The 56123-nt window shown below is 70.9% G+C and carries 53 protein-coding genes and 5 pseudogenes (2 of these 58 running past the window's edge); 33 read left to right on the forward strand and 25 right to left on the reverse strand.

Annotated elements, in window-relative coordinates:
* From C7M71_RS05215 to C7M71_RS05220, 3 genes are all read right to left on the reverse strand, one after another.
* On the reverse strand, positions 1 to 759 hold the 5' portion of the coding sequence (locus C7M71_RS05215; protein ID WP_111489323.1) for an S-(hydroxymethyl)mycothiol dehydrogenase. The gene continues 327 nt to the left of window position 1, outside the view; only the first 759 of its 1086 coding nucleotides appear in the window; its start codon is at positions 757 to 759; its stop codon lies off the left edge, out of view.
* Positions 760 to 864: 105 nt separating this feature from the next.
* The gene (locus C7M71_RS30975) at positions 865 to 1020 is read right to left on the reverse strand and encodes a DUF6126 family protein (protein ID WP_175607634.1); all 156 of its coding nucleotides are present in this window, start codon (positions 1018 to 1020) and stop codon (positions 865 to 867) included.
* Positions 1021 to 1052: 32 nt separating this feature from the next.
* Positions 1053 to 1682 carry a helix-turn-helix domain-containing protein gene (locus tag C7M71_RS05220; protein WP_111489324.1) on the reverse strand — a complete coding sequence of 210 codons (630 nt, stop codon included), beginning with the start codon at positions 1680 to 1682 and terminating at the stop codon, positions 1053 to 1055.
* Positions 1683 to 1829: 147 nt separating this feature from the next.
* Between C7M71_RS05220 and C7M71_RS05225 the strand changes: the two genes are divergently transcribed.
* On the forward strand, positions 1830 to 2315 hold the full coding sequence (locus C7M71_RS05225; RefSeq protein ID WP_111489325.1) for an AMIN-like domain-containing (lipo)protein: 486 nt from the start codon (positions 1830 to 1832) through the stop codon (positions 2313 to 2315).
* Between the two features lie 89 nt (positions 2316 to 2404).
* Here C7M71_RS05225 and C7M71_RS05230 read toward each other — a convergent pair whose 3' ends face one another.
* Both C7M71_RS05230 and C7M71_RS05235 read right to left on the reverse strand, forming a co-directional pair.
* Positions 2405 to 4030, reverse strand: coding sequence for an AMP-binding protein (locus C7M71_RS05230; protein ID WP_111489326.1), 1626 nt, complete (start codon positions 4028 to 4030; stop codon positions 2405 to 2407).
* Positions 4027 to 4377, reverse strand: a pseudogene (locus C7M71_RS05235) (AMP-binding enzyme); the annotation flags it as partial. The pseudogene C7M71_RS05235 and the gene C7M71_RS05230, both read right to left, overlap by 4 nt.
* Before the next feature lie 213 nt (positions 4378 to 4590).
* On the opposite strand from C7M71_RS05235, the gene C7M71_RS05240 reads away from it, so the two are divergent.
* Positions 4591 to 7953: a hypothetical protein gene (locus tag C7M71_RS05240; protein ID WP_162824138.1), complete on the forward strand. Its 3363-nt coding sequence runs from the start codon at positions 4591 to 4593 to the stop codon at positions 7951 to 7953.
* Positions 7954 to 8093: 140 nt separating this feature from the next.
* On the opposite strand, the gene C7M71_RS05245 is transcribed toward C7M71_RS05240, so the two are convergent.
* The 5 genes from C7M71_RS05245 to C7M71_RS05260 all read right to left on the reverse strand — a co-directional run bounded on the left by C7M71_RS05245 (position 8094) and on the right by C7M71_RS05260 (position 13285).
* Entirely contained in the window at positions 8094 to 8726 is a 633-nt protein-coding gene (locus C7M71_RS05245; RefSeq protein WP_162824139.1) for an RES domain-containing protein, read from the reverse strand.
* Positions 8723 to 9091, reverse strand: a complete 369-nt coding sequence (locus C7M71_RS30515; protein ID WP_162824140.1) for a hypothetical protein — start codon at positions 9089 to 9091, stop codon at positions 8723 to 8725. The genes C7M71_RS05245 and C7M71_RS30515 overlap by 4 nt, the downstream gene beginning before the upstream one ends.
* A gap of 122 nt (positions 9092 to 9213) precedes the next feature.
* Positions 9214 to 10233, reverse strand: a complete 1020-nt coding sequence (locus C7M71_RS05250) for a hypothetical protein (RefSeq protein WP_111489361.1) — start codon at positions 10231 to 10233, stop codon at positions 9214 to 9216.
* Positions 10234 to 10684: 451 nt separating this feature from the next.
* On the reverse strand, positions 10685 to 12454 hold the full coding sequence (locus tag C7M71_RS05255; RefSeq protein WP_111489329.1) for an AMP-binding protein: 1770 nt from the start codon (positions 12452 to 12454) through the stop codon (positions 10685 to 10687).
* Positions 12455 to 12637: 183 nt separating this feature from the next.
* The gene (locus tag C7M71_RS05260) at positions 12638 to 13285 is read right to left on the reverse strand and encodes a helix-turn-helix domain-containing protein (protein ID WP_111489330.1); all 648 of its coding nucleotides are present in this window, start codon (positions 13283 to 13285) and stop codon (positions 12638 to 12640) included.
* An 89-nt stretch (positions 13286 to 13374) separates the two neighbouring features.
* On the opposite strand from C7M71_RS05260, the gene C7M71_RS05265 reads away from it, so the two are divergent.
* Positions 13375 to 13590, forward strand: coding sequence for a helix-turn-helix transcriptional regulator (locus tag C7M71_RS05265; RefSeq protein WP_229758551.1), 216 nt, complete (start codon positions 13375 to 13377; stop codon positions 13588 to 13590).
* Positions 13591 to 13683: 93 nt separating this feature from the next.
* Here the strand turns inward: C7M71_RS05265 and C7M71_RS05270 are convergent, their stop codons facing one another.
* From C7M71_RS05270 to C7M71_RS05295, 6 genes and pseudogenes are all read right to left on the reverse strand, one after another.
* Positions 13684 to 14409, reverse strand: coding sequence for a 2'-5' RNA ligase family protein (locus C7M71_RS05270; protein ID WP_162824141.1), 726 nt, complete (start codon positions 14407 to 14409; stop codon positions 13684 to 13686).
* An 11-nt stretch (positions 14410 to 14420) separates the two neighbouring features.
* Entirely contained in the window at positions 14421 to 15812 is a 1392-nt protein-coding gene (locus C7M71_RS05275) for a helix-turn-helix domain-containing protein (protein ID WP_162824142.1), read from the reverse strand.
* A gap of 320 nt (positions 15813 to 16132) precedes the next feature.
* Positions 16133 to 16846, reverse strand: a complete 714-nt coding sequence (locus tag C7M71_RS05280; protein ID WP_111489333.1) for a cation transporter — start codon at positions 16844 to 16846, stop codon at positions 16133 to 16135.
* Positions 16846 to 17154, reverse strand: coding sequence for an ArsR/SmtB family transcription factor (locus C7M71_RS05285; protein ID WP_175607773.1), 309 nt, complete (start codon positions 17152 to 17154; stop codon positions 16846 to 16848). Before C7M71_RS05285 ends, C7M71_RS05280 begins: the two co-directional genes overlap by 1 nt.
* A gap of 252 nt (positions 17155 to 17406) precedes the next feature.
* The gene (locus tag C7M71_RS05290; RefSeq protein ID WP_111489334.1) at positions 17407 to 18294 is read right to left on the reverse strand and encodes a phosphotransferase enzyme family protein; all 888 of its coding nucleotides are present in this window, start codon (positions 18292 to 18294) and stop codon (positions 17407 to 17409) included.
* Between the two features lie 14 nt (positions 18295 to 18308).
* Positions 18309 to 19457 (reverse strand): annotated as a pseudogene (locus C7M71_RS05295) (helix-turn-helix domain-containing protein); the annotation flags it as partial.
* A 231-nt stretch (positions 19458 to 19688) separates the two neighbouring features.
* On the opposite strand from C7M71_RS05295, the gene C7M71_RS05300 reads away from it, so the two are divergent.
* Entirely contained in the window at positions 19689 to 20315 is a 627-nt protein-coding gene (locus C7M71_RS05300; RefSeq protein ID WP_111489336.1) for an HAD family hydrolase, read from the forward strand.
* Here C7M71_RS05300 and C7M71_RS05305 read toward each other — a convergent pair.
* Positions 20301 to 21584 carry a helix-turn-helix domain-containing protein gene (locus tag C7M71_RS05305; protein WP_162824144.1) on the reverse strand — a complete coding sequence of 428 codons (1284 nt, stop codon included), beginning with the start codon at positions 21582 to 21584 and terminating at the stop codon, positions 20301 to 20303. The genes C7M71_RS05300 and C7M71_RS05305 overlap by 15 nt on opposite strands.
* 479 nt (positions 21585 to 22063) lie before the next feature.
* Between C7M71_RS05305 and C7M71_RS05310 the strand changes: the two genes are divergently transcribed.
* From C7M71_RS05310 to C7M71_RS05395, 18 genes are all read left to right on the forward strand, one after another.
* Positions 22064 to 22585 (forward strand): ATP-binding protein, encoded by a 522-nt coding sequence (locus tag C7M71_RS05310; protein WP_162824145.1) that lies wholly within the window; start codon positions 22064 to 22066, stop codon positions 22583 to 22585.
* An 82-nt stretch (positions 22586 to 22667) separates the two neighbouring features.
* Positions 22668 to 23150 carry a hypothetical protein gene (locus C7M71_RS05315; protein WP_111489339.1) on the forward strand — a complete coding sequence of 161 codons (483 nt, stop codon included), beginning with the start codon at positions 22668 to 22670 and terminating at the stop codon, positions 23148 to 23150.
* Positions 23151 to 23311: 161 nt separating this feature from the next.
* The gene (locus tag C7M71_RS31465; RefSeq protein WP_111489364.1) at positions 23312 to 23500 is read left to right on the forward strand and encodes a DUF5999 family protein; all 189 of its coding nucleotides are present in this window, start codon (positions 23312 to 23314) and stop codon (positions 23498 to 23500) included.
* Positions 23497 to 24156 (forward strand): hypothetical protein, encoded by a 660-nt coding sequence (locus C7M71_RS05325; RefSeq protein ID WP_111489340.1) that lies wholly within the window; start codon positions 23497 to 23499, stop codon positions 24154 to 24156. The genes C7M71_RS31465 and C7M71_RS05325 overlap by 4 nt, the downstream gene beginning before the upstream one ends.
* On the forward strand, positions 24153 to 25040 hold the full coding sequence (locus C7M71_RS05330) for a 2-keto-4-pentenoate hydratase (protein WP_229758552.1): 888 nt from the start codon (positions 24153 to 24155) through the stop codon (positions 25038 to 25040). The genes C7M71_RS05325 and C7M71_RS05330 overlap by 4 nt, the downstream gene beginning before the upstream one ends.
* Before the next feature lie 51 nt (positions 25041 to 25091).
* A complete protein-coding gene (locus tag C7M71_RS05335; protein ID WP_111489341.1) occupies positions 25092 to 25979 on the forward strand; it encodes an acetaldehyde dehydrogenase in 888 nt (295 codons plus the stop codon).
* A complete protein-coding gene (dmpG, locus tag C7M71_RS05340) occupies positions 25976 to 27016 on the forward strand; it encodes a 4-hydroxy-2-oxovalerate aldolase (RefSeq protein ID WP_111489342.1) in 1041 nt (346 codons plus the stop codon). Before C7M71_RS05335 ends, dmpG begins: the two co-directional genes overlap by 4 nt.
* A 12-nt stretch (positions 27017 to 27028) precedes the next feature.
* Positions 27029 to 27274, forward strand: coding sequence for an acyl carrier protein (locus C7M71_RS05345; protein ID WP_111489343.1), 246 nt, complete (start codon positions 27029 to 27031; stop codon positions 27272 to 27274).
* Positions 27271 to 28131 carry an HpcH/HpaI aldolase/citrate lyase family protein gene (locus C7M71_RS05350; protein ID WP_111489344.1) on the forward strand — a complete coding sequence of 287 codons (861 nt, stop codon included), beginning with the start codon at positions 27271 to 27273 and terminating at the stop codon, positions 28129 to 28131. Before C7M71_RS05345 ends, C7M71_RS05350 begins: the two co-directional genes overlap by 4 nt.
* Positions 28128 to 28676: a MaoC family dehydratase gene (locus C7M71_RS05355; protein ID WP_229758553.1), complete on the forward strand. Its 549-nt coding sequence runs from the start codon at positions 28128 to 28130 to the stop codon at positions 28674 to 28676. The genes C7M71_RS05350 and C7M71_RS05355 overlap by 4 nt, the downstream gene beginning before the upstream one ends.
* Before the next feature lie 11 nt (positions 28677 to 28687).
* The gene (locus tag C7M71_RS05360; protein ID WP_111489345.1) at positions 28688 to 29872 is read left to right on the forward strand and encodes a GNAT family N-acetyltransferase; all 1185 of its coding nucleotides are present in this window, start codon (positions 28688 to 28690) and stop codon (positions 29870 to 29872) included.
* Positions 29873 to 29992: 120 nt separating this feature from the next.
* Positions 29993 to 30883: an aminoglycoside phosphotransferase family protein gene (locus C7M71_RS05365; RefSeq protein ID WP_111489346.1), complete on the forward strand. Its 891-nt coding sequence runs from the start codon at positions 29993 to 29995 to the stop codon at positions 30881 to 30883.
* A gap of 58 nt (positions 30884 to 30941) precedes the next feature.
* Complete coding sequence (locus C7M71_RS05370; protein ID WP_111489347.1) at positions 30942 to 32018, forward strand: Ldh family oxidoreductase; 1077 nt, start codon at positions 30942 to 30944, stop codon at positions 32016 to 32018.
* A gap of 19 nt (positions 32019 to 32037) precedes the next feature.
* On the forward strand, positions 32038 to 33177 hold the full coding sequence (locus tag C7M71_RS05375; RefSeq protein ID WP_111489348.1) for an LLM class flavin-dependent oxidoreductase: 1140 nt from the start codon (positions 32038 to 32040) through the stop codon (positions 33175 to 33177).
* Positions 33174 to 34682, forward strand: a complete 1509-nt coding sequence (locus C7M71_RS05380; protein WP_111489349.1) for a Gfo/Idh/MocA family oxidoreductase — start codon at positions 33174 to 33176, stop codon at positions 34680 to 34682. The genes C7M71_RS05375 and C7M71_RS05380 overlap by 4 nt, the downstream gene beginning before the upstream one ends.
* A complete protein-coding gene (locus C7M71_RS05385) occupies positions 34679 to 35689 on the forward strand; it encodes a protein kinase family protein (protein WP_111489350.1) in 1011 nt (336 codons plus the stop codon). The genes C7M71_RS05380 and C7M71_RS05385 overlap by 4 nt, the downstream gene beginning before the upstream one ends.
* Complete coding sequence (locus tag C7M71_RS05390; RefSeq protein ID WP_111489351.1) at positions 35686 to 36981, forward strand: phosphodiester glycosidase family protein; 1296 nt, start codon at positions 35686 to 35688, stop codon at positions 36979 to 36981. Before C7M71_RS05385 ends, C7M71_RS05390 begins: the two co-directional genes overlap by 4 nt.
* The gene (locus tag C7M71_RS05395) at positions 36978 to 37631 is read left to right on the forward strand and encodes a PIG-L deacetylase family protein (RefSeq protein WP_111489352.1); all 654 of its coding nucleotides are present in this window, start codon (positions 36978 to 36980) and stop codon (positions 37629 to 37631) included. Before C7M71_RS05390 ends, C7M71_RS05395 begins: the two co-directional genes overlap by 4 nt.
* A gap of 23 nt (positions 37632 to 37654) precedes the next feature.
* On the opposite strand, the pseudogene C7M71_RS33340 reads toward C7M71_RS05395, so the two are convergent.
* Positions 37655 to 37818, reverse strand: a pseudogene (locus C7M71_RS33340) (IS982 family transposase); the annotation flags it as partial.
* Between the two features lie 190 nt (positions 37819 to 38008).
* Here C7M71_RS33340 and C7M71_RS05405 point away from each other — a divergent pair.
* From C7M71_RS05405 to C7M71_RS05415, 3 genes and pseudogenes are all read left to right on the forward strand, one after another.
* On the forward strand, positions 38009 to 38314 hold the full coding sequence (locus C7M71_RS05405; RefSeq protein ID WP_162824067.1) for a hypothetical protein: 306 nt from the start codon (positions 38009 to 38011) through the stop codon (positions 38312 to 38314).
* Between the two features lie 1054 nt (positions 38315 to 39368).
* Positions 39369 to 39875: pseudogene (locus C7M71_RS31475) on the forward strand (recombinase family protein); the annotation flags it as partial.
* Between the two features lie 368 nt (positions 39876 to 40243).
* Positions 40244 to 41371, forward strand: coding sequence for a transposase (locus C7M71_RS05415; protein WP_111489355.1), 1128 nt, complete (start codon positions 40244 to 40246; stop codon positions 41369 to 41371).
* Here C7M71_RS05415 and C7M71_RS31480 read toward each other — a convergent pair.
* Positions 41302 to 42660, reverse strand: a pseudogene (locus C7M71_RS31480) (AMP-binding protein); the annotation flags it as partial. The gene C7M71_RS05415 and the pseudogene C7M71_RS31480 sit on opposite strands and share 70 nt — an antisense overlap.
* On the opposite strand from C7M71_RS31480, the gene C7M71_RS05425 reads away from it, so the two are divergent.
* Positions 42651 to 43076, forward strand: a complete 426-nt coding sequence (locus C7M71_RS05425; RefSeq protein WP_111489357.1) for a nuclear transport factor 2 family protein — start codon at positions 42651 to 42653, stop codon at positions 43074 to 43076. The pseudogene C7M71_RS31480 and the gene C7M71_RS05425 sit on opposite strands and share 10 nt — an antisense overlap.
* 45 nt (positions 43077 to 43121) lie before the next feature.
* Entirely contained in the window at positions 43122 to 43508 is a 387-nt protein-coding gene (locus tag C7M71_RS05430; RefSeq protein ID WP_111489358.1) for a VOC family protein, read from the forward strand.
* Positions 43509 to 43561: 53 nt separating this feature from the next.
* Here the strand turns inward: C7M71_RS05430 and nicT are convergent, their stop codons facing one another.
* Positions 43562 to 44698, reverse strand: coding sequence for a Nickel transporter NicT (nicT, locus tag C7M71_RS05435; RefSeq protein WP_111489359.1), 1137 nt, complete (start codon positions 44696 to 44698; stop codon positions 43562 to 43564).
* Positions 44699 to 44809: 111 nt separating this feature from the next.
* Positions 44810 to 45277, reverse strand: coding sequence for a MarR family winged helix-turn-helix transcriptional regulator (locus tag C7M71_RS05440; RefSeq protein WP_111489367.1), 468 nt, complete (start codon positions 45275 to 45277; stop codon positions 44810 to 44812).
* Between the two features lie 113 nt (positions 45278 to 45390).
* On the opposite strand from C7M71_RS05440, the gene C7M71_RS05445 reads away from it, so the two are divergent.
* Positions 45391 to 46188, forward strand: a complete 798-nt coding sequence (locus C7M71_RS05445) for a dioxygenase family protein (RefSeq protein WP_111489360.1) — start codon at positions 45391 to 45393, stop codon at positions 46186 to 46188.
* Between the two features lie 73 nt (positions 46189 to 46261).
* On the opposite strand, the gene C7M71_RS05450 is transcribed toward C7M71_RS05445, so the two are convergent.
* On the reverse strand, positions 46262 to 46870 hold the full coding sequence (locus C7M71_RS05450) for a nucleotidyltransferase family protein (RefSeq protein ID WP_175607635.1): 609 nt from the start codon (positions 46868 to 46870) through the stop codon (positions 46262 to 46264).
* Positions 46871 to 47149: 279 nt separating this feature from the next.
* Between C7M71_RS05450 and C7M71_RS05455 the strand changes: the two genes are divergently transcribed.
* The 5 genes from C7M71_RS05455 to C7M71_RS05475 all read left to right on the forward strand — a co-directional run bounded on the left by C7M71_RS05455 (position 47150) and on the right by C7M71_RS05475 (position 51910).
* The gene (locus C7M71_RS05455; RefSeq protein ID WP_111492388.1) at positions 47150 to 47929 is read left to right on the forward strand and encodes an HNH endonuclease family protein; all 780 of its coding nucleotides are present in this window, start codon (positions 47150 to 47152) and stop codon (positions 47927 to 47929) included.
* Between the two features lie 136 nt (positions 47930 to 48065).
* Positions 48066 to 48929, forward strand: coding sequence for a hypothetical protein (locus C7M71_RS05460; RefSeq protein WP_229758554.1), 864 nt, complete (start codon positions 48066 to 48068; stop codon positions 48927 to 48929).
* Positions 48930 to 49060: 131 nt separating this feature from the next.
* Complete coding sequence (locus C7M71_RS05465) at positions 49061 to 49915, forward strand: hypothetical protein (protein WP_407675864.1); 855 nt, start codon at positions 49061 to 49063, stop codon at positions 49913 to 49915.
* 54 nt (positions 49916 to 49969) lie between these two features.
* Positions 49970 to 50803: a (2Fe-2S)-binding protein gene (locus C7M71_RS05470; protein WP_111492389.1), complete on the forward strand. Its 834-nt coding sequence runs from the start codon at positions 49970 to 49972 to the stop codon at positions 50801 to 50803.
* An 87-nt stretch (positions 50804 to 50890) separates the two neighbouring features.
* Positions 50891 to 51910, forward strand: coding sequence for a DUF2637 domain-containing protein (locus C7M71_RS05475; RefSeq protein WP_111492390.1), 1020 nt, complete (start codon positions 50891 to 50893; stop codon positions 51908 to 51910).
* 27 nt (positions 51911 to 51937) lie between these two features.
* Here the strand turns inward: C7M71_RS05475 and C7M71_RS05480 are convergent, their stop codons facing one another.
* The 3 genes from C7M71_RS05480 to C7M71_RS05490 form a co-directional block, all read right to left on the reverse strand.
* The gene (locus tag C7M71_RS05480) at positions 51938 to 54139 is read right to left on the reverse strand and encodes a SpoIIE family protein phosphatase (RefSeq protein ID WP_111492391.1); all 2202 of its coding nucleotides are present in this window, start codon (positions 54137 to 54139) and stop codon (positions 51938 to 51940) included.
* A gap of 186 nt (positions 54140 to 54325) precedes the next feature.
* Positions 54326 to 54736: an ATP-binding protein gene (locus C7M71_RS05485; RefSeq protein ID WP_114914203.1), complete on the reverse strand. Its 411-nt coding sequence runs from the start codon at positions 54734 to 54736 to the stop codon at positions 54326 to 54328.
* Positions 54697 to 56123, reverse strand: the 3' portion of a protein-coding gene (locus C7M71_RS05490) for a PP2C family protein-serine/threonine phosphatase (RefSeq protein WP_114914204.1). Its footprint extends 58 nt past the window's final position; only the last 1427 of its 1485 coding nucleotides appear in the window; the start codon falls outside the window, past its right edge; its stop codon occupies positions 54697 to 54699. Before C7M71_RS05490 ends, C7M71_RS05485 begins: the two co-directional genes overlap by 40 nt.

The raw sequence follows: 56123 nt of genomic DNA on the forward strand, positions 1-56123 counted from the left end.
GATGACGACATCGGCGCCATTGCCGCCGGTCAGCTCGCGGATGGCCTCCACCGGGTCGGTGGCACGGGAGTTGACGGTGTGGGTCGCGCCCAGCTTCCGCGCGGTCTCCAGCTTGCGGTCGTCCACGTCCACGGCGATGATCCGCGCCGCGCCGGCCAGGTGCGCGCCCATCAGGGCGGCGCCGCCGACGCCGCCGCAGCCGATGACGGCGACCGAGTCGCCCCGGCCGACGTTCCCGGTGTTGAGGGCGGCGCCCAGCCCGGCCATCACACCGCAGCCCAGCAGCCCGGCCGCCGCCGGGGAGGCCGCCGGGTCGACCTTGGTGCACTGCCCCGCCGCGACCAGGGTCTTCTCGGCGAACGCGCCGATCCCCAGGGCGGGCGACAGCTCGGTGCCGTCCGCCAGGGTCATCTTCTGCGTGGCGTTGTGGGTGTTGAAGCAGTACCAGGGCCGACCGCGCCGACAGGCGCGGCACTGCCCGCACACCGCACGCCAGTTGAGGATCACGAAGTCGCCGGGGGCCACCTCGGTCACGCCCTCGCCCACCGACTCGACCACACCCGCCGCCTCATGGCCCAGCAGGAAGGGGAACTCGTCGTTGATGCCGCCCTCGCGGTAGTGCAGGTCGGTGTGGCAGACGCCGCACGCCTGCACCTTCACCACCGCCTCGCCCGGACCGGGGTCGGGGACCAGGACCGTCTCGACCGAGACCGGCTCGCCCTTGCCTCGGGCGACTACGCCTCGAACCTGCTGTGCCATGGCACCTTCTCTCGCAGTGGGGGATGCGTGGGATGCCAACGTATCCGGCCGCAGTGGGTGCGACCGCCGCCGGGCCGGTTGCCGAGCCGGGGGAACCCATGCAGGTCAGCGGCGCGCGCCCAGGGCGAACATGGCGAAGAGCAGCGCGGCGAACAGGTGCACCGCGGCGACGTAGATGAACGCCCTCAGGTAGACCCGGCGTCCGGTGGGCTTGCCCGCGTCCTGGGTCTCGGTGGGGGACGAGGAGGCGTCAGCTGCCATGGCGGTTCCTTTCTCGCGGCGCCGCCCCGGTCTCAGTGGACCGGGACGGAGGGGCCGATGCACAGCTCGCCCAGCGGGCTCTGCAACAGGGTGTGGACAAAGAGCAGTTCCGCGCCGCCGGCGGAGTCGGCGGCCAGTCGGTGCGGTGTGAGCGAGTCGAAGTGCGCGGCGTCGCCGGGGCCGAGCAGATGGTCGGTGTCGCCGAGGGCGAGCCGCAGCCGCCCCTCGGTCACATAGAGCCACTCCTCACCCGGATGGACCCGCACCACGGCGTCCTGGACCGCAGGCGGGATGTGCACCCGCAGGGCCTGCATCGCGCGCCCGGGGGCTCCGGCCCGCTGGTAGCTCCAGCCACCGGCCCGGCCCGGCTCCAGCCGGCCGCCGCGCACCACGGGGTCGCGCCGCGGCGGCTCCTCCCCCAGGAGTTCGGCGACCGTGGTCGCGTATGCTCGGGAGAGGCCCAGCAGCACGGGCAGCGAGGGCTGGCGGCGCTCGGTCTCCAGCCGCGACAGATGGGCCGGGGAGAGTCCCACCCGGGCGGCGGCCGCCTCCAGGGTCAGGCCGCTGCGGTGGCGCTGCTCGCGCAGGCGGGCGCCGAGTCCCGCGACCTCCTGGTCGGCACCGGCGGCCGGGTCCGGCTCGGGCTCGATGGTACGGCTCATGCCTCCAGTGGACACCCGACATGCCCCAGAGGCAAAACCTTGTACCTCAGAGGCAAACCCCACCCGAACGCAACCCTGCGTGGCGAACACACGTCCTGACCGATAAGACGGCCTTGTCCCCGACATCACCCGAACAGGGGGACGTAGATGTTCACTCCGACCCGTGCCACGGCACTCGCCGCCGCAGGCACCCTTCTGGCGGCAGGCGGCGCTCTCGCCGCCACCCCGGCCGCCGCCTCCTCGCCCACCGGGGCGCAGGTGGTCAACGCCCGCATCGCCGGGCATCCGACCTATGACCGCATCGTCATCGACGTCAAGGGCGCGCTGCCCAAGGCCACGGTGCAGCGGGTGGACCGGCTCCGCTACGACGGCTCCGGGAAGGCGGTCCCGCTCGCCGGGAAGTCGTTCCTCCGGATCACGCTCACCCCGGCGGTCGCGCACAACGCCGCCGGTACGGCGGTCTACCGGGGCCCGAGGCTGACCACCCTGCGGCTGACCCGGGTCAAGGGGCTCGCCCTGACCGGCGACTTCGAGGGGTATGTGTCCTTCGGGGTCGCCCTGGACAAGAAGACCGGCTGGACCGTGACCCGGTTGGGTTCCCCCAGCCGGCTCGTGGTCGACATCAAGCGCTGAACCGGCCCCTGCGGGGGCGGCGCCCGGCCGGACGCCGCCCCCGCTGACGAGGCCCCCGCTGACGCCGCCCCCGCCGACAACGCCCCCGGTCAGCGGCCGAGGGCGCGGGCCGCCTGCTCGCGCAGCTCCACCTTGCGCACCTTGCCGCTGACCGTCATCGGGAAGGACTCGACCACCCGCACATAGCGCGGCACCTTGTAGTGCGCCAGCCGGTCCCGGCAGAACTCCGCGACCTCCTCGGCGGTCAGGGTCTGCGCGGGGTCGCGCAGCACCGCCCAGGCGCAGACCTCCTCGCCGAGCCGCTCGTCGGGCACCCCGACCACCTGCACATCGGCGATCTTGGGATGGCTGTGCAGAAACTCCTCGATCTCCCGCGGGTAGACGTTCTCCCCGCCCCGGATGACCACGTCCTTGATCCGGCCCACGACGGCGAGGTAGCCGTCCTCCCGCATCACCGCCAGGTCGCCGGTGTGCATCCAGCGGGCCGGGTCGATCGCCTCGGCGGTCCGCTCCGGCTCGCCCCAGTAGCCCAGCATCACCGAGTAGCCCCGGGTGCACAGCTCACCCGGCTCGCCGCGCGGCACGGTGGCGCCGGTCGCCGGGTCCACCACCTTGACCTCGATATGCGGCATCACCCGGCCCACGGTGGCGGTGCGGCGCTCCAGGTCGTCGTCGCGGCGGGTCTGGGTGGAGACCGGGGAGGTCTCGGTCATGCCGTAGCAGATGGACACCTCCGCCATGTGCATATCGGCGGCGACCCGCTTCATCACCTCCACCGGGCACGGCGAGCCCGCCATGATGCCGGTGCGCAGCGAGGAGAGGTCGTGGTCGGCGAAGTCCGGCAGGCCGAGTTCGGCGATGAACATCGTCGGGACGCCATAGAGCGAGGTGGCGCGCTCGGCGGCGACCGCCCGCAGGGTGGCGGCGGGGTCGAAGGTGCGGGCCGGGATGATCACGCAGGCGCCGTGGCTGGTGGCCGCCAGGTTGCCCATGACCATGCCGAAGCAGTGGTAGAAGGGGACCGGCAGGCAGATCCGGTCCTGCTCGGTGTAGCCGACCAACTCCCCCACGAAGTAGCCGTTGTTGAGGATGTTGTGGTGGGAGAGGGTGGCACCCTTGGGGAAGCCGGTGGTGCCCGAGGTGTACTGGATGTTGATCGGATCGTCGCAGCAGAGCGCGGCCTCCCGGGCGACGAGCGCCGTCCGCTCCACGGCGGCTCCGGCGTCGAGCAGGGCCTGCCAGGAGGGGTCGGCGATCCAGACGGTCTCGCGCAGCTCCGGGCAGCGCGGCCGGACCTGCTCCACCATGGCCCGGTAGGCGCTGCTGCGGTACTCGGTCTGGGAGACCAGCAGCCGGACGCCGGACTGGTTGAGGACGAACTCCAGCTCATGCAGCCGGTACGCCGGGTTGATGTTCACCATGACCGCGCCGATCCGGGCGGTGGCGTACTGGACCAGCACCCACTCCGGGCAGTTGACGGCCCAGATGCCGACCCGGTCGCCCCGGGCGACCCCCCGCGCCAGCAGGCCGAGCGCCACCTCCTCCACGGCCCGGCCGAACTCGGCGTATGTCCAGCGGCGCCCGCTGGGGACGTCCACCAGCGCCTCCCGGTCGGGGTGGGCGGCGACGGCGCGATCCAGATTGCGGCCGATGGTGTCGCCGAGCAGCGGCAGCTCCGAGGGGCCGCTGGCGTACGACAGCTGATGCCCCGTCACCGGAAGTCCTCCTCGCGGTACTCGGTGGCGGCGCCCAGGCCCTGCTCCTCCCGGCCGCGCAGCTCGATCCGGCGGATCTTGCCGGAGACGGTCTTGGGCAGCTCGGCGAACTCCAGCCTCCGGACGCGCTTGTACGGGGCCAGCACCTCGCGGGAGTGGGCGAAGATCGCCTTGGCGGTCTCCGGACCGGCCTCCCAACCGGCCGCCAGCACCACATACGCCTTGGGCACGGCCAGCCGCAGCGGGTCCGGCGAGGGCACCACGGCAGCCTCGGCCACCGCCTCGTGCTCCAGCAGCGCGCTCTCCAGCTCGAAGGGCGAGATCTTGTAGTCGGACGCCTTGAACAGACGCACCACCGCAGGGTACCTATCATTCCGAATGGAACTAGGCATCTGACCTGCAATAACGTGGCGAGCCAGGTCTCTGTGGCTGGCTCGCCACATTAATGATCATGGAAACCCTGTCGTGCGGTACTGCTTGGGCGAGCCGGAGCCATAGCGGATGTCGGCGACTCCCCTGGCAAGCCCAGAGCGCGCCAAGGGGCATGGGATGATTGAAGGGTGATGTACCCCCAGCCCTCCTTTGGGGAGGCTGCCGACTCCCGATCTCAGCAGCAGGACAGGATTCGAGAGCGGCTGCTCTCCTTCGGGCCGGGGCCCGCGGGCCTCTTTCAGGACATCTGCACCCTCCTGGATGACGACCGCGGTCTGCAGACCCGGGTGATGCTGATAGGCCACCTGCTGAGGGAGTTGGAGAGCGCCGTACGGGCGATCCTGCTGCCCGACGAGACCCGGACCCCAGGGGAGTCACAACAGGCCGCCCCAGAGACCCCTGGGGCCGGCGTGGTCCAGGCTCTGAGCTACCTCCTGGACGCGGTCGACACCGCGGTGCGGTCGCTGTTCCAGCCCGCCTCCGCACCGGTGGCGGCCGGGCCGCCCGCTCCGGCCAGCGGCAACACTCACAGGCTGCAGGTCAAGGCTGTGCTGGCTGCTCTGGGGATCCCCGAGAGCAGCGCTGAGGGCCGCGCCTGGCTCAAAGCGGTCGGTCAGCAGCACGGGCACGCCCACCGTCCCGGCCTGGAGCCTCCCCGTGCCCTGGATCAGAAGTTCCAGGCATACGTCGACGGATTCATGCAACTGTTCGACGTTCTCCTGGATGCCTTCGATGCCCGCTACCTGGCCAGCGCCGAACGTCTGGACCGGCTCGCCGCGCTGGAGCACCCCACCAAGGACGACGCGGCACTCTTGTTCCAGAACTTCCCCCAGGACGAGTTGACCCGGGAGCGCTTCTTCTCTCAGCTCACCACCCCCGCGTGGCTGCCGTTGCTGGGCAAGGTCTTCGCCCATCCGCCCACGGCCGCTGTCGACGAAGAGGCCGGCCGGGTCACGTTCAGTTACTGGCCTGCCTCGGCATACCTGGCCCGGATGGCTGCCGTCGATCCGACCGCCGTCCTCCAGATCGCCGCCCGCATCGAGACCGACAACCCCCGCGTGCACCTTGACCTGGTTGAAATCGCCGTCAGCGTGCCCGCGAAGAAGGCCGTCCAGTTGCTGCCGCGGCTGCTGGCCGCGGTTCGCGGGCCCTACATCCTCGCTCCCGACCGCTACGCCGACCTGGCCGTGCACTTGGCCGGAAGCGACCACCACGACGCTGCCCTTGAACTGATGTGCGCCCTGCTGGCCACCGATGCCCACGGCAACTCCCGCATCGGCGAGTGGGAGTACGGTCATACCGTCGACCGTGCTAACACACCGATGACCGCCCACCTCGGCGTCCGCTGGGCCGCTGCTCTGGTTGAGTGCCTCGACCAGACCCTGAATGCCCTGCAGCGCCCCGGCCACACCGGCTCCGGCGACCGGTCCGAAATCTGGTACCCAGCTCTGGACCGCGATCAAGACCTTGCCTACCCAGGCGCTGAGGTGCGGCTGACCACAGCCCTGCGCAACACCGCTACTGCCCTGCTCAGTGATGGGACCGCCAACCTGGCCGAGGTTCTGGCTGTGCTGCAGACCCGTCCATGGACGGTCCTACGCCGCCTTCGGCTGCACATGCTCGATCGTCACGCTGAGGCCGGCGGCGCACTGGTCGCTGACGCGCTCACCGACCAGGCCACCGCAGCCGATGAAGGGCTGGAGCGCGAATGGCTGCTCCTCGCCCGTAACCACGCCGTTGCCCTGGACACCGCCACCCGCACCCAGGTACTCGCTGCAGTCGACGCGGGCCCCGATGCCGAGCGGTGGAGCCGTGAATACCAGCAGCGCTACAACACCACGATTGACCCCGAAAAGCTGACCACTTGGACTGACCTCTGGCGTCGCGACCGTTACACCGCGCTGGAGCCGGTGCTGTCCGCCGAGCAGCGCACCTCACTGTCCGATCTGGTGGGCCGCTACGGCGCGGCTCGGGATCTGGACAAGGTGCCGCACTCAGGTATGCCGCTCATCGACCCACCGGCCTCTGAGACACCCGGAGACCTCGCCATGCTCGATACCGCCGAACTCGTGGCCAGGGCCGCGGCATGGGAGCCGGAGCCCTCGGCGTTCGGCGGGACCAACCAGTCCGCTTACTCCTCCGTGCTGCGCGAGGCTGTGACCGCGCAGGGCGGGCGCCACAGTAACCAGGCCCAGCTCTTTGCCGACCTTGTGGACACTTACCTCGTTGCGGCCCTGAGCGGATTCCAGGCAGCGGCCCACTCCACCATGGTGGAGTGGGCCCCGCTGGTCGACCTCGCTCAGCACGCCGCCGATCGGCAGGACACCGGCCTTGCCCACGAACTGCACCGAGTGGCTGCTGAACTGCTGATTACCGCCCTGAATCACCGCATCAACCCACCCGCACCCGTGCTTGCGATGCCGACGTGGAACGTGATCACGGCTGTCCTTGCCGCACCGGACACATTGGCCGCGGCCGAGGAGCCTGGCCTCTACTGGTACGACGCCCGGGCCCAAGCTCTGCGAGCCGCTGTTGCCTGGGCCAGTTGGTCGCGTGCCCACGACCTGGACGTCAGCCCGGCGTTCGATCTGCTACAGGACGCCTCGATGGCCGGGCCCGCCGCCGCAGAGATCCGGGCCACCGTACTGGGCGAGCGGTTCCCACAGCTCACCCACCTCGACCCGACCTGGGGTGCCGCCGTCGGCACCGATCTCTTCAACTCCACCGCCGCTGGCGCCACCGCGTGGAACGCGTACCTATCTGCTGCCCCCTTCGACCACGCCAGCGCCGAGCTGCTGCTCGGCACCTACCGAGACCAGGCAGAGAAGGACACCGAAGACGGGAGTGACCGCAGCGCCCGTCTGCGCTTCGCCCTGGGCCGGCACATCCTGGCGCTGTACTGGGCCGACGTGATCGACCTGACCGGAGGCAACGGCCTCGTCGCCTCCTACTACACCTACACCAGCACCTCCGTCCTGCAGCAGCTCGACAGCAGCATCGCGATGGACATCCGCGCCGGGGTCTCACCCGAAGTCGCACCTCGCGTCAAGGCATGGTGGCAGTGGCGACTTGGGACCGCTGACGATGAGACTCCGCCCCTGAACCGCGAACTGGGCGATATCGCCGCTGCCTTGGCCGCCAGCGGCCAGTTTCCCGGACAGTGGGGCTTGCAGCAGATGCAGGCCGTCCTGGACGCCGGCGGCCAGCTACGACCGGACGACACCACCTTCGGGTTCCTCACGGCTGTGGTCGTAACCGAGACCACGGCGGTCCTCGTCCTGCTCCGAGACTGGTTCGCCGGGCTGGACCAGTACGCGACCCTGCCGCGCTACCGGGAGACCGACATCAGGACCCTGCTGCGAACTGGGCTGGCAGACCCCAAGAACGAGACCCTGGCACGGGAGATCATCAGCCGCGCCGCGGCCCGCGGCCACCACCAGTTCCGGACACTGCTTAACGACCCCGTCGAACGACCCGCTGCGGGCAGCTGACACCTCTATCACAGGGTCTCTGCAGGGCTCCCCTTGTGCCCGTTTACTCAGCGGGTTCGGGGCCTCGTCAGACTGTGCTCGGGGGGCCTCGCACCGTGCCGCTCAGCGCATCACACACTCCGCAGACGGCTCTCAGCCGCCTAGGCAAGCACCATCTCGTCCAGGGAGGGTGGTCCAGCCACGGGCAACCCACCGCTTCTTAGCAAGGCACCCAGATCGTCACCCGTGGTGCTGGCCACCGGGGCCCAGGTTGCGTCGGCACCGGCAGGTCCGAAAACCGCGACTCCGACCGCAGTTGGTTGGGGATTGCACCTCGGTGCATAGGCCAAGCCCGAGAAGTTCACGGAAAGCCCGGCCGCCCAGTCTTGGCTGACGAGGTAGTCCGATGTCGTCGACAGCTCGCGAGATGCGCCGTAGGTGGCCGCGGCGGTTGTCTGCAGATCCGCCAGGATCAACTGCGCTGGAGTCAAGAACTCATAGACGTGGACACCGCTCAGCAGGGCAGGCTCAAGCGGCAAGCCCCGGGCGTCGAGAACCTCGGGGAACAATTGCTCCAGGACACAGGTCACGTGATCGAACGCGCTGTAGCACGTGCCCTTGGGAGCAGGCAGATCAAAGCGTCCCGTGCCTTGCGAGGCGTAGTACCAGGGGCCGGCGTTGTGATCAGTGGCCCGGAACAAGGTTGTGCCTGCGGACAATACACGCGGGGGGAGCTGCGACAGGTCTCCGGGCGGACCGTTCCTCCCCATGAACCGGGCCGGATTGCTGGTCACCGAGCCCACCTGCGAGCAGCCGCATATGCTGCGACAACTGCTTCCTTCTTGTTGTGGGCGCTGAGAGCGTCGGCGACGCTGCGCGATCCGAGGACAGCCAGTGGTGTGTTGGCCCACGCTGCGACGGTCCAGCTCACATCAGTGCGGTCGCGAAAGGCGGCCAGAACCTCGTGCCAGCCTTCTACGGGTCCTCGATCGTCGAACTGATAGGCGGGGTAGACGATGACGTCGTCGCTGGTACGCAGTGCCAGGAGATCTCCGCCCTCTTCTGCCATGCTCATGATCTTTGCTCCGTATCGGTGCTCGGCCTGCAAGCGCGTGAGAACCGGGCCGATACGGGCAGACCAGACGCTGGGATCGGTCATGGGACACCTCGCAATACTCACCCACTAGCCTGCGCCCATCGCGGAGGGCATGCGAGTTGGGTTCAAGATCCTTCGGTATCGACGCCGTACCGTGCCGCCGCGCTGCGGCGCGCCGAAATGCCTCACCGAGAATCCATGCCCGAGGCCCCAGTCTCCAAATTCTCGGAATCGACCAGGGTCCACTCCGAACCATCGGAATCGAGTTCTCCTGTCCGAGTGATTAGTCCGTGCGTGCCGAGGAAATCAAGCATAACCTGTACCGCATTTACTGCTTCCCGATCGCTTGTTTCCTCTCCGCGGTGCGCGGCGTCATTTCGGAGGCGGCTCAGCCATTGCAGCCGCTCAATGGGAACAGCAAGCTGAAGTCCGGAGTTCTCGGCAATTGAGATGTAGGCGCCAAGCGTCGGCTGCTTGTCGAGGCGCCCTTGCTGGGCCGGTGGCAGTTGATCGGCCATACCTCGGATGTACCGGCCCAGCGCAATCTCCAGTGCGGTAGCAGCATCGATGATCGCGCGCCTGTTGGCATGTCGTCGTTGCGCGGCTCGTGCGTCACGACTCAGAACCTCTTCCAGGGGTGGCTGCTTGCCATCGCGAACGAACCCGAGAATGTCCGCCCACTCCTGGGCGCGAAGAGGGCGGATGCGTGGCGTAGTGATCTTCATGCCTGTGGAACCATTATGCGGAGGCTCGATGAACGTAAGTCCGACCCCAACCAGTTCGGCGTCATAGACACGGTGATTGGGGTCAAGATCCTGGCCGGTCATTACCTCGACCCAGGTGCGTACCTCGTTGAACCATGGCTCGACGTACTCGGCTAGCTGATTGTCCGGGGTAAACCACGAAGCGTGATCGTATATTGGGCCATCGACGTCCGTCATGACCACGCGATGGAGCGCGGTCGCCGGTCGAAGTGACTCGGGAACGAACGCGCCATATTCCTGCGCCCACACAACTTGGTCGCCAGTCACCTTTATATGCGAGGCAATCCCAGGGACGTCAGGTGCACCGCCGAATGGTGGCATGCCGGTGGGCAATGCGACGTTGAATCGAAGCTCGCCGTAACCGGAGGAGTATTCCGTAGCCAATGCTTCGCACATTACCCAGATCTGCACCGGAAACTCGAACATCGCGCTGATACTCATGCCCACCCCAATCTTGCTACACGCAGCATGTCCGAAGCTCTGTTTGCAGCATCCAATGAGAATTCTAGGCGGGTGACAGAGCCTCTGCCTACTCGGTTTTGAGGATCTGACTCAGTCTGTCCAGCGCACGGAAGGAAGGCAGTGGGTGAGCCTGGGCTGTGGTCGATATTGAGCAGCAGGACGCCCCTCACTGACCCGCCGGTGGTCGTGTACCCGTTGGCGCCGCACCGTGTGTTCGTGGAGCGCGCGGCGCGCCGGGCGGAAATGAGGTATCACTCCAAGGGTACGCATTCAACCTCGCCGACGTAGAGGAGTTCCTACGCCGAGCGGGGCTGGACGATCCGGATGTCACGGATGTGGAGCTGGTGCAATGGAAGGGTGGCCGCTGCGGCTGGTGCCTTCCGCCTAGCGATCCGCGGCAGCAGCCGCTGCCACAGAATCTGGAGGGGGCTTACTGGATCCCAGGGCCCTGGAAGTCCTCCTCCCAGAACTCCTGCTCCCGTCGATGGGCGGCCTGAGCTGACCCGCGGTTGGCGTGCGCTTGCCCCTCTAGGCCGCGCAGCTCGACGCGGCGGATCTTGCCGGAGATGGTCTTGGGGAGGTCGGCAAACTCGATGCGGCGAATGCGCTTGTAGGGTGCCAGGCGCTGCTTCGACCAGGCGAGGATGGAGCGGGCTGTCTCGGCGTCCGGCTTGCTGCCCGGTACCAGGACGATGAATGCCTTGGGCACAGACAGACGCAGAGGGTCCGGCGAGGGGACGACCGCTGCCTCGGCAACGGAGGGGTGCTCGATCAGGACGCTCTCCAGCTCAAAGGGTGACACTCTGTAATCACTACTCTTGAATACGTCATCTCCGCGAGCGGAGAAGTGGTAGTAGCCGTCGATGTCGCGCTGGGCTACGTCGCCAGTGTGATAACGGCCGCCGGCCGTGGAGTCAGCTTGTCGTTCCGGATCATCCTGATAGCCGACCATGAGGCCGAGGGGGCTGCTCTCCAGCGGCAGGCAAAGTTCTCCGTCGACTCCGGCCGCGGTGATTTCCTCCCCGGTCTCGACGTCCACTAGGACCACGTCGTACCCGGGGAGCGGACGTCCCATCGACCCGGGCTTGACTGGCTGTCCAGGGGTGTTGCCGATTTGTGCGGTGGTCTCGGTCTGTCCATAGCCGTCGCGGAGGGGAACGCCCCAAGCCTGCTCGATCCGCTGCACGACCTCCGGATTGAGCGGCTCGCCTGCTCCGACCAACTCGCGGAGGGGCGGGCGCCAGGCCGCCAGATCCTCCAGGAGCAGCATCCGCCATACGGTAGGCGGCGCGCAGAAGGAGGTGACTTTGTGTCGGACAAGCGCATCCAGCAGCGGCTTGGCCGAAAAACGAGGCTGATTGACGATGAGGATCTCGCAGCCGGCGTTCCAGGGGGCGAAGAAGTTGCTCCACGCGTGCTTGGCCCAGCCGGGCGAAGAGACGTTGAGGTGGACGTCACCAGGCCGTAGGCCGATCCAGTACATGGTGGACAGGTGGCCGACCGGGTAGGAGCGGTGGCTGTGCTGCACCAGCTTGGGCAGGCTGGTCGTGCCGGAGGTGAAGTAGAGGAGTAGCGGATCCTCGGCCCGGGTGAGGCCATCTGGGGTGAACTCGGCTTTGTGGTCTGCCGCTGCGGCGTAGTCCAGCCAGCCGTGCACCGGTTCACCGACCGCGATCCGGGTCCAGTCGCCCTCCTGTCCGGCGAAGCCGGGGGTGAGCGCGGACTCGGAGATCACGTGCCGCACCTGACCCCGGGTGACACGATCTGCCAGGTCGTCGGCGGTCAGCAGGGTGCTGGCGGGGATCACCACCGCGCCCAGCTTGATCGCGGCAAGCATCACCTCCCACAGCGCCACCTGGTTGCCGAGCAACAGCAGGATCCGGTCGCCGCGGGCAACGCCCTGTGCCCGAAGCCAGCCGGCGGTCCGATTCGAGTGTTCCCGCAGCTCGGCGAAGGTCAGTGCCGTTTCGCGTAGAAGAGTGCCGTCGGCAGCTAGGTCGACGACGCGCAGCCCGGTCGCGTGGTTGTCCTCTGCCTCGACATCAAACCAGTCCAGGGCCCAGTTGAAGTGCTTGCCCTCCGGTCGGGGAAAGGCACGGGCGGCCTCCAGGTCGTCGCGGTGACCGAGCAAGTGATCCCGGGCGGCACGGAAGCACCGGTATGCGGCAGACTCCCTTTGAGCGGTGGTGCCCAACTCCATGAGCTATCCCTTGATCTCGACCGCTGGCGGCTTTGCCAGCGGGCAGCAGCAGGTTCATCGGCACGTTGCCACTCATGCGGAGTGCTGGTCAACAGGATGGCTTCGTGTCCCAGAAGGGCTGTGTCTACTCGGGGGCTGGCTGGGCGAAGGAGTACCGGAATCCGTCAGTTGTGCCCGTGTCGGTCACCGGCCGCTCCTGCCTGAGTCCGAGTCGTCCACCCAGGCGATTTCATTGGGTAGGAGTGGCGGCGTGAGGCGGCGGCGGCGCATGTCGTCTCGCAGCCTCCCCAGTGCCAAGCAGTCCTTCCTGGCGATCTGCTCGAAGGCGTCGGCGTTCTCCCGCGCCAGCTCGCGTTGCGCGGGGTCCTCTACCCGTGAGGCCAGGCGCCGACGGTCGCTGGCCAAGCGGTCGCTCTGCACCGCAGCTTGGACGGTGAGGGCATGGCTGCGGTAGTCCTCCAGATCCCCGCGCGGGGTGCCCTCGGGGGCAGGTTCCTTCAGCGGTTCCTCTCCGGTGAACCACGAAGCGGCCTCCCAGGGCGTCACGGCCTTGATGGGCGACTTGTGCACGTCGCCGCCCGAGAGGGGGAAGACGAGACTGACCGGGGGCACGTCGAGAGCCTCAGCGAGTACCAGTAGCTCCGCCAGTGTCAGTCCGTCGCGGCCACCGGTCTCGATCTTCGATACTGCCGAGGCCGAGAGCTTGGTGTAGCCCAGCCTCTCGCAGGCGCTGACCAGCTCCGCCCCAGTCCAGCCGAGCCGCTTGCGGTGAGCGGCCACCTGCGTGCCCACCCGGCGTGTCAGATCCTGCACCCACTCCAAATTCTCCATGAAGGCGAGAATATACGTGATTCACGCTTCTGAAGCGGATCTGCATAGAGTGGACGCGACCACGGAGGAAAAACCCTTGGGAGGATGCTGTGGGAGCACATGAGCGAGCCGAACTGAACTTCAACAGGGCTCTGACTCAGGCCGAGGTAGCGGCCCTGCCGGCCGTGGTCGACCTCGGCGTCGCCAACCGGGCGTTCGGGCTCGGCCGCAGTACCGGCTACCGGCGCGTGAAGGCAGGCACCTACCCCTGCCCCGTCATTCACCTTCCCGGCGGCGGCTACCGGGTCGCATCTGCTGAGATCTAGCGCGCCTTGAGCGCCGACCCCACAGCTCTTGATGCCCCCTCCGAGGCCGAGAGTCGACCTCTCGGAGACGCAGCCTAGGACTGCCTCCGGCCCTCAGCCCTCCGTCGGCTCAGCCTGCGTCAAGGGCACACGGTGCAGCAGGTCCCAGGCGTACCGGCCGGGTTCACGCCTCAGCTCGACCAAGTCGACGTGAGCGATGGTGAGGTCGACCGGGGGCAGGGCACGGAGGCTGGCCACAGTGTCGATCACAGGCTGGGCCGCGCGCTCGCCTCGGCTGTAGGCCACGCCCAGGTGGGGACGGAAGCGTTCGGTGGACTTGCCACCGGGGAGGCCCAGTTCGTGGTGGAGGGCGCTGAGCGTCGCGTGCAGGGCGACGACCGGTGTCCAGGGTGTGACGGAGTATCGGACGGCCCCTGCAGAGCCGGCCAGGGGGTGAGCGGTCAGCTCGAAAGCTGGGCCGAGGCGACCGACAGCGACGCTGGCGAGGGTGTCGATTTCGGAGTCGGTGAGCTGGTCGCGTGAACCGGCGCGGGTCAGGGTGAGATGCAGATCCACTGCGTCGATCAGGTCGTAGTCGAGTGGTGCGAGCGCGCTCTGGATGTCGGCCGCGGACTTCGCCAGCGCCGGGTCCTCATCGAACGTCAGCAGCCAGTAGACGATACGGGTCTCGTCGGACCAGCCTGGACGGTTCCAGTGAACTTTTGTCCGCGCGAGCTGGTCGAAGGCATTCCGATCCGCAGTGAGGATCGCGGCGGGGGCGTCGCAGTCCGAGGGTGGGTTCGAGGGGAAGGCGGCCGGGTGGTAGGCGAGATCAGGCATCGGGGTCCTCGTCATGTGGTGAGCAAGCCGGCGACAGGGGAGGAACGCCAGGTGGTGAGAGCGTCCGCGTAGTCGCGTACTGCTGAGTGGGTGGACCACGGGGCAGCAGCCTGGTGAAGCTCTTGCGCGCGTTGAAGCACGTAGCGGATCGGAGTGGCCTCACCTGCCCTAAGCGCCTGCCTGCCCAACTCCATGGCCCGGTCGACGTCGGGGGACTTGCCGACCAGGCAGGCGGTCGCCTGATCGAGCCGGACCAGCGCCCGGCTCCAGGCCGAGTCGGAGGAGTCCACCAAGCCCTCGATCTTCGAGGCGAGTTGATTCACCTGTCCGGCGTCGCCGAGCGAGAGCCGAGCCGTGACGGCGTTGGCCAGCAGCCGGGCGTGTGAGTACGGCTCGTCGAGCGCGATACAAGACGTCAGGCCGCTGGGGAGTTCGTGCTGCCCGGCGAGGTCGAGGGCCTGCTGTATCGCCTTCTCTGCGCCGTATCGTTTGTGCAGCCGCCCGAGTGCCCGTGCCCGGCCGTTGACCAGGAGCCGGATGCTCTGTGTGCTGTCCGGAGAGCGTGCTATGCCGGCCGCCGCAATCGCGTCCGCCTGCGCGTAGCTGCCCGCGTAGTACAGGGCGAGCGACCGAGTGCCAGCCACCCAGACCGCGAGGTTCGTGTCGCCGATCTCGTCGGCAAGCGCCGCAGCTTCGACCGCATACGCCTGGCTGGTCAACAGCGGAGCACCCGCGTTGACGGCCATGTAGGCGAGCAGCGCCGAGACGCGCCCGGCCAGGTGAAGAAGATCGCGCCGGTCCTTGGCGCCGAGGCCGCGATCGGCCAGCAGTTGGTGGGAGAGCGCTCGGAGGCTCCGCGCTTCCGGAGCCAGCGGCTGGGGGCCGCGGGCCTCGTAGGACTCGACCAGAGCGATGATCGAGGAGTCCAGGATCTCTGCGGCACCCATGACGGTTGCCCCCGTCAGGGCACGTACCTGGGAGAAGACCTGCTGAGGATCACCCCAGCCACCCTCCGGCGGAGATGCAACGAAGGCATGGGCCTCCAAGGTCGCCTCCCCGGTCGGCTGCATACCGCCCAGCTTGCCGCGCGGGCGAGGAGGCGGGCTGACGATTCGCCGTCTGTCCGCTTCGATTCGGCGCTTGTCCGCTTCGGCCTTGGCGAAGGGCCGGAACCGGGCCAGAACACCCCCAGTGCGCAGTTCCTGGTCCATCTTGCTGGCGTGCTCGGCTGAGAGCAGCCTGTCGCCCTTCTCGATCTTCTCGACCGCGTCCGCACTGAGACCGACTAAATCCCCCAGTTGCTTCGGCGTTAGGCCGCGCAGCTCGCGCCAGTACCTGATCTCGGCACCGAACCAGTCCGCTGCCGAGCGGTTGGGTTGAAGCGGTCGTCTCGGATATGGCACGATCCCCGTCCTTCGCACGCAAGCTGAGGCACCAGAGCCGACTGGTGAGCAGCCTCCACTCCATTAGACCGTGCACTCAGGAGATAGGGAGCCACTTCGGACCTAAACGATCAGGCCCGACCCTCACCACGCAGCAGCGAGGGCCTCGGTGAGACCCTCCGAGAGCGTGAGGGGGCCAGTTCCGCACCGACGCGACGGCGTCCTTGGCCCCTCGTGACAGCGGCCAGATGGAATTCCCCATGGACAGCCAGTTGCTGCTCCCCACAGGCGGCCAGTTATGGCATCGGCTGCGGGGAGCGGTCACTTCGGGTAGCGGTGGGTCAGTTGCAGCAGTCGCAGCCGGGTTGGCACCCGCAGGCGTCGGCGCTCTGGTTGGCGGCCACCGGGGTGGGGCTGGTGGTGGGTGCGCAGCAGCCCTTGCCTTGCCAGGCGTCGCGGCCTTCCTTGAGGGCGATGGTGGAGATGACGAGGGCGGCGATGGGGTCGGCCCAGGACCAGCCGAGGGTGGCGTTGAGGATCAGGCCGACCAGGAGGACGGCGGAGAGGTAGGTGCACAGCAGGGTCTGCTTGGAGTCGGCGACGGCGCTGGCGGAGCCGAGTTCGCGTCCCACGCGGCGTTGGGCGGCGGACAGGGCTGGCATGACGGCCAGCGACAGGGCCGCGAGCGCGATGCCCGGGACGGAGGTCTGGGCTTGGCCGGTGCCGGCCAGGGAGCGCAGGGCGTCGGCGGTGACGTAGGCGGCGAGGGCGAAGAAGGAGAAGGCGATGATCCGCAGGGTGGTCTTCTCGCGGGCCTCGCGCAGGGCGTGGTCGCGGGCGGAGAACTGCCAGGCGACTGCGGCGGCGGAGGACACCTCGATGACCGAGTCCAGGCCGAAGCCGATCAGCGCGGTGGAGGAGGCGGCGGTGCCGGCGGTGATGGCGACGATCGCCTCGACCACGTTGTAGGTGATCGTGGCGGCGACCAGCAGCCGGATTCGGCGGGTCAGCGCGTCGCGTCGGGCCGGAGATGGGCCGAGGGAGATCGTGGTCATCAGCAGCAGCCCTGCGTTTCGGCGTCGGTGCAGGTGCGGTCGGTGGCCACCGCGACGATGGCGGTGCGAAGGTCGTCCAGGGCGTGGCCGAGGCGGGGGTCGGCGAGCTCGTAGCGGGTGCGGCGCCCGTCCGGCACCGTGACGACCAGGCCGCAGTCGCGCAGGCAGGCCAGGTGGTTCGACAGCCGGGTGCGCGGGACGCCCAGGACGTCGGCGAGTTCGGCGGGGTAGGCGGGGGCATCGCGCAGGGCGAGCAGGATGCGGCAGCGGGTCGGGTCGGCGAGCGCGCGGCCGAACCGCGCGAGCATCTCGACCTCGGGAGCGATGGTCAGCACCGGCACAACGATACAGAGAATCCTGAATTCAGGAAATGCTGTCTCATTGACCTGCCGTTCACGACTACCGTGCGTGACGAAAGCCGTGGCCACTTGACGCCCCGTCAAGTGGCCACGGGTGGGGAATCTCAACTGGCCACTGACACCCTCGGGTGTTCCCCCACAAATCATCGACGCGGAAACGGGGTGACACCTTCGCACAACGCCGATCGGTCGGATTGGCGGCTACGGCACCGGGCTCCATGACCAGGGCCGCGGACCGTGGAGCCCTTGCAGGCACTCCACACGGTGCACGGCGTGTTCGTGGGCAGCAGGATGTTGCACCGCGACTTGGGCGGCGAAGCAGGCGAGGCGTAGCTCGCGGGCGCCGCGCAGCGTGGGGTAACCCAGCCACTCCGTGACATCGCAGCCGTAGACCCGGCAGTAGCTCTGGTAGTCCTCTGCGCTGACGGTGCCGGAGGTCTTGCAGGCGACTGCCGTGCTGGCCAGGTCCCACTCGCGGGGGCCGACTGCGGTGCGCTCGAAGTCCAAGAGGTGGGCGGTGCCGTCCGGGGTGAGGGCAACGTTGCCGGCCCACGCGTCCCCATGGACTACGACGTGAGGAGCGGTTTCCGGGAGGGCGGCCCATGCTGCTCGTAGGTGGGCCAGGTGGTCGTGGAGCCAGGCTCGCTGCATCGGATCAAGATCGGTCTGACCGATCCGATCGTCCAGGCGGACGAAGGGATCGACGTAGCCGAGGTCCAACTCCAGGGGGACCGGAAGGGAGTGGAGCTGCCGCAGGAGGCCGGCCAGCTCCACGACCGTCCCGGCGCGATGGTGCCCGAGGTCGTGCCACCAGGTGACCGCACGGCCGCCGACGTCTTGGGCCTGGGGCAGCTCCTTGATCGGCTGAACCGCGGGAATGCCGTTCTCTGCCAACCACGATGCGACGCGCACCTCACGGGCGGCAGCCTGCTGCTGCCTGTCACGGGCAATCCGAGCGACGAGGCCGTTCGACACACGCCACATGGCATTCTCGCCGAGCCGGATCAGCTCCGCTCGTTCGGCCTGCCCAGGCAGTCCCGCGACTTCGCAGGCTGCCCGCAGATGCTCCCTGCTCGCCTCCACGGCCATGACTGCCGGAGCCGTCACCGGCCGGCCGCCGCCGCGATCCGATCCCGGATGGCGGCGGTGCCGGGTGCTCTTAGCCGGGTGGCGATGCGGGCGAACTCGCCGAGATCGGAGGCTGCGCGCCGGCTGTGGACCTGGCCTACGTCGTCCAGTGCCTGATGGGCCACGATCATCGCCCCCTGCGGGTCGCCGGTCACCAACAGGAGCGTAGCGAGTCTGCTGACGGACATGGCGCGGCTGCGGCGGAAGGCATCTGGATGGCCAGCCACAGCAGTGCGAAGGCGCTCTGCGGCCTGGTCGGGCGGCAGAAGCCCGGCAATGGCTAGATCCCGCAGGGCATGGCCGGTGTCGCCGTGGTGCTGCGGCTCGTCGTAGTACGCCAGCCACGCCGGCTCGTCGTCGCCCCATGGGCTGGAGAACAGCGCGTCGGAGGCATCGACCGCTGCGAGCGCCAGCCGCTGCTGGCCGAGCAGGGCATAGGCGCGGGCACGCCAGTTCATGACGCTGGCTCGCAGAACCCAGTCGTCTGCCTCTTCTGCGCAGGTGGTGGCCACGCCGAACAGCGTCTTCGCGGCATCGTGGTCGAACTGGTCGAAGCGATTACTGCCAAGGGTCAGCGCCAACCGCCCAGTAGCAGCCAGTAGTTGAGGGCGCAGCCGCGGAGGGCAGTCACCCGCTCTCTCCACGCTCTGCCGGAGCACCCCGAGGGCGGCGGTCTGGAAGATCGCTCCCGAGCTTCCGTGGACATTGCCCCACTCCCGGAGCTGCCGGGAGGTCTCCTCCACGGTGACGACGTCGGCTGGGCCAATGCGCGAACCGAGACCGCCCTCCCGACCGAGAGAGGCCAGGGCGCCGGCCAGACCTAACGGGCGGGAACCCAGCAACGCGCGTTCCACAGACGGCTCCTTGGGCGATCGACTCCTGACCAGCATGCCGGTTGCCGCCGCCGGAGAGTTGGCCTTGCCGTGGTTGTCCGCTTGCCCGCGCCGTCTGTCCGCTTCCGCCTTGGCGTACGGCCGGAAGCGGGACACGACGCCACCAGTACCGAGGAACATGTCGATGGCCTCAGCTGCTTCGATCGAGACGAGCCTGTCGCCCTTCTCGATCTTCTCGATGGCGTCAACGCTGAGCTGGACTGCCCGCCCGAGTTCGCTGGGGGTATAGCCGCGAAGTTCGCGCCATCAGCTCCGAGCCAGTCTGCGGCCGAACGCGTCGGTTGCAGGGGGCGTCTCGGTTGCGGCACGACCTCCTCCTCATCGGCTTGGTGCCCGTGCTCAGGGTGTAGATGTGCTCGATCCATTACACCCCGTCAGCCGCCCGGGGATGGCCGGTTTGCTTAGCCTCGGTTACGGGAGCGATCGCGGTTGACAGCTGAAGCAGCTGGATACGCTTGGGGGATGGCGACGACATCAAGGTTCCGCGGTGTGGTCTTCGACTTCTTCGGGGTCCTGACCTTCAACATGGTCGAGGTGATCTCCGGCTTCGAGGACCGGGAGAAGATCCGGCGGGGCACCTTCCTGCGGGCCTGGGCGGATCCGCTGGGTCAGGAGCTGTTCCGCCGGTTGGAGCTGGGAGAGATCAGCCAGACGGACTGGGACACCGGGTTCGCCGCCCTGATGGGGGTGCCCTCGGAGAACCTCCTCGCCCGGTACCTGCACGACGCCTTCCCCGCCCACCTCGTCCTGAAGGTCGCGAAGGAGGCCCGCGCCGCGGGTGTGAGGACGGCCGTGGTCTCGAACAGCCTCGGCCGGCAGCCGTACGACCCGTACGCGGGCTTCGATCTCACCGGTACCTTCGACGAGGTGGTGCTCTCGGCGGAGCACCGAGTGCGCAAGCCGGATCCGGCGATCTTCCAGCTGGTCCTCGACAGGCTCGGCCTCGACGCCAGGGAGTGCCTGTTCGTCGACGACAGCGAGGAGAACCTCGTGGCAGCGCAGAGTCTGGGCTTCAGCACCCTGCACGCCCTAGATGAGCGGGTCGCCGCCGCACAGCTTCGGGCCGTTCTGGGGCTACCCGATCTCTAGGAACTCCCGCACTCCCCGGTGCCCGGTGTGGGTGGCGAGCAGGGTGCGAAGACCGGCGAGTTCGGAGGCCGAACGGGCGGAGTCCACGACCCCGAGGCACCGGGCGGCGTGCCGGGCGCTGGCGACGGCGGCGTCCAAGTCGTGCCGGGCGAGGTGGGCCTCGGCCGCGCGGGCGAGGTAGATGGCATGGCTACGCGGGTACTCGTCGTCCCCCGGGTAGGCGGCGCCCATGGCCGCCTCGAAGCAGCGCAGCGCCTCATCCGGGTCGCCGAGTTGCAGGGCGGAAGAGCCGGCGATCATCTCGATTTCCCCGTAGTCGACCCAGTACAAGGTCTTCGGATCGTCGTCGTGGACTCCCCGGTCCAGGGCTGCGCGGGCGATGGCGAGTTGGCGGGCGCACTCCTTGCGCTCGCCGGCCTTCGAGAGGGCGCGGGCGGTGCGGGCGGCGAGCATGGCCTCCATCCGCGGGGTGGTCGTGTGCTTGACCTTCTCCCGGGCGGTCTCCAGCAGCGAGACGGCGCGCTGTGCCTGGTGCGGGGTGGAGTAGCACTGAATGGCGGCGAAGGAGAGCGTATAGGCGCCGCTGAGCGGGTCGCCGGCGATGGCGGACGCGCGCAGGGAGCCGTCGAAGTACCGCTGGGCTGTGCCGGGGCGGCCCTGGTCGAACGCGCTCCAGGCCACCTGGCGGGCCGCCTCTGCGGCCATGCTGAACAGCCGGTCCAGGGAGGTGCCGGAGTAGCGGCCCGTCTTGATCAGCGTGACAGTGTAGAGGAGTTCTCCGCGTGCTAGCCGGTGGACTTCTCCGCTGCCGAGTTCGTCGTCCAGACGGCGGAGATCGTCCAGCCGACCCTCGATCCGTGCGAGCTGCGCAGGCGTGTCAGGCGGGGATGGGAGCGTCTTGCCTGCGGCAAGGGCACTCTCCCAGTTGGCCGCTGACACCGAGAGCGCGATTCCGGACGTCAGGAAGCTCCGGCGGTCCACAGTGCTCCCGTTCACCAGTTCGATCAAGACGGCGATGCCTCCGTCCCTGTTCCACGCCGTGTTCTTCGTACCGGCGGTGGGTGCCGCCGCCAGCTCGGCGGCGAAGGTGCCGCCGGTGCGGAGCACGCGGTCGTAGGCGGCTGCCACTTCAGGTGTGACCGCCCGGTTGCCGTTCTCCACGTTGCGCAAGTACGGCGCGGCGAAGCCAGCTTCGCGGGCGAAGGCCGACCAGCGCAGACCCGAGGCCCGGCGGTGGTCGCGCATATCCTCGCGCAGTTGATCAGGCACAGGCGCCCTCCTCCAGCCATGGGATCGGTCCTGGATCGCCCTAAGTCATTGTTCCCCGGCCGGTGCCGGTGTGTGATCGATTCAAGCCAGAACGTGCAGGAAAGCGGCTGAAGGCCGCTGCCCACACACCCGAGGGGGCCGACCCATGGGATTTGCATGCGGCTCCGCGGCGGGATCGCGGCTGCTGCCCGGCGGCATCCAGCGCGCGATGACGCGCCAGCGGTCCGGTCCAGGCGCTGTCCGCTTCACACCGGCTCCTGTCCGCTTCCAGCGCGGGCCCGCTGAAGGTTTCCGCTGGTGGCGTGATTCTGACCGTGCGCCACCGAGTTGCGGAAGCGGACTGCTCGATCCGTCCGCTTGGGCACCCACCACTTTCGGCCTCGCCAGGCGCTTAATGAGACCGAGCGGCCTGCGACGCATTCCCAGCAGCACTATCAGCCACCCCGGAGAGGAGGAGCCCAATGGGGACTCCCACAGCAATGCTTGTCGAGAACATGCCCATCATGGTGAGGCGGCCACCGGCACTGCCCATCCGCGACCGCCAGCATCTGAGGCTGGTAGCCACCGAGACGGCCCCCCGCCTTACCCGGGCGCTGGCGGATCAGGCCCTCCATCGCTGGGGGGTACCGCGCAGCGTTCGGCCGGATGTGCGGCTGGTGGTGACGGAGTTGGTGACGAACGTCCTCCAGCACGCCACCGGTGTGGCGGACCGCATCGAGGTGTTCGACATCGTGCTCGACCTGCTGGCCGACTCCGCGGTCCGGGTGCTCGTGTTCGACGCGAGCGCGCGGATGCCGATCCGCAAGACGCCCGTACCCGGCGCCGAGGGCAGCCGAGGGCTGCTCCTGGTCAGCGGCTTGACCAGGGACTGGGGCGCCTTCCCGCTGCGCGGTGGCGGCAAAGCGGTCTGGGCAGACATCGCTGTGGCCGCTGAGCCGCCGCAGGACGGCGCGGACGTGCGGATCGTGGCCCGAGTGCTCGGGGCGGTGAGGGACCTGTGACCGGGGCTGCGGCGCGCGTGGCGATCAGGTTCTCCGAGGTCGGCGGCTTACGTACGGGCAACTCCGAGGAAGGAGAACGGTGATGGCGATGCGGACCCAGACATGGTTCCTTCCGGCCACCCGGACGAGCGGGCAGATCACTGATGCGGTTGAGCGCCAACTGCTGGAGTGGGGAGCCGCGCTGACCACGGAGCAGATCGAGCGCCTCACTGCGGTGATCACTGCTCTTCGTAGCGCGGTCGTCGCCAGCACCTGCATCGTCCAGATGGAGGTCACCGTCTACCTAAATCCGGGCAACGCAGTCACGGTGGAGATGGTGGACCGTACCGGCAATGAGCCGCCGACCGGGCTGCTGGCCGCACTCGACAGCAGCACCTGGCAGTGGGGAATGGCACCGAGGCCGAACGGTCCCGGCCGCGTGCTGTGGGCAGCCGTGGAACTGAGCGGCGCGTCGCGTGTCTCCGAAGCCGCAGTGCGATTCGCCCGCACCAGCCGCGGGCGTGCGCTGCGCAGAGCGCTACCCGCCCCAGTGGAGCGCACCGCACGGCGCTGGCTCGCCGCTTGAACTTCCCCGCAGCCGGTGAGATCCGCTCCCGGCCGCGGGGAACTGCACCTCGGTCGGCCCCGAACCCCTGTCCTGGGCTCCCCCGCCCAATCCGGGGCCGACCGAGCACCCCCTGGTCGGGCCAGCTTCCGCCCGCCTCTTCACGTCCCCGGAGTCTGATGATGTGCCAGCACGAGCCTGATTGCCCGCCGGCCGGAAGCCCCGACCAACAGGCCGCCGTCGCGGTCGCCAGCCATCCCGAACAAGGGTGGGCGCTGCTGTGCAACGGAGTCCTGGTCTTCGAGGACACCGGCGCGGTGCTGCCCGACGGACGTTGCCTGGAACCGATCGGCCGCGGGGAGGCGGGATGAGCGGCAAGCCGGTTGCGGTGCCGTTCATCACCGCCCGTGCCGGCGAAGAGCCCAGCCGTGTACACATCGTGGCGCTTCCGGCCGGGCGCGGCATCGGCTACCAGGACGAGCGCCCGGAGGACCGCGACGCACGAGGCGTTCTCTGGGGCCGTGTCCCTCAGTTGCCGGTAGGGAGCCCGCGCTGGAAGGACGTGCACCCCCAGCGCCAGCGGATCTGCATGGAGCGACTGCTGTGCCAGGTGTGCACTGGGCCGGCCGACCGTAATCACCAGGGCTGGCTGTTCCTGCGCGGGTCCTTGGAGTACGCGGTCAGCGAAGGCGTCCTGACCGCGCAGCCGCCCCTGTGCCTGGCCCACGCGCTGCTCTCCGCAGAGCAGTGCCGCTACCTGGCGAACGGTTTCCAGGCGATGCGGGTGCAGCACCCGCTGCTGTTCGGGGTGCTGGGGACGTCCTACATCCTCGACCGGTTCGCTGAGCCCCTGCCGCTGCCGCCGGGTGATCCCGTGCCGTACACGCACCCGCGGGCCCCGTGGGTGCTGGCCAGCCAACTGGTCCGCTGCTTGCTGGGCGTCACCGACGTCGACCTGGAGCAGGAGTCCTCCCGCCCTCGCGCAGGGCTTCGCCACCCGACTGCGATAGAAGGAGCCCTCTCGTGATCGATGCCAAGGACGCAGTGGAGCACGACGGCGAAGTCGGACTGCTGGCGAGAGTGCTGGCGGCGGACAGTGACCTGCAGTACGAAGAACTGGCCGCCCTGGGCAGTGAGCCTGACTGGGTCTGGGGCAGCGCGCGGGAACTGCTGCACGCGGAGCAGGGAGCGCGGCTCGCTCCGCGGATCAGCGCCGAACGGCCGGAGGTCACGCTGCAGGAGGCGTACCGCGTGCAGTGGGCGGGGGCGGCGCTGCGGGTGTCGGCGGGGGCACGGGTGGTCGGCCACAAGGTGGGCCTGACCTCGAAGGCGATGCAGGAGCAGTTCGGCATCGGCGAGCCCGACTCCGGACTGCTGCTGGACACCGCCCGGGTCGCGGACGACGGCGCGGTGCTGGTGGCGGACCTGATCGCGCCGCGAGTGGAAGCCGAGATCGCCTTCCTACTGGGCGCCCCGCTGGCAGGGGAACGGGTGAGCGAGGAGCAGGCCCGTGCGGCCGTGTCGGGTGTGGTCCTAGCGCTGGAGGTCATCGACAGCCGGGCAGGCACCGCCGGTCTCACCTTGGCCGACAGCGTGGCCGACAACGCCGCCTGCGCCCGGTTCGCGGTGGGAACCTCCGTGCCGGTCGAAGGCTTGGACCTGGCGGCGGAGCAGGTGCTGCTGACCGTCGGCGGCCGGACGCAGGCCGCCGGTGCCGGGAGCGCGGTGCTGGGCGATCCGCTGCGCTCGCTGGTGTGGCTGGCGCGTCGTCTGGCGCCCTTCGGCTGCTGGCTTCGCCCCGGCGACCTGGTGCTGGCCGGGGCGGTGCACGCGAGCGTTCCCCTGCTTCCGGGCAGCACCGTCACCGCCCGGTCCCCGCACCTGCCCGCTGTGCGGCTGCACGCTGCCTGACCTCCGGGCGGCCCACCGGGCCACCGGAGCTGGAGCTTGAAGGAGGAAGAGATGTCGTACGTGGAGCGCAGCCGAGTCGCGGTGCTGGGCGCGGGTCTGCTCGGGATTGACCTGGCGGAGCGCCTGGCCAGGTCGCCGTCGATGAGCTGCGTCCTGGTGGCCGGGCGGCGGGCCGGAGCCGCGGGCCTTCGCCAGGCCCAGGCTTTGGGCCTGGAGACCTCGGCCGCTGGCCTGGAGGCCGTACTGGCCGCCAAACCGGACGTGGTCTTCGATGCCTCCAGCGCTCCGGCCCACCTCGCCCACGCCCCGGAGCTGATCCGTGCGGGCGCTCTGGTGGTGGACCTGACCCCCAGCGGCACCGGCGCGATGGTCGTGCCTACTGTGAACGGAGTCCAAGCCGAGCAGCACTACCTGAGCCTGGTCAGCTGCGGCGGACAGGCCGCGCTGCCGGTCCTGGACGCCCTCACGCGCTTCACCGGGGCAGCGCCAGGCTATGCGGAGGTGGTCACCACCGCGGCGTCAGCGACGGTCGGCCCGGCCAGCCGCGACAACCTGGATGAGTACATCGACGCCACCGGCCGGCTGGTGACCGGCCTGGTCGGTGCGCCGCGGGCGAAGGTGTTGGTGAACATCAGCCCGGCCCGGCCCGCACCCGTCTTCCGCACCCGGGTGACGGCTCTGGTCCCGGGCCCGCCGTTGCCGCAGGGCCCGCTGCACGCCGCGCTCGGCGAGGCCGCCGACGCCGTGCGCGCCTTCGCCCCCGGCTACCGGGTCGAGGACTGCCGTCTGGAGCGAGGGCAGGTCCGGGTGTCGGTCGCGGTCACTGCGACCAGCGGCACCTTCGTCAAGCCGTACGCCGGCAACGTGGAACTCATCAACGCAGCGGCCGTCCTGGTGGCGGAGCGCCACCTGGCAGCGAGAAAGGCGGTACGGCCGTGACGCACACGTCGGGAACCGAGGTCGTCCTGCACGATGCGACGCTGCGTGACGGCCAGCACGAGGTCGGTCACCAGATGACCGAGGATCAGTTGCGCCGGTACGCCGAGGCGGCGGACCGGGCCGGGGTGCCGGTGGTGGAGGTTGGCCACGGCAATGGCCTGGGCGCCTCCTCCCTCCAGATCGGCCGGGCCCGGCTGAGCGACGCGCAGATGCTGGACGCCGTCCGGCCGGAGCTGGCCTCGGCGCGGATGGGGGTGTTCATGGCCCCCGGCTGGGGGACCGGTTCCGACATCCGTGCCGCGGTGGCCGCCGGGGCGGGCGTGGTACGCGTAGCCGCGCACTGCACCGAGGCGAACGTCACCCGCAGGCACCTGGGCCTGGTTCGCGACCTCGGCGTCCAGGCGCAGACGGTCCTACTGATGAGCCACATGGCCGAGCCGACGGAGCTGGCCCGGCAGTGCGCACTGGCCGTGTCCTACGGCGCGCAGGCGGTCGGGATCATGGACTCCGCCGGGGCGCTGCTGCCCGGGGACGTCACCGCGCGGGTGTCGGCCATCGCGTCCGAGACCGGCGTACCGGTGATCTTCCACGGCCACAACAACCTGGGCCTTGCCGTCGGCAACTCGCTGGCCGCCGTCCAGGCCGGTGCGCGGATCGTGGACGTGTGCGCGCAGGGCATCGGCGCCGGTGCCGGGAACACGCCGCTGGAGGTAATGGCTGCAGTCCTGCAGCGCTGCGGTTACGAGACCGGTGTCCAGGTACGGGCGGCGCTGGCCGCCGCCGAGGTAGCTCGCGAGCACCTGATGGACCGGGCACCGCAGATGGACCCGGTCAGCATCGTCTCCGGGCTGGAGGGCGTGTTCAGCGGCTTCAGGCTGCCGGTGCTCGCCGCCGCCGAGAAGGCGGGCGTCGACCCGCTGGAGGTCTTCGCCGAGCTTGGCCGCCGCCGGGCAGTGGCCGGCCAGGAAGACCTGATCCCCGTCGCAGTCGATGCCGTCGCCCAGACGGCCGCGTTGGCCGAACCCGTTAATCCCTGAAGGAGAGCCGAGATGAGCAACCAGGAGCTGCACCCCACACTGCACAGCATCTTGAGCGAGGACCTGAAGGTGGGCGCCGACCATCTCGCCCCGGACACGGGGCTGGAGGAGGCCGGACTGGACTCGCTGTCGCTGGTCGAGCTGAGCGTGGCGCTGCACCAGCAACTGGGCGTGGACCTGGACGAGGCGCAGATCGCCGCGGCCTGCACGATCGCCGGACTGGACCAGCTGGTGCGTGCCCACCTGGAGACGACGTGAGCGCCAGCAGCCCGGACTGGCCGGGCACCGCGTGGCTGATCACCCCGGCAACAGCGGGCCCCCACCGCTTCGACGCGGCGCTGCGCTCGGGCGCGGACGTGTGGCTGCTGGACCTGGAGGACTCCGTCCCGCCCGACAGCAAGGAGTCGGCGCGGCGGGCCGCCTTGGCGTTCCTGGCCGGCCCCTCGGCGTCCGGCGCGCCGCAGGTGGGGCTGCGACTGAACGCACCCGGCACCCTGGCGGGCATGGAGGACTTGGTCGCGCTGGCCAGGGCGGGGGCCGGAGGGCACCTGCTGCTGATCCCGAAGGTCGAGTCGGCGCGCGACGTCACCCTGGTCGCCGACGTCCTGGCCGGCGGGGTGCGGCTGTGGGCGCTGATCGAGAGCCCCCGGGCGGTGCAGCGGCTGCCGCAGATCCTGGAGGTGGCGCCGCTGGACGGCGTGGTGTTCGGGGCGGCGGACTACGCCGCCGCGGCCGGTCGCCCGCTGGGGTCCGCCGCGCTGGACTGGGTCCGTGCCGCCGTCGCACAGGCGGCCTCGGCCGCCGGGATCCCGGCGATCGACTCGCCCTGCTTCGACCTAGCCGATCCCACCACGCTGCAAGCCGAGGCCGAGTTCGCCCGCGACCTGGGGTACTGCGGCAAGGGCGCGGTGCACCCGGACCAGATCGAGGCGATCCGCGCCGCCTTCGCTCCCACCGACGCCCAACTCGCTAAGGCTCGGCAGGTCGTGACCGCCGCGCAGAGCGCCGACGGCGGCATCACCACCGTGGACGGCCGCATGATCGGCCCGCCGCTGGTCGAAGCCGCCCGCGCCCTGACCGCCCGTCACTCCGACCCCTCTGGAGGCACACGGTGACCACAGTGAACACCGAACAGCAGGGTGTACCGGCCGGATACCGGCTGGTAGGCGAAGGGCGCGTGCGCGAGGTCATCGGCCGAGGGCTTGCGGACTTCGTCATCGGCCAGGTCATCGAGCACCGGCCAGCGCGCACCGTCACCGAGACCGACCACGCGCTGACCCTGGCGCTCAGTGGGAACCCCGCCCCCGTCCACAGCGACATCGAGTTCTGCCGCACCAGCGGGCGCACGCAGACCCTGGTGTGCGGCATGGTCACCCTGTCCCTGGTGCTCGGCTCCTCGGTGCGCTCCACCAGCGCGCTCACCTCGGCGAACCTGTCCCTGGACGAGCTGCGGCTGGAGCACCCCGTGCACGTGGGCGACACGCTGAGCGCTGAGACGGAGATCCTGTCCGCCAGGGCCTCGCGCAGCCGCCCGGACCAGGGGGTGGTGACCTGCCGCACCAGCGGCTACAACCAGCACGGCCAGCGCGTGATCACCTTCACCCGCGCCTTCCTGGTGCCCGCCGACGCCGATCCGGTGCGCGAGAGCACCGGCTACTAGGGAGGGCGGTCATGGACGAGGAGCAGCAGGTGAGCGTCACCGCCGCCGGTCCCGAGGACTGGCGGACCTACCAGGCGCTGGCCGAACGCAGCTACGGCCACCCGGTGCCCGACTTGGAGCTGCTGCGCCCGCACGCGGACGCCCGCGTCGGGGTGCGGGAGGGGCGGATCGTCGCCGGGGGCCTCGGGCTGATGGTGCCGCAGATGTTCGGCGGCCGGCCGGTGCCTTCCGTGTGCCTGGCGTCCGGCAGCGTCGCCCCCGAGGAGCGCGGCAGCCGCCTGACGGTGCGCATGCTGGCCGAGCGGATCCGCCCGCTGCGCGAGCAGGGGGCCGTGCTGGCCGCGGTGTGGACGACGTCCACCGGCTACGCCCACCGCCTGGGCTGGGCCGCCCCCGCCCAGGTGTTCTCTTGGAGCGTGCCCACCGACCAGCTGCGCGCCGCGTTCACCACCGGCGCGTTCGAGATCACCCATGGCCCCTACCAGGACGTCGCCGCCCTGCAGCACCAACTGGCCGGGCAGTGGAACGGCCCCTGGCAACGACCGCAGTGGTGGGACGGCTGGCAGCAGCAGACGCACCCCCAGCTCGCGCACTACCGCGCCCACGACCGCGACGGCCGCACCGCCGGGTTCGTCTCCCTGGCCTTCGACCGCGACCAGCAGGGCGAACGGCAGGTCGTCGTCCACGACTTCTGGGCCTCCGGCGCCGCGAGCGCCACCGCCCTGCTGGGCTTCCTCGGCCGCTTCCACAGCCGCATCCCCACCGTCGCCTTCCAGCGCACCGCCCTGCCTCCCGGCGCCGAGTTGCTGGAGCAACTGCACCGCGCCGGATCCGCGCACGCCCGGCACTGGCACCCCTGGATGCTGCGCATCCTGGACCCGGCCGAGGCCGTCCGCCTGCGCGGCTGGCCGTCCCACCTCACCGCGGACCTGCCGCTGACGATCAGCGAGGACACCGGCCGCCCCCGCGCCTACACCCTCTGCATCGACGGCGGCAAGGGCCGGTTGCTGCCGAGCAGCCAGCACCCGGCCGGCGCGTGCACGATGACCATGCGCCAGCTCGCGGTCTGGTACGCCGGCGGTTACCGCACCGCCACCTCCGCCGCCCTGGCCGGAGTAGACGGCACCCGCGAAGCGGTCACCTCGCTGGTCGCCGTGACCTCCGACCGTGAACCGTGGCTGACCGAATACTTCTGACCACCCCGCACCCAGGCGGTGGGCGCATCCCGTGCCCGCCGCCCTGCCTGCAGCGTTGACAGTCCAGACCCGGACCCACCGGGCCGCCGCCGTCCCCAACCAGCACCCTTGGAGACCCTGTTGACCCCCACCGCGCCGATCCCCGATGACCTGCACCGCTGGGCCGAGCAGCACCTGCCCGGCACCACCCGGGCTACCGACACCTCCTGGCCGCGCAGCACCTCCCAGGTCTGGCGCGTGGACGGCGAGAGCACCAGCGTCTACGTCAAGATCAGCCCCTCGCGTCGCGCCTTCGAGCGGGAGATCCACGCTCACCGCCACGCCAAGGCGGCACTGCCGCCCACCTCGGCCCCCCACCTGATCGCCTTCGACACCCGCACCCTGGCCCTGCTGACCACCGCGGTCCCCGGCGCCGTGGTGCGCGGGCTGCCGCTGGACCCGGACACCGAGACCCGGGTCCACCACCTGGGCGGCAACCTGCTGCGGGGCTGGCACGACCACCCGGCGCCCGAGCCCGAGGGCGCCCGCGAGGCGGTCACCGCCTCGATGACCGCGCAGGCGGCCGAGGCGGCACTGTGCCTGAAGGCCACCGAGGAACTGCTGCACCCCGACGAGCGGAACCTGGTCGCCGAGGTCGCCCACGACCTGGTCGCCCTGGCCGCCGGCCTCCCGCTGGTCTACCTCCACGGCGACGCCGCACCGCGCAACTGGCTCTGGGACCAGGCCACCACCAACCTGGCCCTGATCGACTTCGAGACCGCCGAACACGGCCTCGCCGTCCAGGACATGATCTGGCTCTGCGGCGCGATGTGGCCCGACCAGCCGCACCTGCGCGAGGCGTACCTCGACGGCTACGGCCGCCCCCTGACCGAGGACGAGCAGCGGCTTCTGCTGCTGCTGACCGCCCGGCTGGCCGTGTCCTACCTGACCACCGGCCTGCGCAACCAGGACCAGGTGCTCATCGACCGCGGTCGCACCGCGCTCGGCGACCTGGTCCGCACCCACGCCTGACCCCCGCACCGCCTTCTGCACCTGACCGTCGCCTTCCCTCGTGGAGAGGAGCGCAGCCATGCCCTCGTCGCACCTGATACCCGACCCGCTCGGCCCGCCCCCGGTCGGGCCCCGGGCCGCCGGGCAGCAGAACACGCTGGCGGTCCGCATCGCCCACAGCGACGTTGCGCGGCTGATGGCCGCCGCCTGCCGCCACCAAGGCATCCCGGCGGAGCAGATCGACGCCGTGGTCAAGCACTACTTGGAGGGCGAGTTACGCGGTAAGCCCTCCCACGGCGTCGCGAAGTTCTGCTTCGAGTCGCAGTTCTTCCACCTGCGCCAAGGCCCGCCCGAAGTGTTCCACGAGCAGGGCGTGTTCGCCGTGGTCGACGCGCACCGCGAGATCGGACCGCTGTCCGCCGCGTTCGCCGTCGACCTCGCCGTGGCCACCGCAGCCCGCCACGGCGCTGCCGCCGTCGGGATGATCAACACCCAGCGGTACGGCATTCTCGCTCCCTGGACCGAGGAGATCGCCCGGCACGGCCTGATCGGGATCGCCACCAACACCTCCCGCGCCGAGGCCGTCCCCGCCGGCGGCCGGACCCCGGTCCTGGGCGTCAACCCCCTCGCGTTCGCCCTGCCCACCCTCACAGAACCGCTCTCGGCGGACCTTGGCACCACGCTCGCACCGATGGGCGTGCTGTGGGAGCATCGCCGCTCCGGCCAGCCCCTGCCACAGGGTCAGTTCGTCGACAGCGACGGCCGTCCGGCCACCGACCCCGACCAGGCGGCCAGCGCCGTCGTCTTCGGCCGGCACCGCGGCTTCGCGCTCTCCCTGCTCCTGCAGACCCTGGCCGGCTCCCTGTTCGGGTTCCCCATGGGCAGCGAGGTCACCGACACCTTCACTACCGGCTACACCTTCCTCGCCCTCGACCCCGCCTTCGCCAATCCCCAGGGCACCACCGCGACGGCCAACACCCGCTTCACCGACCAGCTACGCGCCGCCGCCGCAGCCGACGCGGACACGTGGCGACTGCCCGGAGACCGCAGCCGCACCCGCGCCCAGGCCCGCCGCGCCGCCCCCGCCCTCACCCTGCCCCCGCTGGTCTGTGAACGCCTGCACGCCCGCGCCCGCGGCGACTTCACCAGCGACTGAACCCCTTCCGAGGAGCAGCATGAGCATCCACTGGTTCCTGCCCACCGCCAGCGACGGCCGCTCCCTGGCCGTCGGCACCCAGCGCAGCCACGGCCCTGGCATCGACCAGCCGGCCAGCCAGAGTCCGTGCGCAGACCGCTTCCGCCCCCCGGATCTGCGCTACCTGACCCAGATCGCCCAGGCCGCCGAGCAGTTGGGCTTCGACGCGGTCCTGACCCCCACGAACACCTGGTGCGAGGATGCCTGGCTGACCTGCGCCGCCCTGGCCCGCGAAACCGAGCGCCTGCGGTTCATGGTCGCGCTGCGGCCCGGCTACCTGGTGCCCACTCTGGCAGCGCAGATGGCCGCCACCTTCCAGCGGCACAGCGGCGGCCGGCTGCTGCTGAACATCGTCACCGGCGGCGAGGACACCGAACAGGCCCGCTTCGGCGACCACCTGATCAAGTCGCAGCGCTACCAGCGCTGCGACGAATTCCTCACCGTGCTGCGCGGCGCCTGGTCCGGCACGCCCTTCACCTTCACCGGCCAGCACTACGACGTCCGCGACGCCACCGTCCTCGCACCTCCCGACCCGATACCCGAAGTGCTGTTCGGCGGCTCCTCCACGGAGGCGGGCCCCGTCGCCGCAGCGCACGCCGACACCTACCTCACCTGGGGCGAACCGCCCGACCAGGTCGCCGCCAAGCTCGACCGCATCCGTAAGCTGGCCGCCGCAGCGGGGCGCACCGTGCGGTTCGGCATCCGGTTCCACGTCGTCACCCGCGACACCAGCCAGGAGGCGTGGGCCGCGGCCGAGCGCCTGATCGCCGGCATCGACCCCGACCACATCGACCGCGTCCAGCGCGTCCTGGCCGCCAGCCAGTCCACCGGCCAGGCCGCGATGAACCAACTCCACACCGCCTACCGCACCACCCGCCGCACCGCTGACCTGGAGATCTACCCGAACGTGTGGGCCGGAGTGGGCCTGCTGCGCGGCGGCGCCGGAACCGCCCTGGTCGGCTCCCACCGCGAAGTCGCCGACCGCATCACCGAATACCAAGCCCTCGGCATCGAGGAGTTCGTCCTGTCCGGGTTCCCGCACCTGGAAGAGGCGTACTGGGTCGGCGAAGGCGTCCTGCCACTCCTGACCCCCCGGCCCACCGCGGCGGTCACGCGATGAGCGCCAACGTGCTGCTCATCGGCGTGGGCCCGCACGCCCGCCTCAACCACCTCCCCGCCCTCGCCCAAGCCCAGGACAGCGGCCTGGCCGGCACCGTCACCGGCATCGACCTGCCCCACGTCGCCGCCCGGCCGCTGACCTACGGCACCCCCGACCGGCCCCGCACCCTGCCGATCGTGGCCGTCACGCCGTTCCCCGCCTCCCAGCAGCAGCTCCCGGCCGCCGTGCGCGCCGTCCTGGACGACGTCGCCGACCGTGAGGCGATCACCGCCGCGGTGGTGGCCACCGAACCCTCCCTCCACCTGCCCTACACCCTGTGGGCGCTGGGCCGCGGTCTGTCGGTGCTCTTGGACAAGCCGCTGACCGTCCGCCCGGCCGCTTCCACCGACCCCGCGGCAGCCGCCGCCATTGCCACCGACTACCAGACCCTCCACCATGCCTACCGCCAAGCCCGCCAGCAGTACCCTGGCCTGGCGGTCAGCGTCCTAAGCCAGCGCCGCTGGCACCCCGCGATCACGCGCGCACGTGAACTGATCGCCGAGGTCGCCGAGCAGACCAACTGCCCGATCACCTCCATCCAGTCCAGCCACGCCGACGGTCAGTGGCGGATGCCGGACGAACTCCTCAGCCAGCCCTACCACGGCTTTGACCGCGGCTACGGCAAAGCCGCGCACTCCGGTTACCACCTGTTCGACACCATGCCCTGGCTCCTGGCAGCAGCCGAACGTCCCGGCAAGGAACTGGACGAAGTCGAACTGCACGCCCTCGCCGCCCGTCCCGCCGACACCCTGGCCCAGCTCACCGTCCTCGACCACGAACGCCTGATCCCTGGCCTGGCCGCCCGCAACCACCTCCCGCAGGCCGAACTGCAGCGCCGCACCGCCGACTTCGGGGAAGTCGACGTCTTCGTCCACCTCGCGCTGCGCAGTGGCGGACGCACCCTCACGCTGGGCAGCATCAACCTGGCCCATCACACCTTCTCCCAGCGCCACACCCTGGACCCCAGCCCCACCGACCTCTACAAGGGCAACGGCCGCGTCGGCCAGGAGAGCCACATCATCCAGCAGGGCCCCTTCCAAGCCCTGCACATCCACGCCCTGCAGAGCCTGCACGCCCCCGACCCCGCCATCGACCCCACCGAGATCGGTGGTGCTGACCACGTCGCCGTCCACGTCTTCCGCAACAACCGGCTGCGCCCCGACTGGCGACGGCATACCACCCTCCGCTTCGCGGACTTGGTGCGGGACGACTTGGCACCCACCCAGCGTGCCGCCCGTACGCAGGCCGTCACCGAGTTCCTGGCCTACCTCGCCGGCCGGATCCCCCGCACCTCGCTGCGGTCCGACCTGGCCACCCACTACCGCCCCGCCCAGCTGATGGCTGGCACCTACCTCTCGCTGGCCCACCGCCACACCGGCACCGGCCAGGGCGACGAAACCCTCGACTTCCGCCCCAGAGCAGCTCAATCCGGCGCCGCCGAGCCGATGGCGGTGGTCTGCCGATGACCCCTCTCTCCACTAACAACGCGGCCCCGGACAGCCTCCTGGCCGAGCGCTTCGAGCAGGTGAGGGTCGCCTGCGCGGCGCACACCGGACCCATCAGCCACATCGCGCCGTGCATCGGCGGCAACGTCAGCCATGTCTTCCGCGTCCACGGCCCCCAGGGCAGCGTCATCGTCAAACTCCGAGGAGACCGCTTCGCGCAGATCCCCGAACTCACCACCGACCCGGCGCTGATCGCTGTCGAACACCGGGCCCTCATCCTGTTCCACCAGCAGCTTCCCACCAGGTTCCCCACCGTGCTGGCCTTCCTGCCCCAGCAGCACGCCCTGGTGATGACCGATGTCTTCCCCGACCACCGCAACTGGCGCGACCACCTGGACCGACGACCCGCAACCCCCTCGGAGACCGCCCGCTTGGGGCGCGCACTGGCCCAGGTCCACCACGCCGCAGCCCAGATCAGCGAACCCCTCCGCCCCGCCGACGGAGACGACCTCTTCCGCGCCCACACCTTCGACTTCTGCCTGCGCGCCAGCGGCCACCCCGCCCTGGACAACGCCTGCCACGCACTCGACCAGTTCCCCGGACACCAGTTGGTCCTCGGCGACGCCTCCCCGAAGAACATGAGCCTGGCCGGGGACACCGTCGTCTTCGTCGACCTCGACAACGTTCACCGCAACGCTCCGCTCTACGACCTCGGCTACCTGCTCGCCCACCTGCTGCTGCACCACCTCGCCCGACCCCGGCGCGTGCCCGCGCTGGCCTCGGTGCTGCTGGACGCCTACTCCAGCACCCGGCTGGCCACCACGCCGTGGCGTCGTGACCAGTTGCTCGCCGCCGTCGCCGCCGGAGTGCTGCTCTACCGGATCGACGCCCACGTCGTCCCCTACCCGGCCACCGCCCCGCCCCAGGACTACCACCGGCTCCGCGCCCGATTGCTGGCCCTGCTGGACAGCGGCCCGTTCACCGTCCCCGACCTCCTCCACGCCGTCACCGACCGGAATCGACGATGACCGCCCCCGACCGAACCCCGGTCTCGGCGGCGGACCGCCGCGCCGTCGCCGAGCTGGCCGTCCGGGGGATCCACGTTGCTGACATCCAAGACCTGGCCCGCGACCAGCGCCCCTTCGCCCAGCGCATCACCGAGCCGCACCGCCGAACCCTCGCCGCAGGTGTCGTCCTGGACAGTCGAACGCTGGAACTCGAAAGCGGCTCCTTCACCAACGCCTACACCCTGACCGTCGACCTGAACCGCGCCGGCGCGCAGCCCGTGACCGACAGGAGTGGCTTCCGTCTGCGCGGCCTCGTGCACGGTGCCGTCGTCGCCGCGGTCAGCGGATCGTTCTCCTACATCTCCGACGACCCCGCTTATCAGCCCGACGAACCCTGCCTCGACCTCACCATCCGCCACGGCCAGATCGCCGGCCTCCCCACCACCGGTAAACCGGCCCTGCTGCTGCACAACGGCCGACTCCAGATCCACCACCTGCCCGCCATCGGCACCCTGACCCTCGCCGGACACCCCTACCGCTGGGCCGGCTCCAAAGACCCCCGGCCCGGACACCTGGCCGTCTTCGGAGCGGCCAACTGCCGGGTCCGCTACCGCGACGACCCGCGCACAGGGTTCCTGCGCGACGTCGACCCCGCCACCAACACCACCCCGCACCGTGCAGACGCCCTCGATGCCACCGTCGGCCCCACGGCCAGCGGACTCCGGATCACCGCGCTGCACCCTGGGGGCGGCGCCGATCTGTTCACCGGCGCCCTGATCCTGCGGGCCCTGCTCCCGACGGCCCGTCATCTCACCCTCGGCGCACCCGTCCGCATCACCTCGCTCGACACCAACGACACCGCTGGACTGGAAGCGGGCTTCTCGCTCGGACCCACCGTCGCAGCCGCGGCCCGCGGCGACACGACACCCTGGGACGCGAGCCTGGGCCTGTCCCCGTTCCGCCCCGGTGCCCGCTACGCCCGCACCCTGATCGCCCTGGACGCAGACCGCCTCCACCTTCAGGTCCTGGACGGGGCACCACTGACCGACCACTTCCGAGGAGTCACTGCCGCCGAGACCGCCCGCCTGTGTGAGGCAGCAGGCTGGGATCCCGAGAAGGTCTATCACCTCGACGGAGGCCAGACCTCCAAGATCGCCTACCGCTCACCGGACGCGCGACCTGATGCCGTCGGCAGCCTCCACTACCTGCGCTGGCCTGCCAACGCCACGCAGCCCTTCCACTGGCAGGGCCTTGACGGCCGCGTCCTCCGCAGCGCCCTGACGATCACCGCATCCGACCAGGAGGCTCCATGACGACCGTACTGATCGTGGTCGCCCACCCCGACGACGCCGAAATAGCCATGGCCATGCGCATCCTCGACTACACCCAGTCCGGCGACCGGGTCCGCGTCCACGCCCTCACCACCGGCCACACCGGCAGCGGCACGGACCTACGCCGACAGGAATGCCTAGCCGCCGGCGCACTCCTCGGCATCAGCGACTACACCTTCTCGCAGATCCCCGACAGCCGGTTCACCAGCCACCGGGCGCAGATCAATGCCGAGCTTTTCACCGTGATGCGCCGAGACCGACCCGACATCGTCTACACCCATTTTCCCGCCGACCAGCACCTCGACCACACCGTCACCTCCGCCGAAGTCACTGCCGTCGCCCTGCGTGAAGCCGCCAACCTCACCTACTTCCGCTCGCCCTACAGCACCGGCTTCGAGCCCAATGAGATCTTCATGGGCACCGCTGAGCACCTCCAGGCCAAAGTGGCTGCACTGGCCTGCTTCACCTCCCAACAGCAGATCGACATGGCGACCTTCACTTCCCTCGCCCGCAACCAGTACCGCCAGCACGTCCACCACCGCGTCCTCGAACGCCTGCCAGCCGAAGCGCACGCCAGCGAACTCTTCTCCATCGCCCGGCGACTGGAATTCAGGCCAGCCACGGCCAGCTAGACGAGTTGTTCCGATGCGGGTGGTCAGTGGTCGTAGGCGACCAGTGCGCGGGTGAGGGGCTGCTGGTGGTGCGGTTGTGCCAGATCGCGCAGGTCTTCGCCAGGATGCGTTGGCCGACCCGGACGGCGACGCCCGTGAGGGTACGGCCACCGTGCTGTTCCAGGCCGAGTTGGTCCTTGAGGGTGTCGATGAGGACGTCGCCAACCTGCTCACCCAGGCAGAGCGGTGTGCAGCGTGAAGCGCCTGTCCATCGCCGACCTCCTCGTGATCGTCGCACTGGGGGCCGCTGGCGGTGCACTGTCCTTGGCGCCCTGTCCACGCTGGCCCCGCTGGCGTTCGGCGGCGGCGTCCACCTCTACATCGTCATCGCCCGGCACATGCGCGGCGAAGACGCCGAAACCCGCCCGCGGACCACGACGCCGAAGTACAACGACCCGACACTCTCCAGGCTGGACCGCCTCGACGAACCGCCGGCCGTCCAGACCGAAGCGGTCCGGTTCGCAGCCGCCGGACCGGTCCACACGGAACTGCTCGCCACGGACCGGACCAAGGTCACCTTGCAGAAGACCACCAACGGACCCACCGGACCAGCGCAAGCGGAGCCCGGTCCGGTCCGCGAGGGCGGTTCGGTGCAGGACCCGTCTGGTCCGGTCCGCGAAGGTCAGGCTTGTCCGGTTCGCTGAGGGGGACCGTCGCAGACCCGGTCCGGTCCGTCCGGGTGCTCCGGAGGGCAACCCGTCTGGACCGGACGCGGACCCGGAGTTCCGGTCTGGTCCGTGCGGCTAGGACACCATGCCGAGCAGCACTCAGTGCGACCAGGCCGTCCACCTCATGCGCCACCTGATCACGTACGGGCACGTCACCACCGCTTGACGTCAGCCCGGCGGCGGCTGGCTCGTCCGTCGGGACGACACCGGCCCGGTCATCAGCCTCGTCAGCACCGAGGAGGCCCTCGACTTCGCAGTCGACACCCTGCCGCACGCGCGCCGATCGGGCCTTCAGCGGGGCGGGATGGCGGCTTGAGCACGCCCGACGAAGCGGCCGGTGCGGGCACACCGCCTGATCTCCGCGCGGGAGCAAGCTATACCAATCGTCAGCCTTTCAGGCTGACGATTGGGCTTGACTCCGCCCCAGGGGTAGCGGAGGGCATCCCGCGCCGGGGGCGCTGGACGAGAATGTCGGGGCCTACCGACGGCTGAGGGCGTCGAGATGAGGCCGGCCGACCTCGACCGCAGCCTTGGTCACCGGGGCCCCTGGCGGAGATAGCACAGGTCCGGCGATTTTTCACTCTCCTTGATGCGGGCAACGTCGAGTCTGACCACCAACGCCCCAGCGCAGGAGTTCCGTGCTCCGCAGACGCACTGGAGCCCCGAGAAGACAGAGCTACCCATGGAGAACCGTGCCTCCACCGAGTGATGAGACCGGCGACGGCTTCGCCGCCCGTACCCGCCGCGACGCAGACTGCCTGCCCCGGCGTGTCGGCCCGCTGCCCTCTCACGTCGAAGTCCACTGGCACGTCCGAACCTGGACGCCGGGCGAACGTGTGCGACTGGCGAGGATCGTCTTCGAAGATCTCCTCGAAGGGCTGACCGGGAAGGAGGAAGCCGCAGGCGGGATTGTTGACGGTAAATCAACTCCGCCCGGTGGAAGCCAAGACGGGCGTATGCTGCCTCCAGTCATGGGTGACCCCGGCGACGCGCCAACGTCCCGGGGTCTGGCCAGTCTGGGAGGACTGACATGCGCAAGAATGTCATATCCGCGATCGACGTCACGTGTCAGCGGACGGGCGCCTCGCTCCGGGCCGTCGGTTACTTCCGTGTCAGCACGGAGGAGCAGGCCAAGGGTTACGGCATCGCCTACACCCAGAAGCGTGTCACCAAGTACGTCGGCAAGAAGGGCTGGGACTACGTCCGGTCCTACGCCGACGAGGGCTACAGCGGCAGCCTGGACCACACGCAGCGACCCGACCTCAAGAGCCTGATGGAAGACGCGCAGCGCGTCCCCAGGCCCTTCGATGTCGTGGTCGTCTCCGAGGAGCGCGCGATCGGTCGGCGTGACCGGGCCTTCTGGCCATGGGTGTGGAAGCTCGAAGACCTCGGCATCCTCGTGGCCATCGTCAAGGGCGACTACGACAACACCACTGAAGAAGGCCGCTCGCGCATGCGCAAAGCGCAGGACGCGGCTGAGGACGAGCGTGTCGTCATCCGCGACCGGACGCAGGGCGGGGTCCAGGAGAAGGCGGAATCCGGAGGCTGGCCTGGTGGGCCTGCTCCCTACGGCTGGAGGATCGACAACCAGGGCAGGCGGGGTGAGAGCCGTGCTGTCCTCTTCACAGGTGACGAGCGCAGTCCCCACTCGCTGTTGCACCGAGCCCGCAACCTCCTGGTCCACGAGCGGATGACGTGCGGTCAAATCGAGATCCTCTACGAGTCTGAGGGGATCCCCGGTCCCAACGGCGACAACTGGCCCAAAGGCTGCCTCCGGCACATCCTCCACGGACAGGCGGTCCAGGAGTCGCGTCGCCTCTTCCGCGACCCGGGGAATCCGCGTTGCGAGTCGACGCCGATGGCGACCCCGTGTTCGGCGAGACCGTTGAGATCCCGCTCGACCCCATGTTCACCCCTGAAGAGCTTCAGGAGCTCAACCAGGCGCTCGCGCGCACCGGCCAAGGCCCCAGGCTCCGGGAGAGCGACGAGATCCACCCGTTGTCCATACACGTCTTCGGCCTCTGCGGGGCCCACTACACCGGGGCCACCCAAGGCCGTGCCCGCCGACGCCGCTACCGATGTGCGGGAAACCGGCAGCGGGACCGCCGCGTGCCGAAGTGCGGTTGCAAGAGCCTCGACGCCGAACTGATCGAGGGACGCGTCTGGAGCGAGGTCTGCGACCTGCTCTCCAGCCCGGAGAAACTGCTGTCCCTGGCCGAGGAACTCCTCGACATGACCAAGGCGTCCGGCGTCGACTACGCGGCTCGGATCGAGGATCTCGACTCGCAGATCGAGGAAATCGATACGGCGCTCGGCATCACCGTCGCCACGACCGCTCGGCAGGCAGCACGGCGCAAGCTTGGTCCCCAAGCGGCCAAGGAGTTCACCGAGCGTGCAACACGCCCGCTGGAGAAGGAACTTGCTGAGCTGGAGTCACTCCGGGAGCAGGCGGCGGCCTGGCAGCAGGCCGCAGAAGCGCAGGTGGCCCGGGCCCAGGACCTCCAGCGGCTCGCCGAGAAGGCGGGAAGCCGGATGTACTCGATGAGCCTCAGCCAGCAGCAGGAGGTCTACGGCCTTCTCGATCTGCGCGTGACCGTGCTGGCGGACGGCACGAGGCGAAGGGTGCGGTCCGACGACACCGTCGTCGGCTGGTTCCGCGCCCGGAACGCGGACGTGCCGATCCTAACCGACGCCGCCTGGGAGCGCGTCGCCCCGATCTTCGAGGGACGCCCCGGCCGGAAGGCGAAGGTCGGCCCCCGCGCGTATCTGGAGGCGATCCTCACGAAGGCCCGCACGGGCTGCGCTTGGTCCGCCGTCCCCGGAGGTCAGTCGATCTATCACAAGTGGTCGACGAGCGGCCTGTGGGACCGGCTCATGGAGGCTCTGGCGGACCTCCCGGGGACTCCCGTCGCCCAGGGCGCGGCGCTGCCGCCCCTGCAGATCGAGGGTCGCGTCGACCCGCGGCTCCTCATTGGGAACGATTCGGTACCTGCGGAAGAGGACCTCAAGACATCGTCGGCCCGCCCGATGTAGGTGATGTAGCCGTCCGCGTCGCGGGAGCCGATGTCGCCGGTGCGGTAGTAGCCGCCGGCCATGGCCTCGGCGGTGCGCTCGGGGTCGCCCCGGTAGCCGGTCATCAGGCCGACCGGGCGCTCCCGGGTCAGGTCCAGGCAGATCTCGCCCTCGTCGCCCGGGACGCCGGTGACCGGGTCCAGCAGGGCGATGTCGAACCCGGGCGAGGGGCGGCCCATGGAGCCGGGCTTGAGCGGCTGGCCGGGGCTGTTGGCGATCTGCACGGAGGTCTCGGTCTGCCCGAAGCCGTCCCGGATGGTGACCCCCCAGCAGCGGCGGACATGCTCGATCACCTCCGGGTTGAGCGGTTCCCCGGCGGCCACCGCGATCTGCGGCGGGGTGGCAAGGCGGCCCAGGTCGGCCTGGATCAGCATCCGCCAGACCGTCGGCGGGGCGCAGAAGCTGGTGACGCCGCACCGCTCCATCTCGGCCAGCAGCCGGTCCGCGTCAAAGCGGCTGTAGTTGTGGATGAAGACCGTCGCCTCGGCGTTCCACGGGGCGAAGACATTGCTCCAGGCGTGCTTGGCCCAGCCCGGCGAGGAGATGTTGAGGTGCACATCGCCGGGGCGCAGCCCGATCCAGTACATGGTCGACAGATGGCCCACCGGGTACGAGGTGTGGGTGTGCTCCACCAACTTGGGGCTGGCGGTGGTGCCGGAGGTGAAGTACAGCAGCAGGGTGTCGTTGGCGGCGGTCGGGCCGGTGGGGGTGAAGCCGGACGGCGCGGTGTAGGCGTCCGCGTACGGCAGCCAGCCGGTGGAGGCGGCGGAGGCAGAGGCGGACGCTGCGGTCGGGTCGCCCACCGCGATGCGGGTGTAGTCGCCCGGCACCTCGGCGAACCTGCCGGTGTCGGCGGAGCGGGCCACCACAAACCGGCCGCCGCCGCGCTCCACCCGGTCCCGCAGGTCGGCGGGGCCGAGCAGGGTGGTGGCGGGGATCACCACGGCCCGCAGCTTCATCGCGGCCAGCAGGGTCTCCCAGAGCTCGACCTGGTTGCCCAGCATCAGGATGATCCGGTCACCCGGCCGCACCCCCTGCCCGGCCAGCCAGTTGGCGACCCGGTCCGAGCGGTCGGAGAGGTCGGCGAAGGACCAGCGCTGCTCGGAGCCGTCCTCCTCGACGATCCGGAGCGCCGCGCCGTACAGGAGGCCGTGGTGGCGGCCCGCCGCTCGGGGCTGGCCTAGGGTACTGGAGAGTGCCGATGCCGCCCGTTCTGTACCCGAGGCAGGGAGAGACCGCCATGACCGCACCGCGCCCGCCGCTCCCGCCGTTCACCGAGGAGACCGCGCTGCTGAAGGTCCAGCTCGCCGAGGACGCCTGGAACAGCCGGGACCCGGAGCGGGTGGCGCTCGGTTACACCGAGGACTCCGCATGGCGCAACCGCGACGAGTTCATCAACGGCCGGGAGGAGATCATCGCCTTCCTCACCCGCAAGTGGCAGCGCGAACTCGGCTACCGGCTGCGCAAGGAGCTCTGGTCGTACACCGGCAACCGGATCTCGGTGCGCTTCGAGTACGAGTGCCATGACGCCGACGGCCAGTGGTTCCGCTCATACGGCAATGAGCAGTGGGAGTTCACCGAGGACGGCCTGATGGCCAGGCGCTACGCCAGCATCAACGACCTGCCCATCGAGCCGCATGAGCGGCGCATCGCCACCGACGGCTGACCGTACCGGCCCCGGAGGCCGCTGACGGGCCGTAGGCTCGGGGCCGTGGCCCATGTACTGAGCAGCCGTGTCCTGCTCCGCCCCACCGACCTGGAGCGCAGCCGCGCCTTCTACCGCGACGACCTCGGGCTGGAGATCTACCGGGAGTTCGGGACGGGCCCCGAGCGGGGCACCGTGTTCTTCCTCGGCGGCGGGTTCCTGGAGGTGTCGGGGCACTCGGATGCGCCCGCCTCCCCCGGCGTGCGGCTCTGGCTCCAGGTCGCCGATGTGCGGGCGGTCCACCGGGAGCTGGCCGGACGCGGGGTGGCGGTGGAGCGCGAGCCGGTACGGGAGCCGTGGGGGCTGCTGGAGATGTGGATCTCCGACCCGGACGGGGTGCGCATCTGTGTGGTCGAGGTCCCTGCGGACCATCCGCTGCGGCACCGCCCCTGAGCGGACCCGGGCCGCTCGGGGCAGCTCGGGGCCGCTCGGGGCAGTGCCGCGCCTTACGCCTCCTCGGCGGCTCCCTGGCGCAGCCCCGAGGACCACTTCTCCTCGATCCGGCCGTACCGCCACACGGCCAGCGCCACCAGCCAGGTCAGGACGAAGAGGCCGACGATGGCATAGCCGACCAGGTTGAGGTCCAGCTCGGCGATCCAGCCGATCACGCCGCCGCTGATGTCCAGCTTCTCGGACAGCAGGCCGACCAGCTCGATCCCGCCGATGACAAAGGCCACGGCGACCGAAAGACCGGTGATGGTGATGTTGTAGTAGACCTTGCGCACCGGCTTGGAGAAGGCCCACTCATAGGCGAAGTTCATAAACGAGCCGTCGATGGTGTCCAGCAGGCTCATCCCGGCGGCGAAGAGCACCGGCAGGGTCAGCAGCGCGTACCAGGGCAGCTGGAAGGCGGCGGCGCCGCCGGCCAGCACCAGCAGCGAGACCTCGGTGGCGGTGTCGAAGCCCAGGCCGAAGAGCAGGCCCACCGGGTACATGTGCCACGGCTTGGTGACGGCGCGGGTGACGCGGCCCAGGATGCGGTTCATAAAGCCGCGCTTGTCCAGCTGCGCCTCCAGCTCCGCCTCGTCGTAGTCGCCGGTGCGCATCCGGCGGAAGACCTTGAGGATGCCCGCCAGCACACCCAGGTTGATCAGCGCGATCAGCATCAGGAAGACACCGGAGACGGTGGTGCCGATCAGCCCGGTGGTGCGTTGCAGCGCCGAGCCGTCGTCCTCGACCTGTCCGGCCAGGGTGCGTACGCCGAAGGCGAGCAGCGCGCAGAGGCCGAAGACCACGGAGGAGTGGCCCAGCGAGAACCAGAAGCCGACCGAGAGCGGGCGCTGGCCGTCGGCCATCAGCTTCCGGGTGGTGTTGTCGATGGCGGCGATGTGGTCGGCGTCGAAGGCGTGCCGCATGCCCAGGGTGTAGGCGGTGAGGCCCATCCCGGCGCCGAAGACGGCTCCGCCGACGTTGTGGTGCTGCGGCGCCACGATCGCCAGCAGGGTGAACCAGCCCGCGACATGGAGCAGCAGGATGAAGCCGCCCATGGCGCCCAGGCGCGTCCACTCCTGCCGGGAGAGACGGCCGCGCGGGCCGCTGCGGGCGGCGGGGGGCGCGGCGGGCGGCGCACTGCTGGTCGTCATCGGGGTCCTCACTCCTCTGTGGCTCCGCTGGGGGGCCGGTGCGGCAATCCGACAATATTTCCGCCAGAAGGGCTTAACTGCAAGTCATTCGCAGCAGCGATACCGAGGCGGTCACTCGCCGGCGTCGTCGCGCAGCCGTCGTCCGACGGCGCCGAGCCCGTCGGCGAGGACGGCGAGCTGGTCGCGGGTGAGGTGGTCGATCAGCAGTCGGCGGACCAGGGCGACATGGCCGGGGGCCGCTGAGTGCAGCGTGCGGCGGCCCTCCTCGGTGAGGACCGCGAAGATCCCGCGCACATCGGTGGGGCAGGCGCGGCGGCGGACCAGGCCGGCCTTCTCCAGCTGGGTGACCTGGTAGGTGAGCCCGCTCTTGGAGGTGAGCAGGGCGTCCGCGAGCTCGGTCATCCGCAGCTCACCGCCGGGGGCGCGCTCCAGCCGGACGAGGATCTCGTACTGGGCGTGGGAGAGCCCGGCCTCCTCCTTGAGCTGCTGCTCGATCCGCCGGTTCAGCAGCGCTCCGGCCGCGAGAAAGCCCTCCCACGCCCTCATCTCGTCGTCGTCCAGCCATCTCGTCTCACCCATGGCCGCCATCGTACGCGGTTGTTCCAATTCGAATCACAAGGTACCGTCGAAATGAAAGTTCAGATCTGAACAACTTTGCGGGCGCTGCTGCCGCCGCCGGGAAGGACCCCACCATGACCACCGTCGCGCCCGACCGGACGACGCCCGACCGGATGCCCGTGCTCTACCTGTCGCACGGCGCTCCCCCGCTCGCGGACGACCCGATCTGGCCCGGCGAGCTGGCCGCCTGGTCCGCCGGACTGCCGCGCCCCACGGCGATCCTGATGGTCTCCGCCCACTGGGAGGAGGCCCCGCTGGCGCTCGGCGCGACCAGCACCGTGCCGCTGGTCTACGACTTCTGGGGCTTCCCCGAGCACTACTACCGGGTGGCCTACCCGGCGCCGGGCGCCCCCGAGCTGGCCGAGGAGGTCCGCAAGCTGCTGCGGGCCCCCGGCACCCCGGTCCAGGACATCCCCGACCGAGGGCTGGACCACGGCGCCTATGTACCGCTGGTGGAGATGTTCCCCGGGGCCGACATCCCGGTGCTCCAGGTGTCGCTGCCGACCCTGGACCCGCAGCGGCTGATGGAGCTCGGGCGTCGGCTCGCCCCGCTGCGCGACCAGGGCGTACTGATCGTCGGCAGCGGCTTCTTCACCCACAACCTGCGGGCGATCAGCCCGGACGGCCGAGTCCCGGGCGTGATGGCCGAGTTCGACGACTGGGGCCGCCGGGCACTGGAGGCCGGCGATGTGGACGCGCTGCTGGACTTCGAGCGCAAGGCACCGGCCGGGCGGCTGGCCCACCCGCGCACCGAGCACTTCGCCCCGCTCTTCGTCACCCTCGGCGCCGGCGCCGACGAGCTGGCCTCGCAGCGCGCCGTGATCGACGGCTTCTGGATGGGCCTCGCCAAGCGGTCGATCCAGATCGGCTGACCCAGAGGACCGGCTGCGGGACGACGACCCGGACTCCGTACCCACCATGGACAGCCTGGCGGGCTGCTGACGCTCAGTCCTCCCGGCCGGACCAGCGGGCCCAGTCGCCGGGCGTGTCCACATCGTCCGGCACCGCGACATCCCCGCACTCGACCAGCAGCAGGTCGGCGGCGTGCGCCGCCAACAGCTCCCGCGCGCCCCGGTCGCCCCGGGCGGCAGCCGCCGCCTCGGCGAAGTGGCGGGCGCCGATCAGCACCGGGTGGCCGCGCCGACCGCCATAGGACGCCACCGCCAGCTCGGCGCCCGCCCGGTGCGCGGCCAGCAGCCGGGCCACCGCCGGAGCCGTGATCCCCGGGGTGTCCACCAGCATCACCAGCGCGGCCGGGCAGCCGGAGGGCAGCGATGCCAGCCCCGCCCGCAGCGAGGACCCCATGCCGTCCGCCCACCCCGGATGGGCGACCACCGTGCAGCCGGTCAGGTCGGCGGCGGCAGCCACCTGCTCCCGGGCCGCGCCCAGCACCACATGCACCGGCGCGCAGCCGCCGTCGCGGACCACCGCCACCGCATGCTCCAGCAGCGGTCGGCCCCGGTACTCCAGCAGCGCCTTGGGCCGCCCGCCCAGCCTGCGCCCGGCACCGGCCGCCAGGACCAGCGCGGCCACCCGGGGCGGTGATGTCTGCATCCCTCCAGCCTGCCACCGCCGCCCGGCGGCGGCCCCCGGACGGTTCTGACAGCGCGTCACCACGGCCGTCACCACCGCCGCCACTACCGCCGCCGCCACCGCCGTCACCACCGCTCCGCCGCGAGGTCTGCGCGGCCGGGTCCGGCGGCGCCGGGGCGGGGTCTCCGCAGTGAGTTCCGTCACCGGCCACCGCGCGCTCCCCGCCACCGCCTTGACGTGCCGTTATCCATTTGGTCTGCTGATCGGCGGACACCGCCCCGCGACCCGCCGGAGAGACCTGTGCGCAAGAGCCGCCCCGCCATATCCGCGACCACCGTGCTCCTGCTCGCGCTCACCGGCTGCTCCTCCGCAGTCGACGCCGGGAAGCTCCTCCCCCCGCCGCCCCCATCGACGGCGTCGTCCTCGTCCGGCGGCGGCTCCACGGCCCTCGGCACCAACCCGCTGGACAACCCGGACGGCACCAAGCCCGGCCTCGGCCCCATCACCTCCGCACAGGACCTGGCCAAGGCCCGCGAGCTGATCGCGCGGGTACGCACCGCGGGCAAGGGGCCCAAGACCGGCTATGAGCGGTCCAAGTTCGGCTACGCCTGGAGCGACGCCGTCGACGGTGTGCCGCTGGGCCGCAACGGCTGCGACAGCCGCAATGACATGCTCGCCCGCGACGGCCGCAAGCTGACCCACAAGCCCGGCTCCACCTGCATCGTCACCTCGATGACGATCTACGACCCGTACACCGGGCAGACCGTCGCGTGGACCAAGGAGCACGCCTCCAAGGTGCAGATCGACCATGTGATGCCGCTGTCGTACGACTGGCAGATGGGCGCCTCGCACTGGGACGAGACCAAGCGGAAGCAGATCGCCAACGACCCGCTGAACCTGCTCCCCGCCGACGGCTCGCAGAACGCGCAGAAGCGGGACTACGGCCCGGCCTCCTGGCTGCCCGCGAACAAGGCGGTGCGCTGCTCCTATGCGGTCAGGTTCGCGCAGGTCTCGCTGAAGTACGCGCTGCCGGTGACCACGGCGGACAAGAAGGTGATGCTGGCGCAGTGCGGCGGTTGACCGGCGCGTGCTACCGGCGGAGGAGCCGATCCCTGAGAGCTCCCTGAGAGTTGCCGCAAGCCCTGCCGCGCGCCGTGCCGATCGGGGAGCATGGGGGGTGAGCACCCTGCCCCGAGCCGATCGGACGGTACGCACGATGTCCGGAACGCCGACACCCGACGAGTCCGCAGCCTCCGGAGGCTTTGGAACCTCCGGAGCTTCCGGAGCTTCCGGAGCCGAGGCCACGCCGCCCACGGCCAAGCAGGTCCGCTGTCCGGCCTGCCGGCGCGAGCACCTGTACCAGCCGCCGCTGCTGCCCTGCCGGTGCGGGGCCTCGCTCAAGGTGCCGCTGCTGCGCGGCGGGGTGCCGGTACAGGTGCGCTTCCGGTCGTGGGAGGACTCCTGGCTCGCCATGCGGTGCCCGAAGTGCGGACGGTCCGAGCAGTGGCCGCAGCCGGAGTTCACCTGCAACTGCGGCGCCACGGTACGGCTGCCGGTTGACCCCACGCCTCGGGTCGGCTCCTCCCGACCCGGCCCGGGACCGCATCCTCCCTCGGGGCCTCCCCCGATGCCGCACGGGATGCCCCCGGGCGGGCTGCCGTACCCGCTCCCCCGCTCGGCCACGGCCTGGCGGGCGCCGTTCCGGCCGCAACCGGTGCGCACCTCGGAGGACGCGGTGATGGCGGCGGCCCGCTTCCTGGAATGGCTGGGATTCGACGGTCTGGAGCTCTCCGAGGCGCAGGAGCGGGACGGCGTCTGCCTGCTGGGCCGGCGGCTGGTGGCCCAGGTGGACGTCTGGACCGAGCCGGCCGACCTGCGGGCCGTGGAGATGCTCTGGCTGGCCACCCTGCACGCGGAGGAGTCGGTGGCCGCGATGTTCACCCTTGCGGGCTACTCGCGGGAGGCCCAGGTTCGCGCCGAGCAACTGCTGGTGGCCCTCTTCACCCTGGACCCGGCGGGGCTACCGGAACCCGCCAATGGCGCGGCCGAGACGCTGGTACGTACCGGCGCGACCTCCTGAACGGACAACCCGCAGGTCGACGCGGTGTCAGCAAATCGGGCACGTAAGTGATCTGGCGCACAAGCGCGTCCTCATGTTGAAATTCCGCAACGGCGATCCTGGTGCCGGACACCGCGCACGAGGAGGTGGCGTTGTCGGAGCACGAAGCAGCCCCGGTCGGCCCGTGGCGGGCGCGTACGCGGGCACCCGCCACCGGTGATGCGGTGTGGCGGCTGCGTTCGCGCGCCTGCTGGGCGGAGGCGGCGGAACTGCTCGCGCCGCTGGCCGGGCGGGACCCGTGGGCCGCGCTGCGGCGTGCGGAGCTGCTGATCGAGCAGTGCCTCTACACGGCGTCCGGCTGGGAGGCGGCGGAGACGGCGCTGCGGCAGTGCGAGGCTGCGGCGCGGAGCCCAGAACAGCGGGCCGCCGCCGCGTGCGAGCGGGGCTTCCTGGCCTATGCGGCGACCCTGCTGGGCGTCCGGGACCGGGCCGACGAGGCCAAGGCGGCGCTGGGCCGCACCTCGGCGATGCTGGCCCCCGACGCCCCCGGTCGGCCGCTGCTGGACTTCCGCCGAGGGCTGGTCGCGGAGAACCTCCAGCACGACCCGGACTCGGCGCGGACCGCCTACCGGCGGGCCGACGAGGGCGCGTTGGAGCGGGGCGACGACCTGCTGCGCTCGCACACCTGCCGGCATCTGGCCGGGCTGGCGCTGGCCGAGGGGGACCGGGCGGCCGCCCGGGAGGGGTTCACCCTTTCGCTGCGGCTGCGGGAGCAGATGGGGTTCACGGTGGGGATGGCCCCGGCGCTGGCGTCGCTGGCGGAGGCGTCCGATCCGGCGGAGGCGATCAGGCTGCGGGCGGAGGCGGCGCGGCTGGTCGGCGCGCTGGGCGGGGTGCCGGTGTGGCTGGCGGCGCGGCTGAACGGGAACGGCCGGTCATATGTGGTCGGCGGGAGGGGAAACCTCGGCGGGAGGGGCGCGGGGGCATCCGACGGCAAGGTCAGCTAAGGTTAGCCTTACCTGCCAGAGCTGTTGTCCCTTCGACCGACAGGTCCCCGTACCATGCACGTCGCCAGCAGCACCCTGCCCCTGCCCGCCTCCGGTGTCCGCCCCTGCGCCGACGCATACCGGCGTCTGGCCCAGGTCTTCCCCGGACTGCGGGTGGAGCTGGCCGCGTCGCGCTCGGGCAGCGGCTGGACCAGGGTCGCCGACCTGGTCGGCGACCCCGCCGTGCTGGGGGAGCTGATCGCGGCCGAGGAGGCACGGGGCCTGGCGGAGTACGGCGAGCCGCTGCGGCCGGATGTCGCGGCCAGCTTCTGCCTGCACCGCTACGCCTGGCCGGTCTGCCTGCTCTTCAGCCTGCCGTGGTTCCTGGAGCGCCGGGTGCCGAGGCTGCCGGTGGCGGCGGTCTCGGTCAACCGGGACGCCGGCCGGATGACCGCTGCGGTGGAGTCCTTCGCCTGCCTGCCGGACGACCCGGCCGCCGGCCTGCCGGGCGCCCGGGTGGTGGCCGACGAGGCGGCGCTGCGGGCCGAGCTGCTGGCGGCGGTCGCCGAGCACCTGGAGCCGGTGCTGACCGCGTTCCGGCCGCGACTGCGCCGGGGCCCGCGCACCCTCTGGGGGATGGCCACCGACGAGCTGGTCGAAGGGCTCTGGTACCTGGGCAGCCTGCTGGGCGAGGAGGAGCGGGCGGCAGCGGAGCTGTCCGCGCTGCTGCCGGGCTCCACCCCGCCGTTCGCCGGAGGGGCGGACTTCCGCCACCTGGACCAGGGGCCGGACCGGGCGCCGATGCGCACCCGGACCCGGGTGAGCTGCTGCCTGTACTACACGGTGCGGCCCGCCGAGGTGTGCTTCAGCTGCCCCCGCAACTGCGGCCTCACCCGGGCTGATCAGTAGGACAAGAGGTCTCGAAAGTCCCCCGCAATGGTGGATTGACACCGAATCGCCGGTACGGACGCGGATCTTCCGACAGGATGGTCCGCCATGAGACTCTCCGACATCCCGCCGGGCTGGGCGGCAGCGGGCGGCGCGGCGGTGGTGGTGGCCGGCGCGCTGCTGGCCTTCCTGCGCACCCGTGGCGACTCCGGCCGGACCGGCACCGATTCCTGGGAGCGCAGCGAGGAGCGGCGGCGGCGCAAGGAGGTGGTGTACGGGACCGCCTCGTACACGCTGCTCTTCTGCTGCGCCGCCGTGGCCGCCGCGCTCTCCTTCCACGGGCTGGTGGGGTTCGGCATCCAGAACCTCGGCCTCTCCGGCGGCTGGGAGTACCTGGTGCCGTTCGGCCTGGACGGCGCCGCGATGTTCTGCTCGGTGCTGGCGGTGCGCGAGGCCAGCCACGGCGACGCGGCGCTCGGCTCGCGGCTGCTGGTGTGGCTCTTCGCTGCGGCGTCCGCCTGGTTCAACTGGGTGCACGCACCGCGCGGCGGCGGCCACGCCGGGGCTCCGCAGTTCTTCGCCGGGATGTCGCTCTCGGCGGCGGTGCTCTTCGACCGGGCGCTGAAGCAGACCCGCCGGGCCGCGCTGCGGGAGCAGGGCCTGGTGCCGCGCCCGCTGCCGCAGATCCGCATCGTGCGCTGGCTGCGGGCTCCGCGTGAGACCTATGCCGCCTGGTCGCTGATGCTGCTGGAGGGCGTGCGCAGCCTGGACGAGGCGGTGGAGGAGGTGCGCGAGGACCGGCGGGAGCGGTTGGCCGCCCGGGAGCGCCAACGGCTGGCCAGCCGCCGCGAGCGGGCCGAACTCCGCGCCCTGAGCCGGTCGCAGGGCGTCTTCGGCCGATCGCGCGGCCGCCGTACCCCGCTGCCGGCCCTACAGGCGGCGGGCGAGCCGGGACCGTACGACCAGCGCGCTGCGGAGCCTGCCATAGCCGAACCCGAGCCGGAGCAGGCACCGGCGACAGCCCAGCGCCCCGCCTATGACCTGAGCGCGGAGGACGACACCCTCACCCTGCCGCGGCTGGACTCGCTGGAGGAGAAGCTGACCCACCTTGAGCAGCAGTTCGGCTGACGCTCCAGAGCGTCCGGCCGCGGGGCGTCACCCGGGGGCGGCGGTGAGTTCGAACCACATCCGCTTGCCGCTGCCGCGCGGCTCGACACCCCAGGAGTCGGCCAGCGCCTCCACCAGCATCAGGCCACGGCCGGAGGCGGCCTGCTCGCCGGGGGTGCGGCGGGTCGGCCACTGGTCCGAGTCGTCCTCGACCTCCAGCCGGAAGCGGGCCGATCCGTCGCCGTCACGGTAGAGGCGGGCGGTGACCATGGCGTCCCGGTCGGTGTGCACCAGGGCGTTGGTGACCAGTTCGGAGGCGAGCAGCTCGGCCGTGTCGGCGAGGTCGCCGACGCCCCAGCGGCTCACCGCATCGCGCAGTTCACCGCGTAGCTCGGCGATCCGGGCCAGGTCGGCCTGGCCGATGCGGCGGCGCAGCTGCTGCTGCGGCAGCCCTCCGGCGGGGCCGTCCCAGCGCATCAGCAGCAGCGCGATGTCGTCCTCGCGCTCCGCCGACTCGGCGGCCTCGGCGGCGATCCGGTCGGCGAGCGCCTCCAGCGGCTCGACGCCCTTGGCGGTCTCCGGCAGGGGACCGCCGACCGCCTGGCGCAGCCGGTCCATGCCCTCGTCCAGGTCGAGGGTGCGGGCCTCGACCAGGCCGTCGGTGGTGAGCACCACGACCTCGCCGGGGTCCAGGGTGAAGCGGGTGACCTTGTACTCCTCCTCCGGGGAGATCCCCAGCGGGAGTCCGCCGACCACCGGCTGCACCACGGTGGAGCCGTCGACGCGGCGCACCACCGGGTCCAGATGACCGGCCCGCACCGCATAGACGACGCCGTACTCCACATTGACCTCGGCGTAGGTGCAGGTGGCGAAGTGCCCGGTGTCCAGGTCGGCGAGGAAGCGGGAGGCACGGGCCATCACCGCCGCCGGCGGATGCCCCTCGGCGGCGTACGCCCGCAGCGCGATGCGCAACTGGCCCATCACTCCGGCGGCGTGCACATCGTGGCCCTGGACGTCTCCTATCACCAGGCCGACATGGCCGCCCGGCAGCGGGACCACGTCGTACCAGTCGCCGCCGATCAGCAGGCCGGTACCGGCCGGCAGGTAGCGGACGGCGGTGGTGGTGCCCGGGACGGGCGGCACCCGGCGGGGCAGCATCACGCGTTGCAGGCCGGAGGCCAGTTCATGCTCGGCGTCATGCAGGCGGGCGCGGGCCAGTGACTGGCCGACCAGCCCGCCGAGGGTGGAGAGCAGGATGCGGTCGTCGCTGTCCAACTGCCGGTCGTCGTCAAAGCTGACCAGGCAGACGCCGATCGGCCGGCTGCCGGCGATCAGCGGCAGGAACGCCCAGGAGCGGCGGCCCAGCGGGCTCACCCGGGGCCAGGCGTCGGGGTAGCGCTCGCGGTACTCATCGCGGCTGGCGAGGAAGACCGGGACGCGGGTGCGGATGGCGTCCGCAGCGGGGTGGCGCGCGTCCAGCGGGGCGCGGTCATAGGGCTGGATCGCCTCGCGCCGGTAGCCGGTGGCGCCCAGGATCTGCAACCGGCCGTTCTCCAGCGAGGCCAGGACCAGTCCGTCCGGCGGCCTGCCGGGGAGCGGGAGTTCGGTGAAGACCCGGGCCACGTCGCGGACGGTGACCGCCTCCGACAGGGCTCGGGCGGCCTCCTTGATGAAGCGGGTGCGCTCCTCGCGCAGCACCGCCATCCGGTCGGCCCTGGTGCGCTTGTGCAGTTCGGCGGTGGCGTCCCAGATGAAGCCGACCATCCGGGAGGGCCGCCCCTCGACGTCGGCGAGCACCCGGCCGCGAAAGCGCACGGCCCGCATCTGCCCGCCGGGGGCGACGATGCGGTAGTAGGCGCCGCACTGGCCGAGTTCGGCGACCGCGCGCTCCACCCGGCGGCGGACCACGGGGGCGTCCTCGGGGTGCAGCAGCGCCAGGAACGCGTCCGAGCTGCGGTCGAACCGGTCGGGGTCCAGGCCCAGGATGCTGCAGGCCCGCAGGTCGCCCTCCAGGACGTCGCGGCGGATGTCCCAGTCGAAGGAGCCGATGCCGTTGGCGGCCATCGCCGGCTCCAGCCACTCCGGCGCGGAGTCGCTGGTGGGCGGTGGCATTCCGCGGGCGGCAGCGGCCACATAGGCACCGCGCAGCGCTCGCTCACGGGCACCGCGTTCACGTTCGCGCACGCTCTGCTCCGGCGGGCGGAGCGGCGGTCGGCGCACGGGCCCCTGAGGCTCGGGCTCAGTCGCCATGGTTCTCCTGCCGCTCCTGGTCACCGCGGCCCAGGGCGGACCGCACACATGCTCTTCATCCTCTCGGATGTTCGTCCGTGCGGCAATGCCGGTCGTCTGCGAACCGGCCGTGCGCCGAACGGGCACGCCCCGGCGCACCACCCACGAGGCTAACCCAGGGCCGCGCGGTGCGCGCCGGGCGGCGCCTCAGGGGCAGATCAGCTCGAACCAGGTGATCTTGCCCTCGCCGCGCGGCTGCACTCCCCAGTCGTCGGCGAGCGCCTGGACGAGCAGCAGGCCGCGTCCGGAGGTGGCCTGCTCACCGGCGGTGCGGGGCTGCGGTCGCTGCGACGCCGCGTCGTGGACCTCCACCCGCAGCCGGGTGCCGCGCGGTGGCGTACGGGTGGCGGAGCGGCCGGAGTGGCCAGGGCGGCCGGGCGGGGCGAGGTGACCGGGGCGGGCTGGATTGCCGGGGTGGTTGCCGGGGTCGGCTGGGTTGCCGGGATGGCCGGGGGCGCAGGCGTCGGGCAGTTCGGGGGCGGCGGGGCCGGGGGCGGGCTGCTCCGGGGCGGGGGTGATCAGGGTCGCGGCGAGCACCGCGCCGTGGTCGGTGTGCACCAGGGCGTTGGTGACCAGTTCCGAGACCAGCAGCTCGGCCGTGTCGGCGAGTTCGGGAACCCCCAGCGGCGCAGCGCGGTGCGCAGCTGGCGGCGGGCCCTGCCGACGGCGGCCAGGTCCGCAGGGTCGACCGCGCGGCGCAGCCGGCGGCGGAGTACATGGTCGGCGGGGGCGTCCCAGCGGGCCAGCAGCAGCGCGAGGTCGTCGGGGCCGCCGTGCTGCTCGCGGGCGAGGTCGGCCGTGGAGTCGGCGAGTGCTTCGAGGTCGTCGACGGGCCCGGCGGCCAGGTGCTCGCGCAGCCCCCGGGCACCGCTGTCCAGGTCCAGGGTGCGGGAGCCCACCGCGCCGTCGGTGCAGAGCAGCAGCACGCTGCCGGGTTCCAGCTCCAGGCGGGTCACCGGGTGGGCGTGCTCGGGGTCGATGCCGAGCGGCAGGCCGCCTTCGGCGGCGGGCCAGGCGCTGTCGCCGCGCGGGCCTCGGACCAGGGGGCCGAGGTGCCCGGCCCGGACGATCTCGGCGGCGCCGGTGAGGGTGTCCAGTTCGAGGTAGGTGCAGGTGGCGAAGAGCCCGGTGTCCAGGTCGGCCAGGAAGCGGGAGGCGCGGGAGACCACGGCGGCCGGGTCGTGGCCCTCGGCGGCGTAGGCCCGCAGGGCGGCGCGCAGTTGGCCCATCACGGCGGCGGCGTGCACGTTGTGGCCCTGGACGTCGCCGATGACCAGCCCGACATGGGCGCCGGGCAGGGGGATGACGTCGTACCAGTCGCCGCCGATCTCCAGGCCGTGGGTGCCGGTGGCGTAGCGGGCGGCGACGGTGACGCCGGGGACGCGGGGCATCCGGTGGGGCAGCATGATGCGCTGGAGCCAGGAGGCGAGGTCCTGTTCGGCGGTGATGTCGCGGACGATGCCCACGATCCGGGCGGCGCGGCCGTCGGCGCCGGGCAGGACGCGGCCATGGGCGGAGACGCGGCGTTCGCCGCCGGGGCGGGGGACCCGGAACTGCACCCGGTAGGGCCCGCAGGCGTCGACGGCGGCGCGTACGGCGGCGTCCACCCGGGACAGGTCCTCGGGCAGCAGGCGGGCGCGCAGCAGGTCGGGGGAGGCGGCGAGGACGCCGGCGGGAAGGTCGAAGAGGCGCCGGATCTGGTCGTCCCAGACGAGCCGGTCGTCCGCGAGGTCCCAGTCGAAGGAGCCGGTGCCGGTGGCGGCGAGGGCGAGTTCCAGCCGGGCGGCGCGGGAGGCCGCGTCATCGGCGGCGGCGCGGGCATGCGCCGCGTGCGGGTCGTCGGGCGGTGCGTCGGGCGGTGCGTCGGGCGGTGCGTCGTCGGGAGTCACGTGCGGGTCGTCGGGTGGCGCGGCCCCGGCGCGGACGCTGCCGGCGGGGATGCCGC

This window comes from Peterkaempfera bronchialis (assembly GCF_003258605.2).
GTDB classification, from domain to species: Bacteria; Actinomycetota; Actinomycetes; order Streptomycetales; family Streptomycetaceae; genus Peterkaempfera; species Peterkaempfera bronchialis.

Coding starts and splice junctions, on each gene's coding strand:
- C7M71_RS05220 (WP_111489324.1), bottom strand. CDS start 1,682: ATGAGCCGTACCATCGAGCCCGAGCCGGACCCGGCCGCCGGTGCCGAC.
- C7M71_RS05250 (WP_111489361.1), bottom strand. CDS start 10,233: ATGAGTATCAGCGCGATGTTCGAGTTTCCGGTGCAGATCTGGGTAATG.
- C7M71_RS05405 (WP_162824067.1), top strand. CDS start 38,009: ATGCGCGGCGAAGACGCCGAAACCCGCCCGCGGACCACGACGCCGAAG.
- C7M71_RS31465 (WP_111489364.1), top strand. CDS start 23,312: ATGTGCCAGCACGAGCCTGATTGCCCGCCGGCCGGAAGCCCCGACCAA.
- C7M71_RS30515 (WP_162824140.1), bottom strand. CDS start 9,091: ATGACCGATCCCAGCGTCTGGTCTGCCCGTATCGGCCCGGTTCTCACG.
- C7M71_RS05225 (WP_111489325.1), top strand. CDS start 1,830: ATGTTCACTCCGACCCGTGCCACGGCACTCGCCGCCGCAGGCACCCTT.
- C7M71_RS05325 (WP_111489340.1), top strand. CDS start 23,497: ATGAGCGGCAAGCCGGTTGCGGTGCCGTTCATCACCGCCCGTGCCGGC.
- C7M71_RS05480 (WP_111492391.1), bottom strand. CDS start 54,139: ATGGCGACTGAGCCCGAGCCTCAGGGGCCCGTGCGCCGACCGCCGCTC.
- C7M71_RS05335 (WP_111489341.1), top strand. CDS start 25,092: ATGTCGTACGTGGAGCGCAGCCGAGTCGCGGTGCTGGGCGCGGGTCTG.
- C7M71_RS05285 (WP_175607773.1), bottom strand. CDS start 17,154: ATGCTCGCGCGGTTCGGCCGCGCGCTCGCCGACCCGACCCGCTGCCGC.
- C7M71_RS05280 (WP_111489333.1), bottom strand. CDS start 16,846: ATGACCACGATCTCCCTCGGCCCATCTCCGGCCCGACGCGACGCGCTG.
- C7M71_RS05445 (WP_111489360.1), top strand. CDS start 45,391: ATGACCACCGTCGCGCCCGACCGGACGACGCCCGACCGGATGCCCGTG.
- C7M71_RS05255 (WP_111489329.1), bottom strand. CDS start 12,454: ATGGAGTTGGGCACCACCGCTCAAAGGGAGTCTGCCGCATACCGGTGC.
- C7M71_RS05390 (WP_111489351.1), top strand. CDS start 35,686: ATGACCGCCCCCGACCGAACCCCGGTCTCGGCGGCGGACCGCCGCGCC.
- C7M71_RS05345 (WP_111489343.1), top strand. CDS start 27,029: ATGAGCAACCAGGAGCTGCACCCCACACTGCACAGCATCTTGAGCGAG.
- C7M71_RS05425 (WP_111489357.1), top strand. CDS start 42,651: ATGACCGCACCGCGCCCGCCGCTCCCGCCGTTCACCGAGGAGACCGCG.
- C7M71_RS05470 (WP_111492389.1), top strand. CDS start 49,970: ATGCACGTCGCCAGCAGCACCCTGCCCCTGCCCGCCTCCGGTGTCCGC.
- C7M71_RS05460 (WP_229758554.1), top strand. CDS start 48,066: ATGTCCGGAACGCCGACACCCGACGAGTCCGCAGCCTCCGGAGGCTTT.
- C7M71_RS30975 (WP_175607634.1), bottom strand. CDS start 1,020: ATGGCAGCTGACGCCTCCTCGTCCCCCACCGAGACCCAGGACGCGGGC.
- C7M71_RS05300 (WP_111489336.1), top strand. CDS start 19,689: ATGGCGACGACATCAAGGTTCCGCGGTGTGGTCTTCGACTTCTTCGGG.
- C7M71_RS05290 (WP_111489334.1), bottom strand. CDS start 18,294: ATGGCCGTGGAGGCGAGCAGGGAGCATCTGCGGGCAGCCTGCGAAGTC.
- C7M71_RS05450 (WP_175607635.1), bottom strand. CDS start 46,870: ATGCAGACATCACCGCCCCGGGTGGCCGCGCTGGTCCTGGCGGCCGGT.
- C7M71_RS05440 (WP_111489367.1), bottom strand. CDS start 45,277: ATGGGTGAGACGAGATGGCTGGACGACGACGAGATGAGGGCGTGGGAG.
- C7M71_RS05385 (WP_111489350.1), top strand. CDS start 34,679: ATGACCCCTCTCTCCACTAACAACGCGGCCCCGGACAGCCTCCTGGCC.
- C7M71_RS05395 (WP_111489352.1), top strand. CDS start 36,978: ATGACGACCGTACTGATCGTGGTCGCCCACCCCGACGACGCCGAAATA.
- C7M71_RS05475 (WP_111492390.1), top strand. CDS start 50,891: ATGAGACTCTCCGACATCCCGCCGGGCTGGGCGGCAGCGGGCGGCGCG.
- C7M71_RS05415 (WP_111489355.1), top strand. CDS start 40,244: ATGTTCACCCCTGAAGAGCTTCAGGAGCTCAACCAGGCGCTCGCGCGC.
- C7M71_RS05310 (WP_162824145.1), top strand. CDS start 22,064: ATGCTTGTCGAGAACATGCCCATCATGGTGAGGCGGCCACCGGCACTG.
- C7M71_RS05315 (WP_111489339.1), top strand. CDS start 22,668: ATGGCGATGCGGACCCAGACATGGTTCCTTCCGGCCACCCGGACGAGC.
- C7M71_RS05380 (WP_111489349.1), top strand. CDS start 33,174: ATGAGCGCCAACGTGCTGCTCATCGGCGTGGGCCCGCACGCCCGCCTC.
- C7M71_RS05375 (WP_111489348.1), top strand. CDS start 32,038: ATGAGCATCCACTGGTTCCTGCCCACCGCCAGCGACGGCCGCTCCCTG.
- nicT (WP_111489359.1), bottom strand. CDS start 44,698: ATGACGACCAGCAGTGCGCCGCCCGCCGCGCCCCCCGCCGCCCGCAGC.
- C7M71_RS05260 (WP_111489330.1), bottom strand. CDS start 13,285: ATGGAGAATTTGGAGTGGGTGCAGGATCTGACACGCCGGGTGGGCACG.
- C7M71_RS05370 (WP_111489347.1), top strand. CDS start 30,942: ATGCCCTCGTCGCACCTGATACCCGACCCGCTCGGCCCGCCCCCGGTC.
- C7M71_RS05270 (WP_162824141.1), bottom strand. CDS start 14,409: ATGCCTGATCTCGCCTACCACCCGGCCGCCTTCCCCTCGAACCCACCC.
- C7M71_RS05360 (WP_111489345.1), top strand. CDS start 28,688: ATGGACGAGGAGCAGCAGGTGAGCGTCACCGCCGCCGGTCCCGAGGAC.